Below are 54,488 nucleotides of genomic sequence, written 5' to 3'. Positions count from 1 at the left end.
GCACCCCATAGAATACGGAAATCATGGTGCCTAAAAGGTGCAAAGGCCGAGGACCGAGTGGTGTCTTTATTTATCACGTCAAATGTCTTTACTGGTTTCGGATCAGCTTAGTCACGCGCTCTGCGAAGGGCAATCGGCCCTGTCGGGACAGGCAGGGCGCAGCCTGTGTCCACCAACCGGCAATTTTGCTGAAAAGCCGTCGGATGAAGCACATTCATGTGATTTCTCCACGAAACGAGATAAAGCCGTTGTGATCGTAAACACCTATAGGTTGCATAAGCGTTTATATTTCACCTTATGAGGGCATTTACTAGGATCGATTAGCCACAGGTTCCGATCAATTCCCGCCATGAACGGCCATCGGGGTTGACTGCCCAACCCGGTGACAGGCTGATGGAACAAGCTCGAATCGCGTATGGTTCTGCTGCCGTACTGGATTCGCGATAAAGACGTTGCCTCGGATGCGCCGGTTTCAGCGCATCTGCTGCCGAACAAGGAATTTGACGATGCGCTTCGCTTACCTGCTTGCAGTGGTGGCTTTCGGCCTCTCCGCCTGCGGCTCCACCCAGCCCACCTCCATCAATCTCGCCTCCGGGGACGTGCCCGCGATATACAACGCCCGCACCGACGCCGGCCCGAATGGCGAACCGATCGAGATCCCCGCGGTGCGCGCCGCCTATCTGAACGAACGCAACAAACGCCAGCGCGTCCCCTATAACGGCCCCGAGGCTCCCGGCACGATCGTCGTCGATCCCTATGCCCGCGTACTCTATCACGTGATGGAAAATGGCGAGGCGATGCGCTTCGGCATCGCCGTCGGCCGCGCCGGCAAGGGCTTCACCGGCAATGCCGTCATCTCGGTCAAGAAGAGATGGCCAAGCTGGACGCCCACCCAGAACATGATCCGCACCGAGCCCGAGCTTTATGCGCAATTCGCCGGCGGTCTGCCCGGCGGCGTCGACAATCCCCTTGGGTCGCGCGCGCTGTATCTCTATCGCGGTGGCCGCGACACCTATTACCGCATCCACGGCACCATGGACCCCTCGTCGATCGGCAAGGCCACCTCGGCAGGCTGCATCCGCCTGTTCAACCAGGACATCATGGACCTGTTCGACGAAACCGGAAAAGGCACCCGCGTGACGGTGCGCAGCCAGGCCGATAGCCTTCGCTACGAAGGCCCGCTGATCGAAACCCCGGAAGGCTATGTCATCCCGGCAAGGGAACAGGCGCAGGCAACCGCAGCGGCTGAAACCTCCGAAACGCAAGCCCCGCTGGTTGAAAGCGCCGTCCCCGCGCGGTGATCCGAACCCGGAGATTCACGAATTTTATGGCCCCGATCGTCGATCGGGGCCATTTCAATTGCAAATCTCCGAACTCTCCCGCAATCTGCGCGCCAACATACCGATCAGCCTCCAAGAAGGTCCGTCATGCCGAATTATCAGAAACTCGAGCAGGAAATTCTGCCTGCGAAAGAGCAATCACTGGCCACCGCCAGCAGGCAACCCGCCATCGCCGCATTGAGCGCAGACGATCTGATGCGCCTGATCGACGATCTCGGCAAGGCAGTCGCAACCGCCGGTGAACCGGGCAGGAATGGCGATGTCTCGCGCGCGGATCTGCTCGGCGCAGCCTTGCGGCGTTGCACGGTCGAGCGCCGCCGCCGCGGCCTGACACCAGAGGGCAAGGCCAGGGAAACCACCGGCACCAAACCCGCCACCTCCAAAGCCTCCGCCCCCAAACCTGCCACAACTGGACGAACGGCCGCCGCCAAGGCAAAAACCGCGACGCACGGCGGCACCCGCAAACCCGCGGGCCGCAAAGCCTCCGAAACCCGCAAGCCAGACCAGCGAACCGGCGCGCGCAGGGTCGCCAAGGCTTCCGCGAAACCCACCCCTCGTCCCGCTGCGGTGACACCTGTGTCGCCCGCATCGCCACCAGCACCCGCAACCACAACCGGCGCTGCAAAAACCGACACGACGCCACCGGACGCCTCCCCGGTCAGCCCCGTCAAAGCCGCCGAAAAAGCCGCGAAAAAGGCGGCCAGAAAAGTTGCCAAACAGGCCGAGAAAGAAGCCCGGAAAGCGGCGAAGAAGCTGGAAAAGGACGCCCGGCGCGCCGCCATGAAAGCCGCGAAAGCAGCCGAGAAGGAAGCGAGGAAGGCGGCAAGGAAAGCAGCCCGCAAGGCCGAGAGTGCCAAGGAAAAATCCAAGAAATCCAGCAAGAAGGGATAAGGTGGGATCTAGCGATCCCGCCGGACATCTTTGCCTTACGATGCGCCAATTCATATCGTTTATTTTGATCTTGTTCACTATCTCCGGCCAGGCCATGGCACGGCCCGCCGTGGATGCCGTCAAGGGTAATCCCCCTGCCCAGGCCAGCGAAAAGACGCGCTGTTCGGATGATGGACGCGATTGTGTCCGGCTGGAGCATTACGCCAGCGATGTCTGCCAACTGATCGAACGCAACGCCGCCGAGAACGAGCTCGACCCGAATTTCCTGGCGCGCCTGCTTTGGAAGGAAAGCCGGTTCGAGCCCGGCGCGGTCAGCCCTGCCGGAGCCTTGGGAATTGCCCAGTTCATGCCGGGCACCGCCGCTCTCTACGATCTCGACGATCCGTTCAACCCGGCGCAGGCGATCCGCAAGGCCGCGTGGTATCTGGATTATCTGAGGGACAATTTCGGCAATATCGGGCTGGCCGCCATCGCCTATAACGGCGGCGAGAACCGCGCCGCCCGCTTCATCGCCAAGCAGACCACCCTGCCCTATGAAACGCTGGATTATGTCGAGGCGATCACCGGTTTCAGCGCCCTGCGCTGGCGCGACAGCCCACCCGGCGCAAGCGACTTGAAGCTGGACCTGACTCCCGAAATGGAGTTCCGCCCAGCTTGCGAGAAAATGGCTGGCGACCGCAGTCTGCGCGAATTCATCATCCAGCCCCGCGTCTTTCCATGGGGCGTGATCGTCGCCAGCCATCCAAGCCGATCCGGCGCCATTCAACAGGTCAACCGCCTGAACCGCAGCCTGAACCCGATTCTCGGGGGCAAGCGCGTCGGTTATGTCCGCAAGAAGCTGAACGGCAAGCCGCGACCCATCTATACCGCCCAGATCGGCTATGAGAGCAGGCGCGAAGCCACAAGCTTCTGCCTGAAATTCAAGAAGATCGGCGGTCGCTGCATCGTGCTTCGGAACTGACTGTCAGGCCGTCCGGGCGTTCACCGCTCGCAGGCGATACCGTCGTCATCCCAATCCAGCCGGTATTCATCCGGCCCGACAACATGGACCGGTCCCTGAACATATTCGGGACCGTTTCCGCTGCCGCCGGCGCAATCCACATCACTGGCGATCGGAACGCATGCACCCTCGTAACTGGGATGACAATCCTGCGCGATAGCAGGGCCCGCAACGAGAACCGCAAGGACGAAATAGCGCATTAACCAACCCCTCTCCCGAGAGGATGTGGCGATCTTCCAGCCCGTGGCAAGGTTCGATTTTCCTCGCGATCCGGTTTAGTATGTTTTTCATACTAAGTTCGACGCGCGGATACCGGGTTTACGCTTCGGATGCCTCTTCCTTCGCGTGAAAACGGGCAAATCGTCGCGCAACGCGCGCTGCCTGTGTACGTTCGGTGTACAGGTTGTGCACGTTCAGTGTACGAGTTGTGCAGCCAGAATCCCAGCATTTGCTGGCTGAATCGGATGCGTGTTGCGCGACTGTGCCGATGCAACGCACGCAGGCGTTGCGCGGGCAATATCGGCTCATCTGCCGACCGGGCTTCTACAGAAAGCTTTGCGGATCGATATCCACCGCCAACCGCAGATTGGTCGGCGGCTTGTGCAGCGCCAGCCAGTCGGCAATCGCCGCCTGCAGCTGCGCCTGGCGCGGCGCATGGATCAGCATCCGCATCCTGTGCCGCCCCCTTACCCGCGCGATCGGCGCCGGCGCCGGCCCCCACAGCTCGGCCCCTGCATCACGCAAAAGACCCGAATTTTCAGCTAATTGCCGGGCAAATCCCGTGACCGTGGCAAGATCGGGATGCGACAGGATGATCCCCGCCAGCCGTCCGAAAGGAGGCATCCCAGCCGCCTGCCGCCCCACCGCCTCGGCATCCCAGAAGGTCTCGTCCTCGCCAGACAGGATCGCCCGGATAACTGCGTGATCGGGCTGATGCGTTTGCAGCATCGCCACGCCCGGCGCCTGCCCCGATTGCCGCCCCGCGCGCCCCGCCACCTGCCGCATCAATTGAAAGGACCGCTCTGCCGCCCTCAGGTCGGCGCCCTGCAGCCCCAGGTCGGAATCGATCACGCCGACAAGCGTAAGCCTTGGAAAATTATGCCCTTTTGCTACGATCTGAGTACCGATAATGATATCCGTATCACCCTCGGAAATCGCCGCAATGGTCTCTTTCAGTGCCCGCGCCGAATGGAACAGATCCGAGGAAAGCACCGTCGCCTTGGCCTCGGGAAACCGCTCCGCGACCTCCTCGGCGATGCGTTCGACACCAGGTCCGATAGGCGCCAACTTGCCCTCGACACCGCAGGACGGGCAGGCCGTGGGTATGGCCCGAGTCTCGCCGCATTGATGACAGACAAGGCGGTTCTGGAAACGATGTTCGACCATCCGCGCATCGCATTGATGACAGCCGATCTGCTCGCCACAGGCCCGGCAAACCGTCACCGGCGCGAAGCCGCGCCGGTTCAGAAATAGCAGCGATTGCTGGCCCTGCGCCAGCCGCGCCTCGACCGCCCCCGCCAGGGTCGGAGAGATCCAGCGCCCGGAAGGCATGTCCTCAGCGCGCAGATCGATGGCGGTCATGTCGGGCAGTTCCGCCTCGCCATAGCGCGAGCGCAAATCCAGCCGCCGGTATTTCCCGCTGCCCGCATTCACCCAGCTTTCAAGGCTTGGCGTGGCCGAGGCCAGCACCACCTGCGCCTTGCAGATCGAGGCCCGCAGCACCGCCATGTCGCGGGCATTGTAGTAAACCACGTCCTCCTGCTTGTAGCTGCCGTCATGTTCCTCATCGACAACGATCAGCCCCAGGTCGCGAAAGGGCAAGAACAGGGCCGAGCGCGCACCGACCACCAGCCCGACCTCTCCGCGCCCGGCCATATGCCACAGGCGGCGGCGCTCGGTGCGGGTGATGCCGCTGTGCCATTCGCCGGGGCGCGCGCCGAAACGCGCCTCGACACGCTCCAGGAACTCGGCCGAAAGCGCGATTTCCGGAAGCAGAACAAGTGCCTGCCGCCCCCGCGCCAGGCATTCTGCGACGGCTTCCAGATAGACCTCCGTCTTGCCCGACCCGGTGACGCCACGCAGTAGCGTGGTGCCATAGCCCCCCTCGCGGATCGCGCCACGCAGACTGTCGGCAGCGGCCTGCTGATCCTCGGCAAGCGGTTTTCCGGGCAGCGATGGATCGAGACGCGGATAGGGCAGGTCGCGCGGCGCCTCGATCTCGGCCAGCGTGCCTTGCGCGACCAGCCCCTTGACCACCGATGTCCCGACCCCGGCCAGTTGCGCAAGCTCGGACGGTGCGAAACTGGCCCCGCCGTGATCGGCCATAACCTGCAGGACGCGCGAGCGCGCCTCGGTCATCCGATCTGGGGGATCGCCGGCGGGCACGATCACGCGGCGGGCGGCTGGTGGCTGGTCCAGGTCCGGCGCGCGTGTGGCCATGCGCAGCATCAAGGGCGGCGGGGTCAGGGTGTAATCAGCGGCACGGGTCAGGAAATCGATGAAGCCGGGCTGGAACGGCTCCGCCTCCAGCGCCTTGCCGACCGGACGCAGCTTGGCCAGATCGAAATCGCCAGTCCCCTCACTCCAGACCAGCCCCAGAACCCGGCGCGGCCCAAGAGGCACACGCACAAGCTGCCCCTGTCTGACGCCCCCTTCGGGTGCCAGATAGTCCAGCACCCCGACAGGTTCGGTCGTCAGCACGGCGATCCGGCTGCCTGGGGGAAAATGGATGGGCGTGCTTTCATAATTCATTGCGCAGATAAAGCCGACCTGCCGGGCAGGTTGCAAGCCTGCACAGCGAAGGGTTGTCCCTCTTTCGGACGGAACCCATCTGGAGTATGACGCTCACGAACCGCACAAAGGGAGCCGGGCCATGAAATTCTTTGTCGATACCGCAGATGTTGCCGCTATCAAGGAGCTCAATGATCTGGGCATGGTGGATGGTGTGACGACCAACCCCTCGCTGATCCTGAAAGCCGGGCGCGACATCACCGAAGTCACCCGCGAGATCTGCGAGATGGTGGACGGCCCGGTCAGCGCCGAAGTCGTGGCCGAAAAGGCCGATGACATGATCCGCGAAGGCAAGACCCTTGCCAAGATCGCCGATAATATCACCGTGAAAGTGCCGCTGACATGGGACGGGCTGAAAGCCTGCCGCACCCTGTCGGACGAGGGTCACATGGTGAATGTCACCCTCTGCTTCTCTCCGGCGCAGGCGATCCTGGCAGCGAAAGCCGGTGCGACCTTCATCAGCCCCTTCATCGGGCGGCTGGACGACATCCATCTGGACGGGGCCGAGCTGATCGCCGATATCCGGGAAATCTATGACAATTACGGCTACGAGACAGAGATCCTCGCGGCTTCGATCCGTTCGGTCAACCATATCATCGAGGTGGCCAAGATCGGCACCGATGTCATTACCGCGCCGCCTGCTGTCATCAAGTCCATGGCGAACCATATCTTGACCGACAAGGGCCTGGCGCAGTTCAATGCCGATTGGGAAAAGACCGGCCAGAAGATCGGCTGAGAACATTATGACATCGAAAGGGGCAGGTATGACGTCGGAACTCGATCAGGAGATTCGTGACAAGCTTCTGGCCGATCCCGGCGCCATCCTCGCCGACCGCGACCTGATGCGGGCGCTTGTCGATGCGCGCGAGGCAGAGGCCGGCGACAACGTGATAGATATTCGCGGCCGCGCGATGGAGGCGCTGGAAACCCGCCTCGACCGGCTCGAGGCGCAGCATGAAAGCGTGATAGCCACCGCCTATGACAACCAATCGGGAACGGCGGTAGTGCATCGGGCGGTGATCGGCCTGCTCGAAGCCGCCGATCTGGGCGAATTCATCGATAGCCTGCAATCCGAGATCGCGCCGCTTCTGCGAATCGAGACGCTGCGGCTGGTGGTCGAGGAAACGCCTGCTATTTCGGGCCTGCCCGAAGATGTGATCGTTACGCCCGAAGGCAGTATCGACCAGATCATCGCCGCAGGCCGCCGCGCCCCGCGTGGTGACGACATCATCCTGCGTCCCGCCGAACCCATCACGAAACCTGCTCATGCACGCGACGTCGCCTCGGAGGCGCTGCTGCCCCTTGATCTGGGAGCCAAGCGCCCAAAGGCAATGCTTCTGATGGGCAGCGCCGACAAGTCGCGCTTCATGCCCGCCCATGGCACCGACCTGTTGCGATTCTTCGGGCAGGTGTTCCGGCTGGTGCTGATCATGCGGCTGCGGGCATGACCTCGCCCGGCCCGCTGGCCCTCGCCCCCGCCATGGCGGATGCGTTGGCCCGCTGGCTGGAGATCGAGGCCGCAACCCGCGACAGGTCAGCGCATACCATCACGGCCTATCGCGCCGACCTGCTGGCCTTCCTGAGCTTTCTGGGGGCGCATCACGGCGAGGCCGCCACCCCGAAATCGCTGGCATCCCTGCGGCAAGCGGATATGCGCGCCTTCGCCGCCTCTGAGCGGGCGCGGGGGCTGGGCGCGCGTTCATTGGCGCGAAGACAATCGGCGGTGCGCAGTTTCCTGCGCTGGCTCTCGGATCGCGAAGGCTTCGATCTGTCCGCCGCGCTCTCCGCGCGCAGCCCGAAATATGCCCGCTCCCTGCCGCGACCGCTCTCGCCGGATCAGGCGCAGGATGCGCTGGACATGGTTGCGGTCGGGCATGACACGCCTTGGGTCGCTGCCCGCGATGTCGCGGTGATGACGCTGCTTTGGGGCTGCGGATTGCGGATATCCGAGGCTTTGGGGCTGGACGGCCGCGACTGGCCCTTCCGCGAGGCGCTGACGATTACCGGCAAGGGCGGGAAGGAACGGCATGTGCCGATGCTGCCCATAGCCCGCGACGCCGTGGCCGAGTATCTGCGCCTTTGCCCGTGGCGACTAGCCCCCGATCAAGCGCTGTTCCGGGGCGTGCGTGGCGGCAGGTTGGGATCGGATGCCATCGCCTCCGCGCTGCGCGGCGCTCGCGCCGCATTGGGGCTCCCGCCCTCGGCAACGCCACATGCGCTCCGCCATTCCTTCGCCACCCATCTGCTGGCCGCCGGAGGGGATCTGCGTACCATCCAGGAACTTCTGGGCCATGCCAGCCTGTCCACGACGCAGGTCTATACCGGTGTCGATGATGCCCATCTGATGGCCGTCTATCGCGCCGCCCATCCGCGGCGGTGATTCAGCGCTGAACCCGCACCGGATCATGCGCCACGGCGGCCTCGCGATCCACGACCCGATCCGCCGCCCATGCGCCGATGAAAAAGCAGACCGTCGCCAGCACCAGCGGCCCGACAAAGATCGATACCCCGGTGACACCCGCACCGATCGCGCAACCGCCCGCAAGTACGCCTCCGAACCCCATCAGCGCCCCACCGCCGAGAGAACGCAGCATCTGCGGAACGCTGTGATAACCCTCCAGCCGCAATTCACCACCGACCAGCGCGCCAAGAAACGCCCCGAGAAACACCCCGGGGATCAGGCCGAGGCTGAAATCCATCGCGAATTCGGCGGTCATGAGCGACAGCACGACATTCGCCGAAGGTGCCGCAAACGTGGCCGAGACCACGCCCAGAGGCTCGAACGAGACCAGCGATTGCGTATAGGTCAGCACCCAACCGATGGTGATGGCGATTCCCGTGATCACCGCAAAGATGCCCGCACCGCGCCCGATCCCCGCTCGACTTGCCAGACCGATGGCTGCAAGCAGCATCACTGCACCAACAAGAACCCCGGCAAGCGGCCCCGAGCCAAATTCGGCCAGCAGATCCATGTTGCGGCCTCCGGCGGTCATCGACATTCCGTTTACCGATTGCCGCACCGGGGCGAGGAATCCCGCGATGGTGAACTGCGCAACCAGTGCAAAGACCAGCCCGGCCAGCATGCAGCGCAGATTGCCGGTCCCCGCCAGAACCAGAAGCCGTCCCGAACACCCCCGCGCCAACACCATGCCGACGCCAAAGATCAGCCCGCCGATAACCGCGCCGGACCAGCTTCCGGCGAAATTCATCAGTTGCGCGGTATCCGCGTCGAACAGCCCCGCCATCCGCGCGCCCTGCACCGACAGCACCGCGGCGCCAACCGCCATCAACCAGACCGCCATGCGCGGTCCCGGGCGGCCCCGCGCCAGTTCCACCGCTGCCGAACGCAGGCAAAAGGCAGAGCGCTGCGCGGCAAAGCCGAACAGCGCCCCGGTCAGCAGCCCGATCAGCAGCGCCGTAGTCAGATCGCCCAAGCGCTCGGATATGTCGGTCAGCAATGTGGGCAGATCCATGGCGGGATTCCTCTGGCAGATAAGCGGCTGCAAAATGGCTTGTTGTCGCCTTATCCGCAAGTGCCGACAGAATCACTATCGTTCCGCAATATCCTGCCAGCAAGCCCGATGATCGTCGGGGCGCGATCTGGCGGCAAAGACTGCCCGCGCAATGGCCCGCGCCAGAACCGATGCCCCCGTGTGACCAAGCAGGAACGAATCCGCGACCGCGTCCTGCAGGGGTTTCGCTCCGGTCGAGACGGCAAATACCAGATCGCCATCAAGGGGTGTATGACTGGGAACCAACGCCCGGGCCAATCCGTCATGCGCCACCGTCGCCAGTCTTTGCAGCCCGGCCTTGTCCAAGCTCGCATCCGTCGCGACGATGGCAATCGTCGTGGCTTCGCCCGGACGCTTGAACGGCGTGGGCTCGGCAGCGGCAGGAAATTCGGATGGAAGTCCGAGGCCACCGAACTCATCCTCCAGTTCCCACGGAGCGGCCCAGAAATGCGGCGTTTCGCCGACGGTGGCCGAGCCGAGCGCATTGACTGCCACCAGAGCCCCCACCGTCATCCCGTTCTCCAGCACTGCCGAGGCAGATCCCAAGCCACCCCACAATCGTGCGGTCATGGCTCCGGACCCCGCGCCTTCGCTCCCGATGGCGAATTCCGAAGTTGCGGCCTTGTAGGCCCGCAAACCGAGTTCGGGATAGGGATTCTCCGCCCAATCCTTCTTTCCACCATTGAGCAGGTCGAAGAGAATCGCGCCGGGCACGATCGGCACCCGTGCCTCGCCCACGGCAAAGCCGCGGCCCTCCGCAGCCAGCCCTGCCATTACGCCATCACAAGCAGCCACTCCGAATCCGGAACCTCCCGACAGCACCAGCGCATCGACCTGTGAGACCAGCTTGTCGGGCGCCAGCAGATCGGTGTCCCGCGTGCCCGGCGCCCCTCCCATGACATGCACCGAGGCCGCGAAAGGCGCATCGCCGGTCAGCACGGTCGCGCCGGAACGCAGCCCCACATCCTGCGCATTGCCGACCCGCAGGCCGGTGACATCGGTGATCAGGTTGCGCGGTCCGGGTTTCATTCGCCTCTCCCTTGTTGCCGGCAGTTTGTGCGAGCCCCTCACCCGCCGCAAGCCGGGAAATCTTTACTTTGCCCTGACCGATCCCTATCTGGTGCCGTCATGGCCAAAGAAAGCGAAAACAAGAACTACAAGGTGATTGCGGAAAACCGGCGGGCGCGTTTCGATTACTTCATCGAAAGCGATCTGGAGGTTGGCATCATGCTGACCGGATCGGAGGTGAAATCCCTGCGCACCGGCCAGTCGAATATCGCCGAAAGCTATGCCTCCATCGAGAATGGCGAACTGTGGCTGATCAACGGGCATATCGCCTCGCTGTCCAATGCCGGCGTATTCGGGCACGAGGAACGCCGCAGGCGCAAGCTGCTGGTGAACAAACGGGAACTTGCGCGGCTGTGGCAGGCCGTTGGGCGGCAAGGGATGACGCTCGTGCCGCTGGTGATGTATTTCAACCATCGCGGGTTGGTAAAGCTTAAGATCGGCATCGCCAAGGGCAAGAAGGTTGCCGACAAGCGCGAAACTTCTGCCAAGCGCGACTGGAACCGGCAGAAGCAACGATTGCTGAAACAAAACGGATAAGCCAATCCCGCCATTGCAGCCTGTCCCGTCCCCCTGTAAATCGGGCCAGTACCGACAAGGGGGGCGCCGATGCAGGACGATCCGAAAACGCTGGTTTCAACCGAATGGCTGGCCAGACATCTGAACGATCCTGATCTGCGGGTGATCGACGCAAGCTGGCATATGCCCGCAGCAGGTCGCGATGCCCGCGCCGAGTATGACGGGGCGCATATCCCCGGCGCACGGTTCTTCGATATCGAGGCGATTTCCGACAAGCGCAGCGAATTGCCGCATATGGCCCCTCCGGTCGAGATGTTCATCAGCCGGATGCGCGCGATGGGCGTGGGTGACGGCCACCAGGTAGTCGTCTATGACAACTCCGATGTTCGCAGCGCCGCCCGCGTCTGGTGGACCTTCCGCCTGATGGGCAAGACCGATGTGGCAGTTCTGGATGGCGGTTTTGCCAAATGGCAGGCCGAGGGTCGTCCGATCGAGGACATGCCCCCAGTATTGCGCGACCGCCACATCACCGTGCAACGTCAGGCGGGGCTGGTGCGCGACGTGACCCAGGTTGCCGCCGCCTCGAAGCTGGGCGATCACGAGATCATCGACGCCCGCGCCCCGGAACGCTTCCGCGGCGAGGCAGACGAACCACGTCCCGGCCTACGTGCGGGCCATATTCCAGGCTCCACAAACCTGCCCTTCGGTCGCCTGTTGAACAAAGACGGCACGATGAAAGACCCCGAGGCCATCCGTGCCGAGTTCGAAGCCGCCGGGGTGGATCTGTCGAAGCCCGCCATCACCAGTTGTGGCAGCGGCGTGACCGCCGCGATCCTCAGCCTCGCGCTGGAACGGATCGGTCACCGCAACCACTCGCTCTATGACGGAAGCTGGACCGAATGGGGCAGCTTTCCCGACCTCGAAATTGCAACCGGAGACGCCTGATGCTGACCGATCTGAAACCGCAAGCCCCCGACAAGATCCTGATGCTGGTCGAGGAATACAAGGCCGATACCCGTCAGGGGAAAATCGATCTGGGCGTCGGGGTCTACAGGAATCCCGAAGGCGTGACGCCGATCATGCGCGCGGTCAAGACCGCGGAACAGCGGATTTGGGAGGCGCAGAGCACCAAGGCCTATACCGGCCTTGCCGGCGAACCGGAGTTCCGCAACGCAATGGCGCAGATGGTGCTGGGCGACGCGCCGTCCGACCGCCTCGCCTCGCTCGCGACAGTTGGTGGTACCGGTGCTGTCCGTCAGGCGCTGGAACTGGCACGGCTGGCCAATCCCGGCCTGACCGTCCATGTCTCGGACCCGACTTGGCCCAACCACCTGTCTATCATGAAATTCATGGGGCTGCCTTTCGTCGAATACCGGTACTTCGACAACGACACACGAGGTGTCGATTTCGAGGCGATGAAAGAGGATATCACCAAGGCCGGAAAGGGCGACATCGTGCTGCTGCACGGCTGCTGCCATAATCCCACCGGCGCCAATCTATCCCTGGAACAATGGGAAGAGATCGCGGCGATCCTCGAAAAATCCGGCGCGGTGCCGTTGATTGACCTGGCCTATCAGGGTTTTGGCGACGGGCTGGATACCGATGCCGCCGCCACCCGCCTGTTGGCAACCCGCCTGCCCGAAGTGTTGATCGCGGCGTCCTGCTCGAAGAATTTCGGCATCTACCGCGAACGGACCGGTATCCTGATGGCGCTTGCCGAAAACAGTGCCGCCCGCGACCTGAGCCAGGGCTCCCTCGCCTTCCTGAATCGCCAGACCTATTCCTTCCCACCCGACCATGGTGCCCGCATCGTGAGTACCATCCTGACCGACGAAGGGCTGCGCACCGATTGGGCATCGGAACTGGAAGATGTTCGGAACGGCATGCTGGTCTTGCGTGAACAGCTCGCCTCGGAATTGCGCGACCTGTCGGGCAGCGACCGCTTCGATTTCATCGCACAGCATCGCGGAATGTTCTCGCGCCTTGGCGCCACACCCGAGCAGGTGAAGAAGCTGAAAACCGATGCAGCCATCTACATGGTCGGCGATTCGCGCCTGAACATCGCCGGGCTAAACCGCGATACCGTCCCGGTTCTTGCCCGTGCCATCGTCGACGCCGGTATCTGACGAATTCTTCTTTGCCTAAATACCTTCGGGGGAACCCAGCCCGACGGGCTGGGTGGGGGCGGACAGCCCCCGCCACCGAAACAATCAGCGCGGCGCCAGCTTTTTCTCGATATAATCCCGCAATTCCTCGATTTCAGCACGGCTGATCCGAAGCGCGTCCATCGTTGCCTGTAAATCCACATCTGCGGCTGCAAGCCGGCTCATCAGCTCCGCCTCACGCTCTTCCAACCGTGCCACGGCCATGTCCCGCGCGTCCTCTGCCTCGTGGAGTTGCTGAGCCATCCGGTCCAGCTCGTTCATGCTGGCCCTGGTCGGACGTGTCAGTCGCTGGACGATCAACCCGACGAGCCATCCCACGACAAAAGCGGTGAACAGGATAACTGCGGTGGCGGCGATGAATTCGGTACGGTTCATTCTTCAGTGGCTTCACTTTGCTGGGTTTCGCCTTCGTCGCTTTCCCCCTCGCCCTCGATTGCGTCAGGACGAGGCGCGGGACGAGGGGTGCCATCGTCGGGCGTCTGAACCGGTAGCCTAATATTTTCTTCGCGTTCGTCCAGTGTCTGGAACTCTTCGCTGGCACCAACCGTCGCGGGGGCGGCACCAGAGATGTCGTTCGCCGATGGCATCTCCGGCCCGGCAACCTCTTCCCCGGCTTCCGGATCATCTGCAACATGCATCCGCACCTCCACATCCGGTTCGGCATCCATAGCCTCACCTGTCGTTCCTTCGACGGTCACCGGTGCGGGCAAAGGCTCTGTGCGAACGGGTTGCTCGGAGATCAGGCGGAATTCGATCCGGCGGTTCTCTTCACGGCCCTCCTCGGTGTCATTGGTGGCAATGGGCTGGCTTTCGCCATAACCGCGCGAGGTCATGTTCGTGACATCGATTCCCGCATCTGACATGGCACTGACCAGGGCTTGGGCCCGGGACCGTGACAAGTCGGCATTGAACCCCTCCGATCCCTGCGAATCGGTATGGCCTCCGGCTTCGATCTGGAAATCGGCGCAATCGGCCATGACTTCCGACATCCGCTCCAAGGTCTCGGTGGGATCACCCGCGATCGTTGATTTGTTCGGCTCGAACCCGATCGCCGCTTCCGACATGATGATATTCAACCGGTCCACGCATTGATCGCCGTCAGGCAGTGCCAGAGCCGGATCGAGTCGACGATCGTATCGGATCGAAAGCTGATACCTGGCACCGGCACCAAGACGTTTCGACAAAGCGGCGGCGGCATGCTCCGCCGCACGCGGGTCACCTGAATCCCCTGAAAGCTCAATCGTATTCCGGGACACCTTGACCGCCCCCTTCTCCAACCCGTCAAGGGCTTCAAGCCCCGCGATCACCCTGACCGTCCAACCGCCCGGCGTATCTCCATCGCTGCGCAGGCTGTCCTGAACAGATGTGAACCGCGCTCGCGCAAAGCTGTCGACCGCCTCGTACATCTGTTGGTCGCCAATTCGGCCACGCATGGTCATTTCGCGACCCGCCGACATGGTTGCGAAGAACTCGGCCGGTCCTGTCGGTGCATCGGGCGCCTCGTCCAGATGGGCATTCAACGAAAAGACAGGGGGCAGCGCCTGTTCGAGATTGGTAACCACCTTGTCGAAATCAGAGCGTTCCACGCCTGCTGGCACTGTCAATGCAATATCGGCATCCGAAAGGGTCACGGTGCCCCGTTTCAACGCAGCGACCGCCCCAATCGCAGCAACCACCGCATCGGCCCATTCCGGCGCAGGTGCGCCAAGCGCCAGCGTACAGCCGGGTGTTCCCTTGACCCCGGCCCGGACGGCGGCCGCCAGAATGCGCTCCCTGCCTTCCTCGTCATCGGCAGCGCATGCATCGAAGCGCGCGCCCTGATCGTCGATCATGAAACGCAGCGTAAAGGGCGCTATCGCCGGGCGTGGCGCGGATATATCCGTGTTCAGTTCCACCGAATCTGGCAGAGAGCGGCTCAGTTCTTTCTCCAGCCGGCCTTTTTCGGCCCTGCTCTCGGTAAGTGCCTCGATCGCAACATTCCCCGCTTCGATGGAGATCTTGGCCTGTGGCGTCATTTGTGCGACCCGCAAGCCATATCTGATCGCTTCATCCCAATGCTCCGGGGCCGGATAATCGGCATTCTCCAGCAGGTCGGTGACTTTCGGAGCCGCCGTCTCGCTCTGCAGGGTATGGACCAGGGCCGCCCGGTCGGTCGAAGCGGGTACCAGCCCGATCAGCGAGATCCCGTCGTCATTGCGTAGCAGTTCCACCTTGAATGCTGGGGGAGCCAAAGCATCGCTGGCCATCACAGTCATCTCATCCACGATCCGGCTGGAATCGATCACGGTTCCAGCCTGAGTCACGGCACGGAAGCGCTCCACCTCGGTCGGAGCGGTTCCCGACAGCAGGACCTGCAGCCCATCGCTGCGAACCGCGACCCAATCCTGCCCGGCATCAGCCAATGCGTTCCGCACCTCGACCCCAGAGCGCCGTTCCATGAAATCCGCCGCTTCACGCGCACCGAACCAACTCAATCCACCGATTCCAGCCAGAACGACAAGTGTCGCCAAAGAGGTGGATACGCGTTTGCGGGACGACGCCATGAACGGCACCTCACGATTGTTGCAGGCCGGATGGGTCTAGCCGCGGCCTCCGGCCTGCGCAATCATACCAACCCCGCAAAAGCGAGAAATATTGCCAACAGAAGACCAGCATCACGATTCGAGCGGAACAAACGCAGGCAAATATCATCTTGATTCGGATCAAAAATTCGCAATTGCCAGAATAGATGACCGGCGAAAGCTGCCAGGCCGAGCCAACCTATCAACAGATTGCGACCCGTGAGTGATATCGCCGCCGCCAGAAGCAGGACCGCCAGCAGGGCGAAACCCATAAGAATGCGTGGGCTGTTCTCGCCAAACAGGCGGGCGGTGGATTTGACCCCGATCAGCGCGTCATCCTCGACATCCTGTTGGGCGTAGATGGTATCGTAGAAGATCGTCCAGGCAATGCCTGCCACCCACGCAATCACCGGGGCGACATCCAGACGCCCCATATGCGCGGTATAGGCCAGCATCACCCCCCAGTTGAAAGCGAGGCCAAGGAAAATCTGCGGCCACCATGTAAAACGCTTGGCGAAGGGATAGATTGCCACCAGAGCCAGCGAGGCCACCCCCATCCAGATCGCGGCCTTGCCCAATGTCAGCAGGATCACGAACCCCACCAGCCCCTGCGCGATCAGCCACAGATAGGCTCCACGCAGTGTCACCCGCCCCGAGGGCAGGGGGCGTGATCTCGTCCGGGCGACCTTCGCATCGATATCCCGGTCGGTGATATCGTTCCATGTGCAGCCCGCTCCGCGCATCACCAGCGCGCCAAGGCCACAGGCTATCGCGATCCACAGGTCGCGCCATTCTGGCGCATCCGCCATCATCGCCAGTCCGATTCCCCACCAGCAGGGCAACAATAGCAGCCAGGTTCCGATGGGCCGGTCGGCCCGGCTAAGGTGCAACCAGGGCCGCCAGGATTCGGGCGCATATCGATCCACCCAATTTCCCTTGGGCGCATCCGCGACGGTGTCTGGCTTTTTCGTCTGGCTTTGCATAGCGTCTGCCTGTCATGGCGAAGATAAGACTGTTCATAGATCACCCTCTGGCCACGGGACAACCCGTCACGCTGGAAGCTGCGCAGGCGCATTACCTGTCGGGCGTCATGCGGCTGCGTGCGGGAGAGGTGATCTCGGTCTTCAACGGTCGCGACGGGGAATGGTCCGCAAAGATCGTCGAGGCGGGCAAGCGCGGCGGCAGTCTGGAACTGCTGGAGCAAACCGCCCCGCAGCGCAATCCTCCCGATCTCTGGCTGTTATTCGCGCCGATCAAGAAAGCGCGCACCGATTTTATCGTCGAGAAGGCGGCAGAGCTGGGAGCCGCGCATATCCTGCCCGTCCAGACCGATTTCACCAATTCCGAACGTATCCGGCAGGATCGTCTTCAAGCCCATGCCATCGAGGCGGCCGAACAATGCGGCGGCACCTATGTGCCGGGCGTGGAAAAGCTTGTGCCGCTGTCCCGCCTGTTGGATAGTTGGGACGAGACCCGTCGGATATTGTGGGCAGACGAGACCATGGCCGGCCCCGCCCAGACATTGGCCGGGCTGTCCTCCGGCCCTTGGGCTATCCTGATCGGCCCCGAAGGCGGCTTTTCCGAGGCAGAGCGATCTCGCTTGCAGGCACTGAATTTTGTTGAGCGAATCAGCCTCGGCCCAAGGATTCTGCGTGCGGATACGGCTGCCGTGGCGGCAATGACGCTCTGGCAGGCAGTGCTAGGCGATTGGCGCTAAATGAAACATCCGCAGCTGAAATCTGCATGAGCGCCCCAGAATCGCTGCTATGCAGCATTACCGTTAATTGCTAAATAACCTGCAGAAACTGCATAGCGGGTTTGCTGATTTCACGCCTACAATTCTGCACCTGCACAATCTATCTCCTGCTTATCCGAAACATGCCCATTGATCGGGCAATCTTAGAACAGGTGATATGATGTCCGCCATCGAAACGAACCGCAGCTTTGCAGTTGGAGGTCTTGGCAGTGTCGTCGCAAATCTTGCTTCGCTGATCGGGTCGTGGATCGACACGCGCCAAACCCGTCGCGAACTGGGCCGCCTGTCGGACCGCGAACTGGACGATATCGGCCTGAACCGCGGCGACATCGAGCGGATTGCACGCGGCCTCTGAGCCAAGGCATCACGTGAACGAGCCCCCGGATGCATTTGCTCGCGGGGGTTTTTTCATGCGCAGACGACGAACAGTCTAACCGCCCCTCTTATCCATTTCGGACAGCACGAATAACCGCAGTGCCGTTGCAAGCCCGATATCAGGGGGGCGGTTGCGATCGATCCGACCGATAAGGGTCGCCCGTGTCATGCCCCGCTGTTCAGCCTCGTACAGCAATGCGCGCCAGAATGCATCCTCGAGCGAAACCGAAGTGCGGTGCCCTTCGATCGTAACCGACCGCTTCAGCGGCGGCGTCATTGGCGGCAAGTCAATCATCGCGCTTGTGGGCATCATGCGCCCGCCCGGCCCGATCGTGCTCTGCACGGCGCGCCTCACGGTCATGCCGCGCCTCTCCGAATTTGGCGGCATTGGCATCGCCCTTGGCGCGCTTCTCGTCGCGGACCTGCTGTTTGCGGATCTGGCGCAGGTTGATCGGCTTGCTCACGCCGCCCCCTCGGTCCCTTGCATGATCTGCCAACTGACCCCGAAACGATCCGCAACCCATGTGAAACGGGGCGAGAAGGGATAGACATCAAGCGGCATGAAGACCTGCCCATCCTCTCCCAGTATCCCGGCCAACCGGTCCACATCCTCCGCCCGGTCGCAAGCGATGACCAGCGAAATCGCCGGTGTGAAGGTGAAATCATGCGGCATCGGGCTGTCGAAAAGAAACAGCTTCTGCCCGGCGATAGTGGCCTGAACCCGGCGAGGCTCCCCCTCCCCTGACAACTCCTCGATCGTCATATCGGGGAAGGCGCGGGACCAGAGCGCGATGGCATCCGCCAGCTCACCCTGGAACATCAGTTGTGGAGTCGCCGTAATCATTCCCTGGGTCCGATCATGTCTTCGGGTCGCACGATCTTGTCAAATGTCTCCCCATCCACGAAACCAAGCGCAATCGCTTCTTCGCGCAGGGTGGTGCCGTTCTTATGCGCCGTCTTGGCCACCTTGGTCGCGTTGTCATAGCCGATGGTCGGCGCCAGTGCCGTCACCAACATCAGCGATTCCGTCATCAGCTTCTCGATTCGCGCGGTATTGGCCTTGGTTCCCACGACCATGTTGTCGGTGAACGATCCCGCCGCATCGCCCAGAAGTTGCATGGATTGCAGCACGTTATATGACATCATCGGGTTATAGACATTCAGCTCGAAATGCCCCTGGCTGCCAGCAAAACCCACTGCGGCGTCATTGCCCATTACATGAGCGCAGACCATGGTCAGCGCCTCGGCCTGAGTCGGATTGACCTTGCCGGGCATGATCGACGATCCCGGCTCGTTTTCAGGCAGGATCAACTCGCCCAGACCCGAGCGGGGACCGGAACCCAACAGACGGATGTCATTGGCGATCTTGAACAGCGATGCCGCCACGGTCTTCAGCGCGCCCGAAAAGAACACCATCGCGTCATGCGCCGCCAGCGCCTCGAACTTGTTCGGCGCGGTGACGAAAGGCAGATCGGTGATGGTGGCGATCTCGGCGGCAATGGCCGTGTCCCAACCCTTATTGGTGTTCAGCCCGGTACCGACAGCCGTACCGCCCTGCGCAAGCTCGTAGATATGCGGAAGGGCCAGCTTGACCCGCTCGATCCCCATCTTCACCTGATGCGCATAGCCGCCGAATTCCTGCCCAAGCGTCAGGGGCGTGGCATCCTGCGTATGGGTGCGGCCGATCTTGATGATATCCTTGAATTCCTGCGATTTGGCGACCAGTGCCTCGTGCAGCTTTTCCAGCCCCGGCAGCAGCACGTCGCGCGCCATCATGCCGATGCCCACATGCATCGCGGTCGGGAACGTGTCGTTGGATGACTGCCCCATATTGCAGTGATCGTTCGGGTGAACCGGGTCTTTCGATCCTTTCTCGCCGCCCAGAATTTCGATGGCGCGGTTCGAGATGACCTCATTGGCGTTCATGTTCGACTGCGTGCCCGAGCCCGTCTGCCAAACCACCAGCGGGAAATTGTCGTCGAACTTGCCCTCGAAGACCTCGATCGCGGCCTGTTCCATCGCGCGTCCGATCTTTTCGTCCAGCCTGCCCTCGGCCATGTTGATCCGCGCCGCCGCCAGCTTGATCGCCCCCAATGCACGGATGATCGCGACCGGCTGACGTTCCCACCCGATTGGAAAATTCTTGATCGAGCGCTGCGTCTGCGCGCCCCAGTATTTCGAGGCGTCAACCTCCAACGGGCCGAAGCTGTCGGTTTCGGTGCGGGTCTTGGTCATGGTGAATGGCTCCCTCGCGGTTTTGCGGCGTTTTAGCCCCCGCGGCTACGATAAGCAATCGGCATGCCATAGTATGCTGAATGAGGATTTATTCCTGCCGGAACACATAGACCCGTGCGGGAGGCAGGTTCGCCCAGATCCACCGGCTGCGTTCATGGCTCAGTCGGAAACGGCGGCGCGTTATCTCGGAGAGAGGAGGCAACGGGCCATAGGTGATCTGCACGAAAGGTGCACCGGGTCGCATCACTGACAGCGCGGCACCGACGATGGCGGCCTGAAGCTCGTCCGGCATGGGCAGGGTCGGCACACCCGAAATAACCGCGTCAAAGGGCTCTCCGGTTCGATTGACCATTTCCTGCGCGGGGTGGTTATGAACATGCGCGCCCGGAAAGCCTTTCCGCAGCCGGTCACAAAATGCGGCGTTCAATTCGTACAGGTCCAGACGTTCGGGCGGGAGGCCACGGGCGAGGATAGACCGGGTCACTGTCCCGGTTCCGGCACCGATCTCGGCCACGGCCTGCATGTCAGGCGAGACATGGCGAGCCATCTCGCGCGCTGTGGCTCGGCCCGTGGGAATAACGGAACGAATTTCGGATGGACGGCGGATGAACTGGCCGAGAAACAGCGGCAAATCCGACATGGCGATCTCCTGCAATTATGCCGAGACCCGGCTTATTGCAGGCAAGTGACAGGCACGTGACGACCTATTTGCGCCAGCGGTCGAGTTGCACGACCTCGCCGCCGCCCGGCGGATCGTCGGGACCGTCATCCTCGTGTTCCGGCCCATCCGTTTCCTCGAGCTCTTCCTCGTCACTGTCCTGCGTCTCGAAGCGCAGCCCGAACTCCACCGATGGATCGACAAATGTCCGCAGCGCATCGAAAGGAATGCGCATCGGCTCGGGGGAATTGCCGAAATTGAGCGTGATGTTGAAACCCTCATCGTCGATGATCAGGTTTTCGAACCAGTGCTGGACGACAATCGTCATTTCCTCGGGATAGCGTTCACGCAGCCAGTCGGCCATATCGACGCCGTCTTCTCTCGTATCGAAAGTGATGAAGAAATGATGTTCGCCAGGCAGGCCGTTATCGGCGACGTCCTGCAGGACATCCGCGATCAAGCCCTGCATCGCGCGATGCATCATTCCGCCATAATCAATTTCGGACCGGGTCATGCAGTCTTCCTTCCTCGACAGGGTCAGCATAGGCAAATGGACGTCGATGAAAAGGGGGCGTCTTCGCACAAACAACCATAATGACGCCGCCCTTGCCCCTGCGCCCCCTTCCATCCGGCGAGTGCCTGCGTTAAACGCCAGCGACCGTAGGAAAGGAGGCCCCAATGGGCTACAAAGTCGTTGTTGTCGGCGCCACGGGAAATGTGGGCCGCGAAATGCTGAACATCCTGGCCGAGCGCCAGTTCCCGGTGGATGAAATCGCCGTTCTCGCCTCGCGCCGTTCGCAAGGCACCGAAGTCAGCTTTGGCGACAAGACCCTGAAGATTACGGATATCGATCAGTTCGATTTCACCGGTTGGGATATCGCGCTTTTCGCGATCGGCTCCGATGCGACCAAGAAATACGCGCCCATCGCTGCCAAGGCCGGCTGCGTGGTGATCGATAATTCATCGCTTTACCGTTACGATCCGGATGTTCCGCTGATCGTGCCCGAGGTGAATCCCGACGCGATCGTGGGCTATACCAAGAAGAACATCATCGCCAATCCGAACTGCTCGACAGCGCAGATGGTGGTGGCGCTCAAGCCCCTGCATGACCGCGCCCGCATCAAGCGTGTCGTCGTTTCGACCTATCAATCGGTCAGCGGCGCGGGCAAGGAAGGCATGGACGAGCTGTGGGACCAGACCAAGGGCATGTATGTGCCCGGCCAAGAGGTCGATCCCAGCAAGTTCCAGAAGCAGATCGCCTTCAACGTGATTCCGCAGATCGACGTCTTCATGGAAGACGGTTCGACCAAGGAAGAATGGAAGATGGTTGTCGAGACCAAGAAGATCGTCGACACCGCGATTAAGGTCACCGCGACCTGCGTGCGCGTTCCTGTCTTTGTCGGTCACGCCGAGGCGATCAATATCGAGTTCGAGGACTTCCTGGACGAAGACGAGGCCCGCGATATCCTGCGCGAGGCTCCGGGCATCCTGGTGGTCGATAAGCGCGAGCCGGGTGGCTATACCACGCCGGTCGAATGCGTGGGCGATTTCGCGACCTTCATCAGCCGGATTCGCCAGGATTCCACCATCGAGAACGGGTTGAATCTCTGGTGCGTCAGCGACAACCTGCGCAAGGGTGCCGCGCTGAACGCCGTGCAGATCGCCGAGTTGCTGGGCAATCGCATTTTGAAGAAGGGCTGAGGCCCGACAGGTGTTCGACTGGATCACCAGCTTTATCGAGGGCGGCGGGGCATTGGCCATTGCCGCCCTCATGTTATTGGAAAACGTCTTCCCGCCGATCCCCTCCGAACTGATCATGCCGCTTGCCGGATTCAACGCGGCACGCGGCGGAACGCCCCTGCTTCTCGTTATCCTTGCCGGAGCCGCAGGATCGCTGGCAGGGGCGTGGCTATGGTATCTCGTGGGCCGAGCCTATGGCATGGATCGACTGCGCCACATGATCGTGCGCCATGGCCGCTGGCTGACAATGACCCCGTCCGAGCTGGAGCGGGCACAGCAATGGTTCGACCGCCATGGACGTTCGGCGGTCTTCTTCGGCCGCCTGTTCCCTACCGTCCGCACGCTGATCTCGGTTCCTGCAGGTCTTGCGCGGATGTTCATGCCACGGTTTATCCTGTTCTCGGCCCTCGGAAGCATTCTTTGGTGCAGCATGCTCGCCCTGGCCGGATATTGGCTTGAAAGCCGCTATGAGCAAGTCAGCGCATGGCTGAACCCCGTCTCGACCGTTATCGTCATCGCCCTGATCGCCTGTTACATCTGGCGGGTGATCCGGTGGCGGCCGAATAGCTGAGCCCTCGTCAAGGTTGTTCGAGGCTTGCCATTCGCTTCGCGGAACCTGCAGACAGCAACGCTTCGCCGCAATCCGCTTGGTATCAGACCGCTATCCAGCGCTTTCCCCCGTCTTCGGCTTGCCACAAGGTGCCCTCGCGGATGTCGTGAACCAGGCCGTGCAACGACAGTTCACCGCTTTCGACAGCGGATTGCACGAAGGGAAATGTCATCAGATTCTCGATCGAGACCAGGACCGCCTCGCGTTCAAGCGCCTTGACCTGCTCGTCTTCGGGGAGGTCCTTTACCCGCTCGTAACCCGGACGCAGGATATCCATCCAGCGGCCGACGAAGCTGGATTTCTCTTCCAGTTCGGGCGCTTGCCCCGAGCACATCGCGTGACACCCGGCCACCCCGCCACAACTGGTATGCCCCACGACGATCAGATGCGCCACATGCAGGGCCGTCACGGCGAATTCGACCGCCGCCGAGGTGCCGTGCTGCTGCCCGTCAGGCGCATGAGGCGGCACGAGGTTGGCGATATTGCGGTGGATGAAGAACTCGCCCGAATCGGCCCCGAAGATGCTGGTGACATGCACCCGCGAATCGCAGCAGGAAATCACCATCGCCCGTGGCCGTTGGCCGTCATCGGCCAATCGCCGATACCATGCGCTGTTTTCAGCATAGGCGGTGGCTTTCCAGCCGTGATAGCGGCTGATCAGATATTGCGGCAGGGGACGAACGTTGGACATGGCTGACCTTTCGCAAGTTCTCGGCTTGATAAGCGTCATTCTAACGAAATTCGAGAGGCATTTTACACCGTGAGACCCCTTTCCCGTGAACCGCGCAACGGGAGCGTGCGGCGGAAAGTGCAACACTTGAGTCAATACGGGCGTTTAGGATTGTAATTAAAGGCTTTTTCGCTGTGACATCCGTACACCGCGCGTGCACAACCTGTACACAGAGCGTACACTGCCTGCGCGCGTTACATAGCCCCAACGACAAGATCTGCCCTGTCATGGCCATGAAACAAGGATGCAGACACTCCATGCGCAGGAATCGTCCGGCTCGACACGACTTGTCTACAATTTCACGCAAATTCCCTGTTCGGAGCGACAATTTCCTTAAGCTTTCGGTGGCAATTCTTCGTGGAAATCATCGCGATACCCGGATCGGCCGCGGCGCGGTGCGTTCGTCATCGCCGAACCCGAAACGGCCCCAAGGAAGCCGATACGGGTTCGTAACATCCTGGAGACGCCTGCATGGCACATGTAAAGGCCCTGCCCTTGTCCGAACCCGTAAGCATCGACAAGCGTCGAATGTCGGATATCGTCAACGAATTGGGCGAACGGACTGCCCGGAACGTAATCGGGCAATCACTGGAACAGCTTGGGGCGACCTTGACGGCGACCGACAAGGCGCTGACCGACAAGGATTTCGCGAATGCCGTGGCCCATGCGGATGTATTGGCTCGGCTGGCCTGGCGGGTCGGCCTGCCAGTACTGGCAGCGGTTGCGCAAAACCTTGGGGATTGCGTCGAACAGCGCAACCACACGGCCCTTGACGCGGTCCGGGCCCGGCTGATCAGGGTGGGAGACCACTCGCTTGCCATGATCCGGGACAACAGCGAGATCGGCTGAGCCCCCGTCTTGCGAAGACTTCGTCAACATGTAGTCTGGCGGCCAATCGACGAAGGAACCCATCATGCCGCTCGAATTCGCTTCCTCATCGGATCAGGCTCTGCCGATATGGCCAGTCACGAAAGACGCCGAGATCCCGCCCGAGGCCGAAGCAGGCGACTGGCCCGCTGCCTGCGGCTTTACAGGCAAGACCGGAGAAATCTGTTTGTTGCCCGCTGCGGGTGGGGGCTTGGCCGGGGCTTTGTTCGGGCTTGGCGATCCTGCCCATGCTCGCCGTGAACGCTTTGCCTTTGCCCGCGCCGCCGCCGCGCTGCCCAAGGGAGAATGGCGACTGGCGGATTTGCCCGACGGTTTCAGCACGGACGAGGCTGCGCTCGGCTGGCTTCTGGGGCAATACCGCTTTACTCGCTACAAGGGCCGTTCCCCGCAGGAAGCACGCCTCGTCTGTCCCGATGATGTGGACGCCGAGCGGATTCAGGCCATCGCGGCGGGCGAATTCCTGACTCGCGACCTGATCAACACCCCGGCCAGCGACATGGGCCCGAAACAGCTTGAAGCCGCTGCCCGCAAGCTGGCCAACGAGATCGGCGCCAGTGTCGAGGTAACCACCGGCGACGCCTTGCTGAAATCCAACCTTCCGATGATCCATGCGGTCGGTCGCGCGGCCGAGCAGGCACCCCGCCTGATCGACATCCGCCTTGGGGGAAGCGGTCCGATGCTGACGCTGGTCGGCAAGGGTGTCTGCTTCGACACCGGCGGACTGGACATCAAGCCCGCCGCCTCGATGGGGCTGATGAAAAAGGATATGGGCGGCGCCGCAACCGTTCTGGGCCTGCTCAAGATGCTGGCGGGGACCGGCGCGGCGCAGGGATGGCGGCTGCGCGTGCTGATCCCGGCGGTCGAGAACAGCATCGCGGGCAATGCCTTCCGTCCCGGCGACGTTCTGGGCAGCCGCAAGGGGCTGAGCGTCGAGGTGAACAACACCGATGCCGAGGGGCGGCTGGTGCTGGCCGATGCGCTGACCCTGGGGGCCGAGGAGAGCCCGGATCTGATGATCTCCATGGCCACCCTGACTGGTGCGGCGCGGGTGGCTCTTGGCCCCGATATCCCGCCCTTCTACTGCGATGACGACGCCACTGCGCAGGCGATCTCGGCGGCCTCGATGACTGCGGGGGATCCGCTTTGGCGCATGCCTTTCTGGGAACCCTACGAGACGATGATCGAACCCGCGATCGCCGATCTGGACAATGCGCCTTCAGGCGGAATGGCGGGCTCGATCACCGCCGCACTGTTCCTGCGCCGCTTTGCCGAGGGGGCGGGGCGCTATGTCCACCTGGATATCTATGGCTGGCAACCCACCGCCGCGCCCGGACGCCCAAAGGGTGGGGTCGGTCAGGGCGCGCGCGCCATCCTTTCCGCTTTGCCCGATCTTGTGAAATGAGCCATGACCGCCGCCTGACCGCCGCGACCGAGCGGGTTGCGCTCGACAGCCTGCGCGGCAAGCTCGACCGCCCGGAATACACCACCGGAGAGCCTGCGCGGATGGCCGCGCCGCTTGCCGATCTGATGACCGCGCCCGGCGGACGCCGCGACCGGCAGGTGATTTTCGGCGCCGATCTGATAATTATCGAGCGCCGCGACGGATGGGCTTTCGTGCAGGCCGCGCTGGACGGCTATTGCGGATGGCTGCCCGAAAAGGTGCTCGGCCACGATCTACCCCCGATCACTCATCGCGTGACGGCACCGGCAACCCATCTTTACCCCGCCGCCGACATGAAACAGCCCGAAACATGTATGCTCTCTATCGGTGCAAGGCTGGCGGTCGAGGGGACCGAGGGGCGCTTCGCCCGCCTTGTCACCGGCGGTTACGTGCCCCTTTCGCATATCGGCGACCGGCCTGCCGATGATCCAGTCGAGATCGCGGAAACGCTGTTGGGCACGCCCTATCTGTGGGGCGGCAACAGCCGTTCGGGGCTGGATTGCTCGGCTCTGGTGCAGATTGCCCTGACCGCTTGCGGCATCCCCTGCCCCGGAGACAGCGACCTGCAGCGCGACGCATTTCCCGAAGCATCAGAGATCCGGCGCGGGGATCTGCTGTTCTGGCCGGGTCATGTCGCGCTGGCGATGTCGGCCGATCTGATGATCCACGCCACCGCATGGAAAATGGCGGTGATCCGGGAAAGCATCCCCGACGCCATCGCCCGGATCGACGCGGCAGGCGACGGGCCGTTCCTGGGCATTCGCAGGCCCGGATGATGGATTGTGGAAACAGGCCGGCGACAGATGGGGCTCTGCCCCGCCGCGCGTACCGCGCGACTCCCCGGGATATTTTTCATGAAGAAGAAGGGCTGATCGTGAGGCAGCCGGTCCCACTGCGGTCTACAGGTTGAACACGCGCTCGGGCTGGACCGTGCCGCCCTGGTAACGCCCGATGCAGACCGGCCCTTCCGCGTCGCTGACCCAAACTGCCTGCCCCCATTCGGCGGTGCCCGTCACTTCGCCCGGATTGCCGTTCCGAATGCGGCGCGCGCCGTCAGGTGTGGCCCGCAGCATCGGCATGTCCTCCAGCGCGGTTTCCAGCGGCAGCAGCCGTTCTTCCAGCCATGCCTGCGCCTCGCGGTCGATACGCTCGAAAGCCACGCCGTCCTCGACATCGAACGGCCCGGACCAGATCCGGCGCAGCCCGGCGACATGACCCAGGCATCCGAGTTCACGCCCCAAATCACGAGCGATGGAGCGTACATAGCCGCCCTTGCCGCAGACCATTTCCAGCCGCGCGGTACCGCCATCCGCCTCGATCAAGGACAGGCTTTCGACCCAGAGCGGGCGGGCGGCCAGTTCGACCTCTTCGCCCTCGCGCGCCAGGTCATAGGCGCGCTCGCCATCCAGCTTGACCGCCGAATAGGCCGGGGGGACCTGCATGATCTCGCCCGTGAACCCTGCCAGCGCGGCCTCTATCTGCGCTGCCTCCGGGCGGATATCCGAGCGGCGGACCACCTCTCCGGATGCGTCGTCGGTGGTGGTTTCCGCGCCCCAATTCACCGTGAAATCATAGCATTTCAGCGCGTCGGTGATGTAGCTGACGGTCTTGGTCGCCTCGCCCAGGGCCACGGCCAGAACCCCGGTGGCATCGGGATCCAGCGTCCCCGCATGGCCCGCCTTTTTCGCGTCCAGCGCCCAACGCAGCTTGTTCACGACCGAAGTCGAGGTCACGCCCGCGGGCTTGTCCACGATCAGCCAGCCATTGATGTTGCGGCCCTTCTTGCGTGCCATCGGAACCTCGCGAATTGGAAGGCCGAGGGCATAGCCCCGAGGCCTCCGCCCGTCAACCGGCGCTTTCCACCAGCCCGATGATCGGCCCCAGACTGCGCCCGAAATCCGCCCGGTTCACCCCCGGCGCATAAAGCCGCGAGATTGAGCCATCGAAATAGAGCGCATCGCGCACGCCCAGCCCGTCACGGAACAGCCGACCGAATTCGTGGAAGGTCACTGGCCGGTCCGAGATCGCGAACCATGCCTTTTGCCCATCGGGCGAGATGCCCACGCCGTTGCGAACATAACGGCTGTCCGAATCGACCAGGAAACGCGGATGCAGATCGCCATCGATCACCAGCATCGGCCCGGATTGTGTCGCCAGCCGACACTCCGGCCGGGCCTCGGCGAAAGCCCGGCTTTCGATAACCTGAAACGGTCTGGCACCACCGGTGCAGAATACGCCATTCGGCAGCATCCCGAAATTGCCGCCGCCCGCCGCGGTGGTGATGGGCGACAATTCCTCGCCATCGACGATCAGCAAGCCGACAGGGCGATAATCGGGATGGAACATCCCGGCATTCATCGCGAAGGACAGGCTCTCGCCCTCGCCAAGCGTCTTGCGGACATTACCGAAATTGCGCAGTGGCTTGCCATCCGCCCCGTCCTGCCACAGCTTCAGCGCGGATTCCTGCTCTGCCGGGACCTCGCAGACGACATAGCCATTGCCGTCATGGCTCATCTTGCCGCACTCGGCGGCAGCGGCGGGCAGTGACATCGCCAGCACCATTCCCGCTGCAACGCCAAGCCGGCGCTGCAGGTCAGGCTTCATCGTCATCCGGGGCCTCGACATCGCGGCGAACGCGTTCATCGGCAAAGATGCGGCGCGTATCGTCCATGCGATCAAAGGTCTCGTCCAGCTGAAAGCGCAGTTGCGGCGCGTATTTCAGCGTCATTTCCTTGGCGACGAGGTGCCGAAGTTCTGGCGCGTTGCGCCGCAGAGCCTCGAGCGCCTCTTCGGCCTCGTACCCGCCAAGGGGCAGAACAAAGGCCGTCGCCACCTTCAAATCGGGCGAGGTGCGCACCTCGCCCACGGTGATCGAATGACGGTTCAGGTCCGGGTCATGCACATCCGCGCGCAAAAGCACGTCAGAGAGTGTGCGCCGGATCAATTCGCCCACGCGCAGCTGTCGCTGTGACGGGCCCTTACCATGAGAAAAGCGGTTCTGTGCCATGCGTCCCGATGTAGGGGGTCGCGGATGGCAAAGCAACGGGATATGACGCAAGAAAGCATGGGGGTGACAGATGAGTGATAGTGGAAAGGCAGAAGCCGGGTTGCCGGGAATCGTGGTGACGGGCGCATCGGGCCGGATGGGGCAGATGTTGATCCGGCTGCTTCTGGAAAGCGATCAGGCCAAGCTGGTCGGCGCACTGGTACGTCCGGGGCATGACTGGATCGGCCGCGATATCGGCGAGGCGATGGGCGGAGCCCCCGCCGGTGTGACCGTCAGCGACGATGCCGTGACAGAGATCGCGCGGGCACAAGCTGTGATCGACTTCACTTCCCCCGCAGCGACGGTGGCCTTCGCCGAGCTGACCGCGCAGGCTCGCGCCGTGCATGTGATCGGCACGACCGGGCTGGAGGAAGCCGATCTGGCGCATCTGAAAGCCGCCGCCCGCCATGCCCCGATCATCCGCGCGGGCAATATGAGCCTTGGCGTGAACCTGCTACTCGGCCTGACCCGCAAGGTCGCCGCCGCCTTGGGCGAGGACTGGGATATCGAGGTGGTCGAGGCCCATCACCGCCACAAGGTCGACGCTCCGTCGGGCACCGCCCTGATGCTGGGCGAGGCCGCCGCCGAGGGGCGCGGCGCCAAACTGGCCGATCTGCGGGTTCCAGCGCGTGAGGGCATCACCGGTGCGCGCGAAACGGGCAGCATCGGCTTTTCCGCCATCCGTGGCGGAGACGTGGTGGGTGAGCATGACGTGATCTTTGCCGGGGCGGGTGAGCGTATCGTGCTGCGCCATCTCGCCACCGACCGCGGCATATTCGCCCGCGGCGCCATCCGCGCCGCCCTGTGGGGACAGGACAAGGGGCCGGGCGAATACGACATGGCGGATGTGCTGGGGTTGGGTTAGCTCCTTCGCGGACCATCCAGGCAAGCCACTCCCTTCTTCTTCATGCAAGTATCCCGGGGTCTGGGGCAGAGCCCCAGCCTTCGCGGAACGCGAAAGCCCGACGATCACGGCTGGATCGAACAGCAGCCAGACAGCATCGCGGGCTTGTCGCCATGCAGGATCACATGCGCCTCAAGCCCGAAAAGCCGGTCCGACATTCCGTCCGAGCAAATGGCCCGCGTCGAGGTCACCGTCATCCCCTCGGCCACGACCGCCCGCATCGGATCGCGAAACACCCCGGTTCCCAGTACTGTCTGAATCGGCCTCGCGTCGTCCTCCGAGTCGGGACGGCTCAGAAGCAACTGATCGCCCTGCCGTTCCAGCCCCCAGAAGGGCTCAGTCCCGTAACAGCGGAAACCATCGGGCAGTTCGCCATCCTCCCAGACATCTATCCGATAGGCGAGATAGGCCATCGAGACCCAACCCGATGCCTCGCCGCTATTTACCCGCCCCCAGCCCTTCGTCTCTTCAACCACCTCGATTTTCGTCGAATCCGGAGCCAGCATGCCGACGATCTCAGCCCCGGCATTCGGCTGCGCGCGGATATTCAGCACGTCATCCGCAGCCACCCCGGTCACGTCGAACAGGGTGGGCAGGATGTATTCCTGCGTCGCAGAAGCCGGGCCAGCCAGCATCATCAGCAGAATGGCGGTACGCAGCATTTCGTAATCTCCATCGGTATCAACCCACTGGACAGTCTCACATGGCAAAGGCCATTTGCACAGCGGATTCCACAGGGTAGAAGCGGCTCATGACAACACATAGCCTGATCGCCGATGAAAACCTGACCGCCGCCCTTGCCCGCATGCTGGCAGCCACGGCCCGGCCCGGCCAGACGATCCTGCTGGACGGTCCCGTCGGGGCGGGCAAGACGCATTTCGCCCGGGCCTTCATCCGTGCCCGCCAGGGCGAGGCTGCCGAGGATGTGCCCAGCCCGACCTTCACGCTGGTACAGACCTATGACGACCCGATGGGAACCGAGATCTGGCATGCCGATCTCTACCGCCTCACTGATCCGTCGGAGCTGGACGAGCTAGGGCTGGATGAAGCGCAGGGCAAGGCCATCTGCCTGATCGAATGGCCTGACCGGATGGAGGTGCTGCCCGAGGGGGCCATGACCGTCGCGTTCGCCAATCATGCCGATCCGGCCTTGCGCGAGATCACCCTGATCGGCGGCACCGATACGCAGCGGGCGATCCAGCGCACCCTGTTCACCGCCAGTGCGGGATGGGGAGAGGCACGGGCCGAGCCATTGGCCGGGGATGCTTCGGCACGGCGCTATTTTCGGTTGATCGGAACCGAAGGGAATGCGGTTCTGATGGACGACCCCTCGGGCGATGTGCCGCGTTTCGTCGCCATGACCCGCTGGTTACGCGGTCACGGTTTCGGCGCACCCGAAATCCTCGCAGAAGATCAACAAGCAGGACTATTGCTGGTCGAGGATTTGAGCGACGATTTGGTGGCACGAGTGCTGGAGGACCGCCCGGACATGGCCCCCGAGATCTATGACCGGATCACCGATTTCCTGATAGACCTGCATCGCCACCCGATTCCCGATTTCGCCGTCCCCCTGGACGGACCGGTCCTTGCCGTTCAGGTCGGGTTGTTCGCCGAATGGTATCCGCAGGCGGTCGGCGGTTCCGCCGAGATGGCTGCTGGAATCGCCCCCGAGATTGCCCGGCTGCATGCCGAGCTTGCCGCCGATACTCCACCGGTTCTCAGCCTGCGCGATTTCCACGCCGAAAACCTGATCTGGCGCAACCATGCTCCGCTTGGCCTGATCGACTATCAGGATGCGGTGGCCTGTCATCCCGCCTATGATCTGGTCTCGGCCTTGCAGGACGCCCGCCGCGATGTCGCGGGCGAGATCGAAACCGCCTGCAAATCCCGATATCTGGAGGCGACCGGGTCAGATGAGGATCGTTTCCACGCCGCCTATGCGCTGCTCGGGACACAGCGGAACCTGCGCATCATCGGAATTTTCACCCGCCTCTGTATCCGCGACGGCAAGCCTCGCTATCTGGAATTCATGCCTCGGGTCTGGGGATATATCCGCCGCAATCTCTCCCACCCCGCGCTTGCGTCGCTGGCCGCGATCGTCAACGATCTGCCCGCCCCCGATGACGACATTATCGAAAGGATTCGCCTTCAATGCGCCCAGCCCTGATGATCTTCGCCGCCGGGCTCGGCACAAGGATGCGGCCCCTGACCGACAACCGTCCCAAACCCCTGATCGAGGTCGCGGGACAGACTCTGCTGGACCGCGCGTTGGCGATGGGCAGGCAGGCCCAACTCTCGCCGATCGTGGTCAACAGCCACTACCTGGGCGAGCAGATCGCCGATCATCTGGCAAAGCAGGATGTGGCCATCAGCGACGAATCCGACCTGCTGCTGGACACCGGCGGAGGCTTGCGCAACGCACTGCCGCTGCTGGGCGACGGGCCGGTGATGACACTGAACCCCGATGTTGTCTGGACCGGACCCAATCCCCTCACCGCACTGTGCGAGGCATGGGACGATCGGATGGATGCATTGCTGGCCGTCGTGCCCATCGCGACTGCGACGGCACGGGTCGGCGGGGGGGATTTCTCGATGGATGCGGCTGGCCGGATCGCCCGCCGCGGCGATTTCGTCTATGCTGGCGCGCATATCATCCGTCCGGAGCGGTTGGCAGAGATCCCAGATCAGGTCTTTTCCCTGAACCGAATCTGGGATGTGCTGATCGCCGGGGGACGTGCATACGGCATGATCCATACAGGCGGCTGGTGCGATGTCGGCCGGCCCGAGACGATCCCGCTTGCCGAGACGGTGCTGGCCGATGGCTGAGTGGGAAAGCGGCCTCTTCGCACTTCCTCCCGGCGTTGTTTTCGCCAAGCACTTCGTTGAAGGGTTCCTCGACCGTATGGCTGGCCAGCCGCCCGAAGCCATCGCCCGCGTCACCATTTATGCCAATTCCGGCCGCACCCGAATGGCGCTGGAACAGGCTTTCGACGATAATGGCCCGCTCTTCCTGCCGCAACTGCGCCTGATTACCGATCTTGGCGCTGGTGCGGCGGCGCATCAAGGGCCGCTGGTCGCGCCGCTGGCCCGGCGTCTGCAACTGGCGCGGCTGATCGACCAGCTCTTACGGACGCGTCCCGATCTGGCGGCGGGCCATTCGGTCCCGGAACTGGCCCGTTCGCTGACCCAACTGATGGTCGAGATGCAGTCCGAGGGATGTGGACCCGAAGCCCTGGAGATCATCGATACGGGCGATCACGCCCGGCATTGGCAGGACGCGCTCGGGTTTCTGCGCATCGCTGCACAATTCTATCTGACCGGCGCACCGGTTGATCGCCCTGCCCGACAACGCGCCAGCGCCGAGATGGCCGCCGCCGATTGGGTCAAGGGCATGAACCTGCCTTCCGACCCGGTGATCGTGGCAGGATCGACCGGCTCACACGGGGCGACACGAACGTTCATGCAAGCGGTCACGGGATTGCCCAACGGTGCCGTGGTGCTTCCGGGCTTCGATTGGGACCAGCCGCCAGAGATCTGGGACAGGCTGGATGCGGAAGGCGACGATCATCCGCAGGCACGCTTTGCCCCCCTGATCCAGGCGGCAGGCTATCCGCGGGCCTGGACCAGTTGCGCAGCCCCCGTTCCGGATCGGAACCGGCTGGTCTCGCTGGCGCTGCGCCCTGCTCCGGTCACCGATCAATGGATCGCCGACGGCCCCTCGCTCCCCGATCTGCTTCCGGCCTGCGAGGGCCTTACGCTGATAGAGGCCGACCAGCCCCGCAGCGAGGCCGAGACAATCGCCCTGATCATGCGCGAAGCAGCCGAACGAGAGCAGCCGATCACGCTGATCGCCGCCAATAGCGGATTGATCCGGCGGGTGGTCGCCGCATTGGACCGATGGCATCTACGTCCCGATGACAGCTCGGGACAACCGATGCAACTGACCGCACAGGGGCTTTTCCTGCGCCAGATCTCGGCCCTGTTCGGTCAGCCACTGACCATCGACCGGCTGTTGATCCTGCTGAAGCACCCCATGACCGCGACCGGTTCGGAGGTGATCGGCGCCAACGAGGCCCGGCTTCAGGCGCGTGAACTGGAGTTGCACCTGCGCAACCACGGTCCGGCCTTTCCCGATGGCAGCACCTTGCGCTATTGGGCCAGCAAGGGCGACGAGACGCGCAGGGCATGGGCTGAATGGGTGGCCGGTATCCTCGACCGGATCGCGGGGTTCGAGACCGATCATGCCCCCCGGCCCCTGCCCGACAGACTGGCTGATCTGCGCGGCCTGGCCGAGGCATTGGCTGCTGGACCTGACGGAGACGCAGAAAATTCGGCGCTGTGGACCGAAAAGGCGGGACGGCTGGCGGCTGCCATATTGGATCATCTGGCAGCCCATGTCGCTGAAGGGCCACCGATGCCTGCTGCGGATTTCGCGGCATTGTTGACAGACGAATTACAAGTGCAGTCGATCCGCGACGATGTCGAGCCGCACCCATTGCTGCGCATCCGGGGTCCGAGAGACGCTCGGACCGAAGGACATGGCACCGTCATCCTCTCGGGGCTGAACGAGGGCGAATGGCCGCAGCCACTCGATCCCGATCCATGGCTGTCGCGACAGATGCGGCGGCAGGCTGGACTGACCCTACCCGAGCGCCAGATCGGGTTGGCGGCGCATGATTTTCAACAGGGTGTCGCCGCCGAGCGGGTGATCCTGACCCGCGCCAAGCGCAATGCCGAGGCAGAGACGATCCCCTCCCGCTGGCTGAACCGTCTCACCAACCTGATGTCCGGCCTGCCGGACCGTCGCGGGCCGGAAGCTCTGGCCGCAATGCGAGAGCGGGGAGAGGCATGGCTGGCGCTGGCCGGGGCGCTGGCTCGCCCCGAAGGAGAGCTTCGGCCCGCGCCGCGCCCTTCCCCGGTTCCACCTGCCCCGCCATTCCGCGAATTGCCGGTCACCGATATCTCGCTGCTGATCCGTGACCCTTACGCGGTCTATGCCAAGCGCGTCCTCGGGCTGCGTCCGCTGAACCCCCTGCGCCCGGAACCCGACGCCGCCCTGCGCGGCCAGACCCTGCACAGCATCGTGGAGCGATTGTTAAGGACAAACCCGAGCCCCGACATCCCGGCTGACCACCTGCGCGCGGAATTCCTGCGCATCACCGCCGATGTGCTACGAGAAGAGGTGCCTTGGCCCGCCTCCCGTGCCTTCTGGCAGGCCCGGATGGGAGCCATCGCCGACCGGATCGTGGCGGATGAACTGGCCCGTCTGGCCGAGGGTCATCCGCAGGTGATCGAACGGCGCGGGGCGGTCTCGGTCGCGGGAATGGATTTCCGCCTGACCGCCAAACCCGACCGGATCGACCTGCTGAATGACGGGCAGGTGACGATCTACGACTACAAATCCGGCTCTCCGCCCTCTGACAAGCAGATCGAGCATTTCGACAAGCAACTGATCCTCGAGGCCGCGATGGCGCGCCGCGGCGGCTTTGACGCGCTTGGTCCGGTCGATGTCGCAGGCATCCGCTATATCCAGCTGGGCGGCGAGGGCCGCACACATGGGCGCGAATACTCTCTGGAAATGGAAGTGCGGAACTGGGAAGGTTTCCTTCGACTGATCGGTGCCTATTTGTCGGGCGAAACCGGTTTCACCGCGATGCGCGCGCCGGAAAAGACCAGTTATGCGGGTGATTACGATCATCTCTCCCGATATGGCGAATGGTCGCTGACCGATCCCGCGCAACCCGAGAAGGTCGGCGACCATGGATGAGGCGACCCGCAACCAGACCGAGGCGGCCGACCCGGCGAAATCAACATGGCTGACGGCCAATGCGGGATCGGGCAAGACGCGGGTGCTGACCGACCGGGTGGCGCGGCTCTTGCTGGCGGGGACCGCGCCGGAGCGTATCCTCTGCCTGACCTATACCAAGGCCGCCGCGACCGAGATGCAGAATCGTCTTCTGAAGCGGTTGGGCAAATGGGCGATGTTGCCCGAACCTGAACTGCGGGAGGAACTGGCGCAACTTGGGGAAAGCGGCAATCCCGATCTTGCCGAGGCGCGGCGCCTGTTCGCGCGTGCGATCGAGGCGCCCGGCGGGCTGAAGGTGCAAACCATCCACAGCTTCTGCGCGGCCCTGCTACGGCGTTTTCCGCTAGAGGCCGGGGTGCCGATGGGCTTTGCCGAACTTGACGACCGTAGCGCCCGCGCTCTGCGCGCCGAGATCGTGGAAGAGATGGCTGATGAGGGCGACCCGGCGATCCTCGATTTAACGGCGCTGCATTCGGGTGACAACCTGGACAATTTCCTGGCCGGGCTATCCGAAGCCGATTTCGAGCACCCTCCCGATGCGGATGCGATCTGGGCGGTGCTGGACCTGCCGCCGGGGTTGGACGAGGATGCATTGCTGGCCGAGGTTTTCGATGGCGGCGAGGGCGACCTGTTCGCAGCGTTGGTGCCGATCCTGCAGGGCGGCAAATCCACCGATCAGAAGCTTGCCGACAAGCTACGACCGGGCAACTGGTCCGCGCCGACACAAGCCGAGTTCAGGTTGCTGGCAGATACGTTGCTGACCGGCGAAAAGGCCAAAGAGCCCTTCACCGCGAAGATCGGCAACATTCCGACCAAGGATCTGCGCAATGGCCCCTGCGCATCCCTGATGCCCGATCTCGATGAGCTGATGCAGCGCGTGCAGGACATCCGGCCAAGGATGCTTGGCCTTGTGATCGCGCAGAAGACATTGGCGCTGCACCGCTTTGCCCATGCCTTCACGCAGCGACTGGCGGAGCGCAAGGCGGCGCATGGCTGGCTCGATTTCGATGACCTGATCCGCCGTACCGCCCGGCTCTTGCGGGAATCCAGCATGGCGCAATGGGTGCTTTGGCGGCTGGATGGCGGCATCGACCATATTCTTGTCGATGAGGCACAGGACACCAGCCCCGAGCAGTGGCGGGTCATTCGCAGCCTGACCGACGAATTCACCAGCGGCGCAGGGGCAAGCACTCATCCGCGTACGTTGTTCGTGGTCGGTGATCCGAAACAGTCGATCTATTCCTTCCAGGGCGCCGATATCGCGGTTTTCGAGGAAATGCGCGACCTGTTCGACCATGATTTCCGGGCGATCCAGAGCCCCATGCAACAGCGTGGTTTGTCGCATTCCTTCCGCTCGTCCCCGGCCATCCTGTCGCTGGTAGACGCGGTGTTCCACGGCGACGCTGCCAAGGGATTGGGAGACCCGCCACGTCACATCGCATTTCGCGACAGCCTTCCGGGGCGCGTGGATATCTGGCCGCCCGTCCCCGAGCCGGACAAGCCCGAGCGTGGTGATTGGACCGAGCCGGTCGATGCCCCGGCCGAGAATGCCGCCAACACGCTGCTGGCGCGTGCCATCGCCAGGCAGATAAAGGCGATGATCGGCACGCCCATCTTTGATCCCAAGTCCGAACGGGTCCGCGCCATCGGCCCCGGCGATATCCAGATCCTTGTCCAGCGCCGCTCGGGCCTGTTCGAGGAACTGATCCGCGAATGCAAGGCGTTGAACCTGCCCGTGGCCGGGGCCGACCGGCTCAAGCTGGCTGCCGAGCTTGCCGTGCGCGACATCACCGCAACGCTGTCGGTGCTGGCCACGCCCGAGGACAACCTGTCGCTGGCCGCCGCCCTGCGCTCGCCATTGTTCGGGCTGTCCGAGGACGACCTTTATCGTCTCGCATATGGGCGTGGGCGCACCTATCTCTGGGAAAAGTTGCGCGTATCCGACCACCGGCAGGCATCGGACATTCTGAACGACCTTCTGAACCATGCCGACTATGTCCGCCCCTATGACCTGATCTCGCGTCTTCTGACCCGGCATGGCGGCCGCAATGCCCTGCTGGCCCGATTAGGCGTCGAGGCCGAGGACGGCATCGACGAGCTTTTGTCGCAAGCGCTGGCCTATGAGACGGTCGAGCCGCCTTCGCTGACCGGCTTCCTTGTCTGGCTGTCCGGCGATGAAATCGAGGTCAAACGCCAGCTTCCCGGCGGCTCGGGCGGGCTGATCCGAATCATGACGGTGCATGGGTCAAAAGGGCTGGAAAGCCCGGTGGTGATCCTGCCCGAGACACAAAAGCGCCGCACCGATAGCCGCGCTCGCACCGTCCGGGTCGCGGATATGCAGACATGGCGCGGCAATGCATTGGAACGCCCTGAGCCCGTGGCCGAAGCCGTCGCTGCCCAATCACAGCGGCAAGAGGAAGAACGGCGGCGGCTTCTCTATGTCGCCATGACGCGGGCCGAAAGCTGGCTGATCGTGGCAGCGGCAGGGGAAACGGGAACCGGTCTCGAAAGCTGGCACGGCATGATCAGCGAAGGGGCGGGCCGCGCCGAACTGACACGCAGCGATATCGAGATCGACGGGCTCGGAACCGGGTTGCGCCTGTCCATGGGCGCTTGGCCCGACGAGGCAGTAGAAACGGATACGCCACCCACATCGGCGATCACGCTGCCCGAGTGGAGCAAGCGCCGGGCGGCGGCGCCCTCCCGACCGCCCCGGCCTGTCCCGGCGACATCGCTTGGCGGCGCCAAGGTGCTGGGGGCTCCGATGGAAGATGCCGATCCGGCCGCCGCCATGCTGCGCGGCACAAGGCTGCATCTGCTGCTGGAGCATTTGCCGGGCTCGCCCGCAGGAGAATGGCCTGAACTTGCAAGGGCGGCACTTGCCGGGGCCGAGGGCGGTTTACCGGATCAGAACGAGATCGAAGCTCTGATTGCCGAGGCGCGTGGGGTGATCGAGGCTCCGGAACTGGCCGAGGTGATGGACCCGCCTCACGACGCGGCGATCCTGCGCGAGGTTGGACTGACAGCGCCGGTTCCGGACATCGGCACCCTGCACGGCACCATTGACCGTCTGGTCGTGCAAGAGCATGAAGTTCTGGCGATAGACTTTAAATCCAACGCCGAAGTCCCGGCGGGACCCGAAACCACGCCGACCGGCATCCTGCGCCAGATGGCGGCATATCGTGCGGCCTTGCGGCTGATCTATCCCCGCCGGGCGATCCGTATTGCCATCCTGTGGACCTCTGCGCGCAGCCTGATGACATTGCCCGACCCGCTGTTGGATGAGGTGATGGAAGCTCTTGACCACGAGACCTTGCGTCCATAGCTGTTGGAAGAACCCTTCCCGCCGGACCCTCCGGCCCACGCCCTCCAAGGAGCATCAAACATGGCTACCGTGCATGTGAATGACACCGACTTCGACAACGAAGTCCGCAAGGCCGACACCCCGGTCATCGTCGATTTCTGGGCTGAATGGTGCGGGCCATGCAAGCAGATCGGCCCCGCATTGGAAGAACTGTCGGACGAATATGCCGGCAAGCTGAAAGTGGTCAAGGTGAACGTGGACGAGAACCCGGAGCAGGCTGCGGCTCTTGGCGTGCGCGGCATCCCGGCGCTGTTCATGTTCAAGGATGGCGAAGTCATCTCGAACCGCATGGGCGCAGCCCCGAAGGCCGCGCTGAAAAGCTGGATCGACGAAAGCGTCTGATCCGCGTCATCAGCCGCCCCGAGAATTCTCTGGGCAGCTGACTGCCGTTATCAATGGTTACCCATCGGTTTCTGCGTCCAATTCGGGATCGGGCAGGTCCGTCTGAATCCATCTTGGGCTGTGATGAACATCCATGGTTTCCAGACGTCCCGGCCCGAGATTGTGGAATTTGTGCGGCACATCGCGAGGACCGAGCAGGACATCACCCTCATTGGCCTCGATCTTGCGATCACCGATGGTGAAGAGCGCACGGCCTTTCCTGATGACGAATAACTCGTCATAGGGATGCACATGCCATTTGGGCCCCTTGCCGGGCGTATTGTTGGCATAGAACAGCACCGTGATCCCGGCATCGATCTGAGCCCCCTCCAAATGTCCATGCCAGGGATCCCGCCCGGATCCCCAAATCTCTCGCGGGATACGAACCGCCCGTTCGTTTTCAGCTTTATCCGGCATCATTCCTCCTCCCCTTCCTTAACTCCCCGCCCCCACCATGACGGCGATCGAGTTTCACACTGGCCACCCGCCGGTTCTCATCGCCTCCAGCAAGCGCTCATCCGCATCGGGTGCCATCATGTTCAGGCTGCCTTGTCGCAGGAACCAGTCCAGATAGGCCGCGAAATCGGGACGATGCTGCGGCGCGCGGGCCAAGGCCTCTTCCGCGCCTAGTTCGGCGACATTGAGAGCGATGTGATGAAAATCGACCTGCCCGAACAGCACTGCCGGTTTACCCAATATATAGCCATTGAAGGCAACCGCACTGTTTTGCGCAACCACGAAAGCGCAATCACGCAGCAGGCTGACGGTATCCCCCCCAATCGTCAGATTCGGAAAACGATCCGACAACGCATGCAGTGCGGCTCGATCCGCGTCGTCATAGGTTTCATTCGGGTGCAAGGTCGCGACTGCCGGCCGTCCCGTTCGCGCGACGGTCTCGATCATCTCGATCGGGCTCATGGTCTGAAATGATCGTTGCTGCCGGATGCGTCCCTGTAGCGGGATCAGCACATGGTCCCCTTGTCGTGGCTCCGGTCCCGGCAAAACCCGCTTGCACAGGCGGGCGGCGAAATCCCGGGCGGCCTCCGGATCAAGCCGGGCCGGGTCGAACCGCGCCCGAGCCACCGGCCAGCGCCAGCGCTCTGCCATCCGCTCCAACCGCCAGAAAGGATAATGATAGGCCAGCCTGAAGGTGAGCGCCTGCGGATGGGTCGGTTTTTCCATGTTGAACAGCGCATAGCCCGGACGGCGCGGCGCCTGCGCCCTTGCCTGGTCCCCCGACTTATGCACCTCGATCTGCCATCCCCGGCTTTTCAGAAGCCCGGTTAGCCGATTGATAAAGCCCAGCTTTCCTGCCCGAACCGTTTGCAGGACCGGATGATGGAGATATATGTGCAGATGCAGTGGCGCGCTCATGCATTGCAAGCTAATTCGACCTTCATGCGGTAGCAACGGGTTGCGAAGCCGCACCCGCACCCATATCTGACCCGAAACGACGGAGGCCCGGATGACGGAAGACAGATTTCCAGGATGGCATGGCACGACGATCCTTGCGGTACGGCGAGGCGGCAAGGTCGTGGTCGCGGGCGACGGTCAGGTCAGCGTCGGTCAGACGGTGATGAAGGGCTCGGCGCGCAAGGTGCGACGCCTCAATCCCGGCGGGCGCGAGGTGGTCGCGGGTTTCGCGGGATCGACCGCCGATGCGTTCACTCTCCTGGAGCGGCTGGAAAAGAAACTGGAAGCCGCGCCGGGGCAATTGCAGCGTGCTTGTGTTGAACTGGCCAAGGATTGGCGCACCGACAAATATCTGCGCAACCTGGAGGCAATGCTGATCGTGACGGATGGAGACCAGCTTTATGTCGTGACCGGCGCAGGCGATGTGCTGGAACCGGAACATGATATCGCCGCGATCGGATCGGGCGGGAATTTCGCATTGGCGGCGGCGCGAGGATTGATCGAAAGCGATCACGACGCCGAAACGATTGCCCGCAAGGCGATGGCCATCGCGGCCGATATCTGCGTTTACACAAACGGAAACCTGACAGTTGAGACGATCGGTGGATAAGGGGCGCCGCCCCCTCGGCCCTGACGGGCCTCACCCCCGGGATATTTGAATGAAGAAGAAGCAATATAGGCAGAGCAATGACCGACCTGACACCGCGCGAGATCGTATCCGAGCTGGATCGCTTCATTATCGGTCAGAGAGACGCCAAGCGTGCCGTCTCGGTGGCGCTGCGCAATCGCTGGCGGCGCAAGCAACTGGGCGACGATCTGCGTGACGAGGTCTATCCCAAGAATATCCTGATGATCGGTCCCACCGGGGTCGGCAAGACCGAGATCAGCCGGCGGCTGGCGAAATTGGCCAATGCGCCCTTCATCAAGGTCGAAGCCACCAAGTTCACCGAGGTCGGCTATGTCGGGCGCGATGTCGAACAGATTATCCGCGATCTGGCCGACTCGGCGATTGTCGATACGCGGGAGCGGATGCGGGAGGAAGTCAAGGCGCGGGCACATCAATCGGCCGAAGAACGTGTGATCGAGGCTCTTGCCGGGGAAGGCGCGCGCGACGGCACCAGACAGATGTTCCGCGACAAACTGAAAAACGGCGCGCTCGACGACACGGTGATTGAACTGGAACTGCAGGACAACTCTAACCCTCTGGGAGGGATGGAAATCCCGGGACAACCGGGGGCGGCCATGGGCGGGATGATGGACCTGTCGGGTCTGATGAAGGCCTTTGGCGGGCGGCGCGTCCGGCGCAAGGTTACGGTGGCGGAAAGCTATGACCTGCTGATCGCCGAAGAGGCCGACAAGCTGCTGGACGACGAGGTCGTCAAGGCCGCCGCGCTGGAATCGGTGCAGGAGAACGGGATCGTCTTTGTCGACGAGATCGACAAGGTTTGCGCGCGCAGCGATGCGCGAGGCGGCGATGTCAGCCGCGAGGGGGTGCAGCGCGACCTCTTGCCACTGATCGAAGGCACAACGGTCAGCACCAAATACGGCCCGGTCAAGACCGATCATATCCTGTTCATCGCCTCTGGCGCCTTCCATGTCTCCAAGCCTTCCGATCTGCTTCCCGAATTGCAGGGGCGTCTGCCGATCCGGGTCGAGCTCAGGGCACTCAGCGAAGAGGATTTCATCCGTATCCTGACCGAGACCGACAACGCGCTGACACGGCAATACACTGCGCTGATGGCAACGGAGGGCGTTGAGGTCAGCTTTACCGATGACGGAATCGCCGCACTTGCCCGTATCGCCGCCGAAGTGAACGCCTCGGTCGAGAATATCGGCGCGCGCAGACTTTATACCGTGATCGAGCGGGTATTCGAGGAATTGTCTTTCGCAGCGCCCGACAAGAACGGTGAAACGATCAGCGTCGATGCAGCCTATGTCGATGAAAACCTGGGCGAGCTGGCGCAATCGACCGATTTGTCGCGCTATGTACTGTAGATGGTGAATGCCGAGATCCGATCAGCTTGTCGCGTACAGCCGGCGCAACCGGATCACTTTGTCGACAGGTGACCCCGGGGGAGACTTGCGCCCGCCTTCCCCTCGGGTCAGGTTCCTCTCGCAATAGAGGAGATCGTCTCGAACATGCGTCGCCCCGTCCTGTCCGCCACGATGGCGCTGTTGCTGACCGCGCCACCGAGTCTCGCCGAGATGCCCGAGGGAATCACCCATTTCACCCTGCCGAACGGACTTGAAACCGTCGTGATCGAAGATCATCGCGCCCCGGTCGTGGTGCAGATGCTGTGGTACAAGATCGGCTCGGCCGACGAGCAGCCCGGCAAGTCCGGCATCGCCCATTATCTCGAGCATCTGATGTTTAAGGGCACCGACAAGCTCGAGCCGGGGGAACTGTCCAAAACCGTGACGGCCAATGGCGGCATGGATAACGCCTTTACCTCCTACGACTACACTACCTATTTTCAACGCATTGCCAGCGACCGCCTGCCCCTGATCATGGAGATGGAAGCCGACCGCATGGCCAACCTGAAGATCGGCGAGGATGACTGGCAGGCCGAACGGCAGGTGGTGCTGGAAGAGCGTGCACAGCGGATCGACAGCGATCCGCGCGCCCTCTTTGCCGAGGAACGCAATGCGGTGCAGTACTACAACCATCCCTATGGCCGCCCGGTGATCGGCTGGCGAGCCGAGATGATGGGGTTGACCCGCGAGGACGCCATCGACTGGTATGACGAGCATTATGCTCCCAACGATGCGGTGTTGATCCTCGCGGGCGATGTTACCACCGAAAAGGCGCGGGAACTGGTCGAGGAGTATTACGGCCCCATCCCGGCGAAGGGCGAGGCCGAACCCCGGATGCGTCCGCAGGAACCGCAGCAGAACTCTCCCCGCAGGATGGAAATGCATGACGCGCGGGTCGCCCAGCCTCGCCTGGTGCGCAGCTATCTGGCGTCGGAGCGCAATCCCGACGACCAGAAAACCGCCGCGGCGCTGACCGTTCTGGCTGAACTGTTGGGCGGTTCGATGCAGACATCGGTCCTGGGGCAGGAGCTGGCGATTCCCGGCAAGGCATTATGGGTCGGCGCCGGTTACGACGGTTTGGCGGTCGATCAGACCACATTCACCCTGTCCATGGTGCCCGCGGAGGGGATCGAACCCGAGAAGGCCGAGGCCATGCTGGACGATGTGCTGGCGAAATTTATCGAGAACGGTCCGGATGCGGATGATCTCGAACGGGTGAAAACCCGTATTCGCGCCGCGCAGATCTATGCCCGCGACTCGGCGCATGGACGCGCCTATGATTATGGTCAGGGCCTTGCGACCGGCCTCACCATCGAGGATGTGAATGATTGGCCCGATATCCTTGCCTCGGTTTCGGCCGAGGATGTGAGCAAGGCCGCACAAACCTTGTTGAACAGCAAGGCCAACGTCACCGGCTGGCTCTTGCCTGCTGAGGATGACGCTCGGTCTGACACGGAAACGGCGGCTTCCACGCCATCCGCAACGCCTGCGGGCGCATCCGGACCACCACCGGCGCGACCTGCCGTCGAAGATGCCGCCAAGCCCGAGGTGCAAGAATGATCCGTGCTGCCATCGCTCTTTTCTTCGCTGTCCTCGCCGTGCCGGCCCATGCCATCGACATCCAGGAGGTGACATCACCCGGCGGCATCAAGGCCTGGCTGGTCGAGGATCACTCGATCCCCTTCGTTTCGCTGAGTCTGGATTTCAAGGGTGGTGCAAGCCTGGATGATCCCAAGAAGCGCGGTGCCATCAACCTGATGACCGCCACGCTGGAAGAAGGCGCGGGCAAGCGGAATGCCACCGAATTCGCGCAGGCGGTCGAAGCCCTGGGCGCGAATTTCGGCTTCGATGTCGGAGACGATTCGCTGAATATTTCGATGCGGACCTTGACGGAAAACCGTGACGAGGCCGGTGATCTGCTGGCGCAGGCACTGTCGCAGCCGCGTTTCGACGACAGCGCGGTCGAGCGGGTTCGGGCGCAGGTGCAAGCCGTCATCAAATCCGAAGGCACCGATCCGCAGGCCATCGCGGCCAAAGAGATGGCTCGGCAGGCATGGGGCGATCATCCCTATGCAAGCTCGACCAATGGCACCGCCAGATCCGTGGCGAATTTGACCCGCAAGGATCTGGTGGCTGCAAAGAACCGCGTCCTGGCGCGCGACCGTGTCGTTATCGGTGCTGCGGGTGATATCAGCGCCGAGGAACTTGGCCCGCTCTTGGACAAGATCCTTGGCGGTCTGCCCGAGAAAGGCACCGCCCCCCTTCCGGAGCAGGCAGAGTTGCAATTGACCGGCGGTGTCTCCGTAGTCGACTGGAACAGCCCGCAGACCATAGTCAGCTTTGCCGGTCCGGGACTTCCCATCGATGATCCCGATTATTTCGCGGCCTATGTGGCGAACCACATCCTTGGCGGTGGAGGTTTCAGTTCTCGCCTGATGGAGGAAATCCGGGAAAAGCGTGGGCTAACCTATGGAATCGGCACCGGGCTGGCGACCGGGATTTACGGGCAGACATGGCAAGGCGGCATGGCCGGCTCCAATGACACGGTCAAGCAGGCGATTGAGCTGATCCGGCAGGAATGGGACCACATGGCGGCAGAAGGCGTGACGCAGCAGGAGCTGACCGATGCCAAGACCTACCTGACCGGCGAATACCCCTTGCGTTTCGACGGAAACCGCAAGATCGCCTCGATCCTTGCGGGGATGCAGTTGATTGGCCTTCCCCCCGATTACCCCAATACCCGCAACGAGCAGGTTGAAGCGGTGACAGCGGATGACGTTCAGCGTGTGGCGAAGCGCCTGCTACATTCCGATGAGCTGCGTTTCGTTCTCGTCGGCCGTCCCGAGGGGATCACAGGCGATGCGCAGGAAGATGCCCTGGCCGTGGATGACCAGCCGAAAGACAAGCAATAATCTGAAGCCGGAAAGCTTTCCGGCTTCAGCCTCTCAGACCGTGTCCAGATATAATTCGACCGTTTCTTCGTCGGTCAGTTCGGCCATGTAATGCAGTTCCTGCCGCTTGGTCATCAAGTAATTGTCGATCAGGTGCTCGGGAAAAATGCGCCGGATTTCGGGGCATTTGTCAAAAGCCTCGATCGCTGATCCCCAATCGCCGGGAAGCTGGTCCAGGTTCTTGTCATAGGCGTTGCCCTTGAACGGAGCGGGCGCCTCAAGCCGGTCCTCGATCCCGTCCAACGCCGCACCAAGAATCGCAGCAATCGTGAGGTAGGGGTTAACATCGCCCCCCGCCACCCGATGCTCGATCCGGCGAGCCTTGGGGGATGAGGACGGGATGCGGATCGCGGCCGTCCGGTTTTCGTAAGCCCAGCCTATGCCGGTAGGCGCATGGGCGTTCGGCACCAGCCGGTCATAGGAATTCTCATGCGGTGCAAACAGCAAGGTCGAGCCGGGCATGGCACGCAGGCAGCCGGCGACGGCATGGCGCAACTGCTCGGTTCCCTCTTCGCCGCCATTGTCGAAGATGTTCCGTCCATCCTCGGTCAGGATCGAGAAATGCATATGCATCCCGCTGCCCGGCCATGCGTCATAGGGTTTGGCCATGAAGCTGGCGGCGAAGCCATAGGACCGCGCCACTCCCTTCACCAGCATCTTGAACAGCCAAGTATCGTCTGCCGCCTTCATCGGATCGGCCTGATGCATCAGGTTGATCTCGAACTGCCCCGGCCCGGCCTCGGAAATCGAGGTATCGGCGGGTATATCCATCGTTTCACAGGCGTCGTAGAGGCTCGAGAAATACTGGTCGAACGCGTCCAACGCCCGCAGGCTAAGCACCTCTCCGCCTGTCCGGCGCTTGCCGGAACGCGGGCTTGGCGCGACCCGCAAATGCCTGCCGGAATCGTCGATCAGGAAAAATTCCAGCTCGGTCGCCACCACCGGCACCAACCCGGCAGCCTTGTAGCGGGCCACGACGCAGGCCAACGCCTGCCGTGGGTCGCCGTCATAGGGGCTGCCATCGGGGTGGAACATCCACAACGGCAAAAGCGCCGTCGGCGCGTCCAGCCAGGGCATCGGCAGGAACCCTCGTTCGGTCGGAAGCAAAAGGCCATCGGGATCACCGGATTCGAAGACCAGCGGGCTGTCGTCGATATCCTCGCCCCAGATATCCAGATTCAGCACCGAGTAGGGAAACTTTGTCCCCTCATCCATCAGCTTCGGGGCAAATCGGGCTGGCATCCTTTTGCCGCGAGCCACACCGTTCAGGTCAGCAGCAGCCACGCGGATGGTTTTGACGTCGGGATGCTGTCTCAGCCATTCCATAAAACTATCTCACAAGTTGCGGACGATATTTCAGCCGCTTCACAGCGCCCGGAAGATGCCGATTCAAACGCCGGTTCGCGATGCCGAACAGCCCGATCAGGATCAACGTGCAGATAATGAAGTAACCGGCGACGATTGGATAGGCCACAAAAGGGTTGAAGGTCTTGTCGGCGAAATAACTCGCATAATAGAGGCTATCGCCCTTTTGCTGAAAGGCGGGGAAGCCGGAAAAGAACACCAGCGTCGTGGCATGGAACAGGAAGATCGCCTCGTTGGTATAAGAGGGCCATGCCAACCGCATCATCGTGGGCCAGGTCACCCGGCGGAACTTGTGCCAGCCGGTCAGGCCATAGGCGTCGGCGGCCTCGATATCGCCCTTGGGCACCGACATCAGCGCTCCATGGAATATCTGCGCGGAATAGGCCGTGGTATTCAGGATCAACACGATCAACGCCCCTGCCCATGCCCTGGTCAGCCAGCTTGTCTCGATGGTAATGCCCAATATCTCGATTCCCGCGCGGGGCAGCATGACCAGCGCCTCGTAAGCGAGGAAAAACTGGATGAAGAGCGGGCTCCCCCGGAACAGGAAGATGAACCAGTCGGCGGGTTTGCGCAACCAGCGGCTTGGGCTGGTCTTGGCCACCGCCAGGGCATTGGCAAGGAAGAACCCGGCCAGCAGCGCGAGAAAGGCGAAATACAGGTTCCAAATCAGCCCCGAACCGATCAGCGTGAATTGCTGGCACAGGGTGAAATCGCTGCGCGGCAGCAGCCGCTCGCCGATCCCGATGGAGCGCAGGGCGTAATCGGCAATCGTCTGGACGCAGCTCATGCGGCCCCCTTGCGTTGCGCTTCACCGCCCATGGTTGCCTGGCCCGCCGAGAGGCGACGCGTCAGACGGGCGAGGATTTTCTCGGACCCCCATGTCATGGCCAGGTAAAAGACGAGGATGCCAAGGAAATAGTACAGCCGCCAATCCGGATGCGGATAGCTGAAGGCACTGGTCTTGGCCCCGCCCAATTCGCGTGCCCAATAGACGATATCCTCGATCCCCAGCAGGAACAGAAGCGGCGTCGCCTTGATCAGGATCATCCACAGGTTGGACAGGCCGGGAATGGCATAGCTCCACATCTGCGGAATCAGGATGCGACGGGTGACCTGACGTTGGCTCATGCCATAGGCTTCGGCAGTCTCCAGTTGCGCCCGTGGCACCGCCTGCATCGCGCCATACAGCACATTCGCAGCGAAGGCCCCGAAAACGATCGAGAAGGCGAACACTGCCAGAATGAACCCGTATGTTTGATGTATCCATTCAGGGCTGGTCGATAGCGGCAGCTTGGCCGCCGCGCAGACGACGAAATCATTTCCTTGCCGCACCGGGGCATCGGTATCGCAAAGCACTTGGTGGCGCGTCCATTCGAGGGCCTGGTCCAGCGCGATCGGCACGAAGAGGAAAAAGATGATATCCGGCACGCCCCGCACCATCGAGGTGTAAAGCTTACCGAACCACCTGACCGGCAGAAGGCGCGACCGCGACGCCATCGCACCGCCAAAGCCAAACAAGAGCGCGATCGGCGCCGTGACAGCCAGCAGCAAGAGCACGACTCCGAAGCTCGCATAGAACAGCATGTGCTTGCCCGTCGTCAGGTAACACATCAGCCATGACAGCCCCTGCAACGAGGCGGGATCAGCACATTGCGAGAACATGATCGGCACCGTTCTGCCGCCTCCGGACAAAACCGAAGGCGGCGTTCTAGATCATTCGAAGAGCGGGGCGTCGTCGCCGAACCACTTCGCGATCAGTTCGTTGATGGTGCCATCCTCTTTCATCTCCCCGATGACGGCATCCAGCTTCTCTTTCAGCTCGGTATCCGACTGGCGCAGGCCGACACCGATGCCGCCGCCCAGGGCCACATCCTCACCGATCCAGACCATCTCACCGCCCGATTCCTCGACAACGGGAACGAGGAAATCCTTGTCGGCAAAGACCGCGTCGGCCTCGCCATTGCGGACAGCTGCGACGGTTTCGTCCGGGGTTGCATATTCCAGCAGGGTCGCCCCTGTTTCAGCCACGTGGCTGGCCTGGATCGTTCCGGTCTGGGCGGCGACCACGCCACCCTCGATATCGGCATCCTCCGACAAAGCGGCGTAGGCCGAGGCCGCCGGCGGGATGTAGTTCTGGGTAAAGGCGATGACTTCCTCACGCTCGGGCGTGATGCTCATCCCGGCCAGGATCGCATCGTAATTGCCCGAGACAAGGTTCGGGATGATCGAATCCCAATCATTCTTGACCCAGGTGCAGTCCAGTTCGGCGCGCTCGCACAGCTCATCGCCCAGCTCACGTTCGTAGCCGTCGACCTCGCCCGCATCGTTGATGAAATTATACGGAGGATAGGCCCCCTCGGTGCCAAGGCGAACAGTCTCGCCCAGGCCCATGCCGGCACTCATGGCCAGGACGGTCGCGGTAAGGATCAGTTTTTTCATTGTTTACTCTCCTGTTGGATAAAATCAGGCAGCCATCGTGGCGCTGAGGAACTGGCGCAACCGCTCTGTCTGCGGAGCGCCGAAAAGCCGGTCGGGTGGACCTTCTTCGCAGATCACGCCTTCATGCAGGAACACGACGTGATCGCTGACATCGGCGGCAAGGCGCATGTCATGCGTGACGATGATCATGGTGCGATGCTCTGCCGCCAGATCCTTGATGACCTTGACAACCTCCTGTTGCAGTTCCGGGTCGAGCGCGCTTGTCGGCTCGTCGAACAGAAGCGCCCGCGGCTCCATGCACAATGCCCGCGCAATCGCCGCCCGTTGCTGCTGTCCGCCCGAAAGCTGGGCGGGCCAGGCATCAGCCTTGTCGCCGATACCGACCTTGTCCAGCAATGCCCGCGCGCGCTCCTCGACTTCGGCGCGCTTTTCGCCCAACACGGTCAGCGGCGCTTCCATGACATTCTGCAGGATCGTCATGTGGGACCACAGGTTGAACTGCTGGAACACCATCGACAGGTTGGTTCGGAAACGCGTCACCTGCGCCCGGTCGGCGGGTACACGCTCCTGCCCCTGCCGTTTCCAATGTACCGCCTCGCCATCAAAGAGGATCTCGCCCTGCTGGCTGTTTTCCAGCAGGTTGCAGCAACGCAGAAGCGTTGATTTCCCCGAGCCGGAGGAACCTATCAGGCTGACCACGTGGCCGCGCGGGGCGGTCATCGAGACCCCCTTCAGAACCTCCAGTTGACCATAGGCCTTGTGCAGCCCGGTTATCTGGATAACGGGGGGCGTATCTTCGGACATAATGTCGTTCCGGCTTTCCATCCGCGTATTGGGCGACAATTACGTGGCGATTGCAACAGGTTCGAACATGCCCGCTGATCAGGCGATCTCGATCGAGTATTTCTCGATCACCGTATTGGCCAGCAAGCCTTCGCACATCTTCGCCGCCTCCGCACGGGCCGCTTCGGGATCGGTCGCGTCCAGATCCAGCTCGATCAGCTTGCCCTGACGCACGCCCGACACGCCCTTGTGCCCCAATCCGCCAAGCGCATGGCGGATCGCCTCTCCCTGGGGATCGAGAACGCCGTCCTTGAGCATGATGGTGATACGGGCTTTCATGGCGGCTTCCCTCTCAGTTGATCGCGGTCGGTTTCAGGCTGGTCGTGTTCGCGGGCATCAGGCCGAAACGGCGGGCGACCTCGGTATAGGCGTCGGTCAGATCGCCCAGATCGCGGCGGAACACATCCTTGTCCAGCTTTTGCCCGGTTTTCAGATCCCACAAGCGGCAGGAATCGGGGCTGATTTCGTCGGCAACGATCAGGCGCATGAAATCATTGTCCCAGATCCGGCCAATCTCGATCTTGAAATCGATCAGCTTGATGCCGACGCCGAACAGCACTCCGGAAAGAAAATCATTCACCCGCAAGGCAAGGCTGACGATATCGTCGAGATCCTGCTGCGTGGCCCAGCCAAAGGCGACGATATACTCCTCGGACACCATCGGATCGCCCAGCTCGTCATTCTTGAAGCTGTATTCGACGATCGGGCGCGGCAATTGCGTGCCCTCCTCCAGCCCGAGCCGCTTGGACAGCGAACCTGCGGCGAAATTACGCACGATCACCTCAAGCGGTATGATCTCGACCTGACGGATCAACTGCTCGCGCATGTTGATGCGGCGGATGAAGTGATTGGGCACGCCGATATTCGTAAGGCCCTGCATGAAGAATTCGGACAGGCGATTGTTCAGCACGCCCTTGCCCTCGACCACCGCCTTTTTCTGGGCGTTGAAGGCCGTCGCGTCATCCTTGAAATATTGCACCAGTGTGCCGGGCTCGGTTCCTTCATAGAGGATCTTCGCCTTGCCTTCATAGATTTTCTTGCGCCGCGGAGCCATGAGGGTGCCGTCCTTTCGCATCTGACTGCCCGCCCTTAGCGCAGAACGGGGTCGGGGGGCAATAAGGCTTGCGGCGCGGCCTCGCAATGGGCATACCGGAAAGCGACTGCTAATCAGGAGGCCAAGCATGACCACCTTTGACGACCGCGAGCGTTCCTATGAGGCCAAATTCGCCCATGACGCCGATCTGCGCTTCAAGGCCGAGGCGCGCCGTAATCGCCTGCTGGGCGAATGGGCGGCCGAGTTACTGGGGAAATCTGGCGACGAAGCAAGAAGTTATGCACTGACCGTCGTCTCGTCCGATTTCGAGGAGCCCGGCGAGGAAGACGTGTTCCGCAAGCTCGCCAGCGATCTGGAAGGCCGTGCCGATGCCGCCACGATCCGCGCCAAGATGGCGGAAATGATGGATGTGGCCAAGCACCAGGTGATCAACGAAGTAAAATGAAACATCGCTTCTCGCGATGGAATCAGGGGGCAACAGCCCCCTTTTTTTGCAACGCATGTTGCGTGCTGTCAGCCGTGCAACAGCAGGCGAGACTTGACCAGCAAATGCTGGGAATCCTGCCGCACAACCCGTACACCGTACGTGCACAGGGCGTACACAGCCCGTACACAGGCAGCGTGCGTTGCGTAATCGCGCTTTTGTGATAGCCGCAGCCAGACCACGCCGGTGTCAACGCCATGATTCCGCCTCTTCTTCTTTGTCCAAATACCTCGGGGTCCGGGGCAGCGCCCCGGCCATCGCGGGACGCAAATGACGGCCCACCCTCAGGCCCGAACCGTCGCTGCCGCCTCGGCCCGCATATACATTCGGGCCATCGTCAGCCCCCGTGCCGCGTTCAGGATCATCAGCGCCGCCCATAGCCCGTGATTGCCCATCAGCGGCGGCAATATCAGGATCGCCGCGACATAGACCGCCACCGCCTGCAGCATCGCAATCCGCATCTCGCGCGTCAGGGTGGCTCCGATGAAGATGCCGTCATACATCCAGCTGGCAACACCGATCAGCGGCGCGAAACCCATCCAGACCAGGTAATGCCGCGCCTCTGCCCGGACCTCGGGAGAAGTGGTCAGCAGGTAGATGATTCCTCCACCGCCGAACCAGAAAACCAGGCCCAGGATGATCGCTCCTCCGACGCCCCATTGCGAGGTCACGATGGAGGCGCGGCGCACCTTCTCGGGCCGGTAGGCTCCGACCGCCTGTCCCACAAGGCTTTCGGCGCTGAAGGCGAAACCGTCCAGCGCGAAAGCGGTAATCGCCAGGAACTGCACCAGCACCTGGTTTGCCGCCAGTGTCACATCGCCCTGCGCGGCCCCGAGAAACAGGAAACTCGTGAAGCTCGCCTGCAGCAGCACCGAACGGATCATGATATCGCCATTCACGCGCAAGAGCCGGTTCAGCTTGTCCCGCGCGAACAGCGTGGCGGCGTTGCGGGCGGCGAGCACGGCGGCGCGCAATGCATGGCGGGCCAGCCAGAGACCCAGCAACAACCCGGCCCATTCCGCAATCAATGTTGCCCATGCGACCCCGGTCACGCCCATGCCGATGCCCAGCACGAACCAGACATCCAGCCCCACGTTCAAGCCGTTCTGCAGCAGCTGCAGCGCCAGCACCGCCCGCGTCCGCTCGATGGCGATCAGCCAGCCGGTGATGGCGTAAAGCCCGATCGTGGCGGGCGCACCCCAGATCCGGATCGCCAGGTAGTCGCGCGCCAGCGACTCGACCTCGGCCGATGCCGGCGCCAAGCGGAACGCCGCCCAGAAGATCGGCAATTGCAGCAAGATCAGCACCAACCCCGCGATCCCTGCGATGGTCAGCGCCCGCAGCAGATGAGCGCCCACCTGCGCACCGTCGCCTGCTCCGTGGCTTTGCGCCACGAGGCCCGAGGTCCCCATCCGCAGGAAACCGAAGATCCAGTAGATCGAGGTCAGGATCACCGCGCCTATTCCGACCGCGCCGATAGGTTCGGCACGGCCAAGCTGGCCCACGACGCCGGTATCGACCAGCCCCAGAAGCGGCACGGTCACGTTCGACAAGACGATGGGCAGCGCGATATTCAGCACGCGCCGATGGGTGATCTCCATCCACTCACCCCTGTGGCATCAGGAAATGCGCCGATGCTTGGGCGATAGGCCGGGCGCGATTGTCCTGCCATGCCTCGACCTGGACCGAAGCATAGCGGCGGCCCGAGCGCACCACATTGGCGCGGGCATAGGCATCGCGGGGCAAGCCGCTACGCAGGTAATCGACGGTGAAGTCGATGGTCTTGGGCAGGCGCGGCAGGCTCTCCGGCATGGTCGCATCCGGGGCGATGCGGCCCGATTCGAGATCCTCCCACATCGCGGCCCATGCCAGTTCGACAATCGCAGTCATCTCCAGGAAGGCGGCGGTCACGCCGCCATGCAACGCCGGAAGCTGCGGGTTGCCGATCAGCTTGCGGTCGAATGGCAGGACAGCGGTCAACTCATCCCCCCGCCGGTCGAACCTGATCCCCAGCCAATTCATGTAGGGAACGCCCGATACCAGCGCGTTCAGCGCCGAATCGCGGCGGGTCTTGATCTGGTCCAGCGGCTCGTTACGATCCATCGGCCTGCCCCTATCGTTCCAC

At 62.7% G+C, this 54,488-nt stretch carries 58 protein-coding genes (2 of these 58 cut by a window edge); 27 read left to right on the top strand and 31 right to left on the bottom strand.

What is annotated here, in order from left to right; genetic code table 11:
* Positions 1-77, bottom strand: partial view of an MFS transporter gene (locus JHX88_RS01325; protein WP_272848155.1) — the 5' end (the start) only. Its footprint begins 1,564 nt before the window's first position; 77 of the gene's 1,641 nt are visible here — the first part of the coding sequence; its start codon is at positions 75-77; its stop codon lies off the left edge, out of view.
* Positions 78-506: 429 nt separating this feature from the next.
* Here JHX88_RS01325 and JHX88_RS01320 point away from each other — a divergent pair, with 429 nt between their 5' ends.
* The 3 genes from JHX88_RS01320 to JHX88_RS01310 all read left to right on the top strand — a co-directional run bounded on the left by JHX88_RS01320 (position 507) and on the right by JHX88_RS01310 (position 3,192).
* Positions 507-1,301 (top strand): L,D-transpeptidase, encoded by a 795-nt coding sequence (locus JHX88_RS01320; protein WP_076522443.1) that lies wholly within the window; start codon positions 507-509, stop codon positions 1,299-1,301.
* A gap of 234 nt (positions 1,302-1,535) precedes the next feature.
* Positions 1,536-2,231 carry a hypothetical protein gene (locus JHX88_RS01315; protein ID WP_141225721.1) on the top strand — a complete coding sequence of 232 codons (696 nt, stop codon included), beginning with the start codon at positions 1,536-1,538 and terminating at the stop codon, positions 2,229-2,231.
* Positions 2,232-2,325: 94 nt separating this feature from the next.
* Positions 2,326-3,192, top strand: coding sequence for a lytic transglycosylase domain-containing protein (locus tag JHX88_RS01310; RefSeq protein WP_272848154.1), 867 nt, complete (start codon positions 2,326-2,328; stop codon positions 3,190-3,192).
* 20 nt (positions 3,193-3,212) lie between these two features.
* Here the strand turns inward: JHX88_RS01310 and JHX88_RS01305 are convergent, their stop codons facing one another.
* Both JHX88_RS01305 and JHX88_RS01300 read right to left on the bottom strand, forming a co-directional pair.
* The gene (locus JHX88_RS01305; RefSeq protein WP_076522441.1) at positions 3,213-3,431 is read right to left on the bottom strand and encodes a hypothetical protein; all 219 of its coding nucleotides are present in this window, start codon (positions 3,429-3,431) and stop codon (positions 3,213-3,215) included.
* 343 nt (positions 3,432-3,774) lie between these two features.
* Positions 3,775-5,982, bottom strand: a complete 2,208-nt coding sequence (locus JHX88_RS01300; RefSeq protein WP_076522440.1) for a primosomal protein N' — start codon at positions 5,980-5,982, stop codon at positions 3,775-3,777.
* A 121-nt stretch (positions 5,983-6,103) separates the two neighbouring features.
* Here JHX88_RS01300 and fsa point away from each other — a divergent pair, with 121 nt between their 5' ends.
* The 3 genes from fsa to JHX88_RS01285 are packed head-to-tail and all read left to right on the top strand — an operon-like array spanning position 6,104 to position 8,401.
* Positions 6,104-6,757 (top strand): fructose-6-phosphate aldolase, encoded by a 654-nt coding sequence (fsa, locus tag JHX88_RS01295; RefSeq protein WP_076522439.1) that lies wholly within the window; start codon positions 6,104-6,106, stop codon positions 6,755-6,757.
* Between the two features lie 28 nt (positions 6,758-6,785).
* Complete coding sequence (locus JHX88_RS01290) at positions 6,786-7,469, top strand: DUF484 family protein (protein ID WP_076522895.1); 684 nt, start codon at positions 6,786-6,788, stop codon at positions 7,467-7,469.
* On the top strand, positions 7,466-8,401 hold the full coding sequence (locus JHX88_RS01285; RefSeq protein WP_076522438.1) for a tyrosine recombinase XerC: 936 nt from the start codon (positions 7,466-7,468) through the stop codon (positions 8,399-8,401). Before JHX88_RS01290 ends, JHX88_RS01285 begins: the two co-directional genes overlap by 4 nt.
* 1 nt (position 8,402) lies before the next feature.
* Here the strand turns inward: JHX88_RS01285 and JHX88_RS01280 are convergent, their stop codons facing one another.
* A complete protein-coding gene (locus tag JHX88_RS01280; protein WP_076522437.1) occupies positions 8,403-9,494 on the bottom strand; it encodes a YeeE/YedE family protein in 1,092 nt (363 codons plus the stop codon).
* A 75-nt stretch (positions 9,495-9,569) separates the two neighbouring features.
* Positions 9,570-10,562 carry a P1 family peptidase gene (locus JHX88_RS01275; protein ID WP_076522436.1) on the bottom strand — a complete coding sequence of 331 codons (993 nt, stop codon included), beginning with the start codon at positions 10,560-10,562 and terminating at the stop codon, positions 9,570-9,572.
* A 99-nt stretch (positions 10,563-10,661) separates the two neighbouring features.
* On the opposite strand from JHX88_RS01275, the gene smpB reads away from it, so the two are divergent.
* The 3 genes from smpB to JHX88_RS01260 all read left to right on the top strand — a co-directional run bounded on the left by smpB (position 10,662) and on the right by JHX88_RS01260 (position 13,243).
* Entirely contained in the window at positions 10,662-11,138 is a 477-nt protein-coding gene (smpB, locus tag JHX88_RS01270) for an SsrA-binding protein SmpB (protein ID WP_076522435.1), read from the top strand.
* A 69-nt stretch (positions 11,139-11,207) separates the two neighbouring features.
* Entirely contained in the window at positions 11,208-12,062 is an 855-nt protein-coding gene (gene sseA, locus JHX88_RS01265) for a 3-mercaptopyruvate sulfurtransferase (protein ID WP_076522434.1), read from the top strand.
* Positions 12,062-13,243, top strand: a complete 1,182-nt coding sequence (locus JHX88_RS01260; RefSeq protein ID WP_076522433.1) for an amino acid aminotransferase — start codon at positions 12,062-12,064, stop codon at positions 13,241-13,243. The genes sseA and JHX88_RS01260 overlap by 1 nt, the downstream gene beginning before the upstream one ends.
* An 84-nt stretch (positions 13,244-13,327) precedes the next feature.
* Here the strand turns inward: JHX88_RS01260 and JHX88_RS01255 are convergent, their stop codons facing one another.
* The 3 genes from JHX88_RS01255 to ubiA all read right to left on the bottom strand — a co-directional run bounded on the left by JHX88_RS01255 (position 13,328) and on the right by ubiA (position 16,826).
* The gene (locus JHX88_RS01255; RefSeq protein ID WP_076522432.1) at positions 13,328-13,657 is read right to left on the bottom strand and encodes a hypothetical protein; all 330 of its coding nucleotides are present in this window, start codon (positions 13,655-13,657) and stop codon (positions 13,328-13,330) included.
* Positions 13,654-15,825 carry an OmpA family protein gene (locus tag JHX88_RS01250; protein ID WP_076522431.1) on the bottom strand — a complete coding sequence of 724 codons (2,172 nt, stop codon included), beginning with the start codon at positions 15,823-15,825 and terminating at the stop codon, positions 13,654-13,656. The genes JHX88_RS01255 and JHX88_RS01250 overlap by 4 nt, the downstream gene beginning before the upstream one ends.
* 62 nt (positions 15,826-15,887) lie before the next feature.
* Positions 15,888-16,826, bottom strand: coding sequence for a 4-hydroxybenzoate octaprenyltransferase (gene ubiA / locus JHX88_RS01245; protein ID WP_076522430.1), 939 nt, complete (start codon positions 16,824-16,826; stop codon positions 15,888-15,890).
* Positions 16,827-16,840: 14 nt separating this feature from the next.
* Between ubiA and JHX88_RS01240 the strand changes: the two genes are divergently transcribed.
* Both JHX88_RS01240 and JHX88_RS01235 read left to right on the top strand, forming a co-directional pair.
* A complete protein-coding gene (locus JHX88_RS01240) occupies positions 16,841-17,560 on the top strand; it encodes a 16S rRNA (uracil(1498)-N(3))-methyltransferase (protein WP_076522429.1) in 720 nt (239 codons plus the stop codon).
* 199 nt (positions 17,561-17,759) lie between these two features.
* Positions 17,760-17,954 carry a DUF1127 domain-containing protein gene (locus JHX88_RS01235; protein WP_076522428.1) on the top strand — a complete coding sequence of 65 codons (195 nt, stop codon included), beginning with the start codon at positions 17,760-17,762 and terminating at the stop codon, positions 17,952-17,954.
* Positions 17,955-18,029: 75 nt separating this feature from the next.
* Here the strand turns inward: JHX88_RS01235 and JHX88_RS01230 are convergent, their stop codons facing one another.
* The 6 genes from JHX88_RS01230 to JHX88_RS01205 form a co-directional block, all read right to left on the bottom strand.
* A complete protein-coding gene (locus JHX88_RS01230) occupies positions 18,030-18,287 on the bottom strand; it encodes a ribbon-helix-helix domain-containing protein (RefSeq protein ID WP_272848153.1) in 258 nt (85 codons plus the stop codon).
* Entirely contained in the window at positions 18,262-18,438 is a 177-nt protein-coding gene (locus JHX88_RS01225) for a DUF4169 family protein (protein WP_076522426.1), read from the bottom strand. The genes JHX88_RS01230 and JHX88_RS01225 overlap by 26 nt, the downstream gene beginning before the upstream one ends.
* Complete coding sequence (locus JHX88_RS01220; RefSeq protein ID WP_076522425.1) at positions 18,435-18,818, bottom strand: VOC family protein; 384 nt, start codon at positions 18,816-18,818, stop codon at positions 18,435-18,437. The genes JHX88_RS01225 and JHX88_RS01220 overlap by 4 nt, the downstream gene beginning before the upstream one ends.
* Positions 18,815-20,209, bottom strand: coding sequence for a class II fumarate hydratase (gene fumC, locus JHX88_RS01215; protein ID WP_076522424.1), 1,395 nt, complete (start codon positions 20,207-20,209; stop codon positions 18,815-18,817). The genes JHX88_RS01220 and fumC overlap by 4 nt, the downstream gene beginning before the upstream one ends.
* 88 nt (positions 20,210-20,297) lie before the next feature.
* The gene (locus JHX88_RS01210) at positions 20,298-20,849 is read right to left on the bottom strand and encodes a class I SAM-dependent methyltransferase (RefSeq protein WP_076522423.1); all 552 of its coding nucleotides are present in this window, start codon (positions 20,847-20,849) and stop codon (positions 20,298-20,300) included.
* Between the two features lie 64 nt (positions 20,850-20,913).
* Entirely contained in the window at positions 20,914-21,381 is a 468-nt protein-coding gene (locus JHX88_RS01205; protein WP_076522422.1) for an SspB family protein, read from the bottom strand.
* Positions 21,382-21,545: 164 nt separating this feature from the next.
* Here JHX88_RS01205 and JHX88_RS01200 point away from each other — a divergent pair, with 164 nt between their 5' ends.
* On the top strand, positions 21,546-22,568 hold the full coding sequence (locus JHX88_RS01200; RefSeq protein ID WP_076522421.1) for an aspartate-semialdehyde dehydrogenase: 1,023 nt from the start codon (positions 21,546-21,548) through the stop codon (positions 22,566-22,568).
* 10 nt (positions 22,569-22,578) lie between these two features.
* The gene (locus JHX88_RS01195) at positions 22,579-23,178 is read left to right on the top strand and encodes a DedA family protein (protein WP_076522420.1); all 600 of its coding nucleotides are present in this window, start codon (positions 22,579-22,581) and stop codon (positions 23,176-23,178) included.
* An 82-nt stretch (positions 23,179-23,260) separates the two neighbouring features.
* On the opposite strand, the gene JHX88_RS01190 is transcribed toward JHX88_RS01195, so the two are convergent.
* Positions 23,261-23,908, bottom strand: coding sequence for a carbonic anhydrase (locus tag JHX88_RS01190; protein WP_076522419.1), 648 nt, complete (start codon positions 23,906-23,908; stop codon positions 23,261-23,263).
* Positions 23,909-24,418: 510 nt separating this feature from the next.
* Between JHX88_RS01190 and JHX88_RS01185 the strand changes: the two genes are divergently transcribed.
* From JHX88_RS01185 to JHX88_RS01175, 3 genes are all read left to right on the top strand, one after another.
* Positions 24,419-24,796: a hypothetical protein gene (locus tag JHX88_RS01185; RefSeq protein ID WP_076522418.1), complete on the top strand. Its 378-nt coding sequence runs from the start codon at positions 24,419-24,421 to the stop codon at positions 24,794-24,796.
* Positions 24,797-24,860: 64 nt separating this feature from the next.
* Positions 24,861-26,237 (top strand): leucyl aminopeptidase family protein, encoded by a 1,377-nt coding sequence (locus JHX88_RS01180; protein ID WP_076522417.1) that lies wholly within the window; start codon positions 24,861-24,863, stop codon positions 26,235-26,237.
* On the top strand, positions 26,234-27,052 hold the full coding sequence (locus tag JHX88_RS01175; RefSeq protein WP_076522416.1) for a C40 family peptidase: 819 nt from the start codon (positions 26,234-26,236) through the stop codon (positions 27,050-27,052). The genes JHX88_RS01180 and JHX88_RS01175 overlap by 4 nt, the downstream gene beginning before the upstream one ends.
* A 123-nt stretch (positions 27,053-27,175) precedes the next feature.
* Here JHX88_RS01175 and truB read toward each other — a convergent pair whose 3' ends face one another.
* Genes truB through rbfA form a run of 3 tightly spaced genes read right to left on the bottom strand, consistent with a single transcriptional unit; the run spans position 27,176 to position 29,283 of the window.
* Positions 27,176-28,069, bottom strand: a complete 894-nt coding sequence (gene truB, locus JHX88_RS01170) for a tRNA pseudouridine(55) synthase TruB (protein WP_076522415.1) — start codon at positions 28,067-28,069, stop codon at positions 27,176-27,178.
* Positions 28,070-28,121: 52 nt separating this feature from the next.
* Entirely contained in the window at positions 28,122-28,880 is a 759-nt protein-coding gene (locus tag JHX88_RS01165; protein WP_084202788.1) for a phosphodiester glycosidase family protein, read from the bottom strand.
* The gene (gene rbfA, locus JHX88_RS01160; RefSeq protein WP_076522414.1) at positions 28,870-29,283 is read right to left on the bottom strand and encodes a 30S ribosome-binding factor RbfA; all 414 of its coding nucleotides are present in this window, start codon (positions 29,281-29,283) and stop codon (positions 28,870-28,872) included. Before rbfA ends, JHX88_RS01165 begins: the two co-directional genes overlap by 11 nt.
* 70 nt (positions 29,284-29,353) lie before the next feature.
* On the opposite strand from rbfA, the gene dapB reads away from it, so the two are divergent.
* On the top strand, positions 29,354-30,187 hold the full coding sequence (gene dapB / locus JHX88_RS01155) for a 4-hydroxy-tetrahydrodipicolinate reductase (RefSeq protein ID WP_076522413.1): 834 nt from the start codon (positions 29,354-29,356) through the stop codon (positions 30,185-30,187).
* A gap of 104 nt (positions 30,188-30,291) precedes the next feature.
* Here the strand turns inward: dapB and JHX88_RS01150 are convergent, their stop codons facing one another.
* Positions 30,292-30,888 carry a COG3650 family protein gene (locus tag JHX88_RS01150; RefSeq protein ID WP_076522412.1) on the bottom strand — a complete coding sequence of 199 codons (597 nt, stop codon included), beginning with the start codon at positions 30,886-30,888 and terminating at the stop codon, positions 30,292-30,294.
* An 89-nt stretch (positions 30,889-30,977) separates the two neighbouring features.
* On the opposite strand from JHX88_RS01150, the gene tsaE reads away from it, so the two are divergent.
* The 5 genes from tsaE to trxA are packed head-to-tail and all read left to right on the top strand — an operon-like array spanning position 30,978 to position 39,738.
* Positions 30,978-32,393, top strand: coding sequence for a tRNA (adenosine(37)-N6)-threonylcarbamoyltransferase complex ATPase subunit type 1 TsaE (gene tsaE, locus JHX88_RS01145; protein ID WP_076522411.1), 1,416 nt, complete (start codon positions 30,978-30,980; stop codon positions 32,391-32,393).
* The gene (locus tag JHX88_RS01140; protein ID WP_176011377.1) at positions 32,378-33,052 is read left to right on the top strand and encodes a nucleotidyltransferase family protein; all 675 of its coding nucleotides are present in this window, start codon (positions 32,378-32,380) and stop codon (positions 33,050-33,052) included. The genes tsaE and JHX88_RS01140 overlap by 16 nt, the downstream gene beginning before the upstream one ends.
* Entirely contained in the window at positions 33,045-35,993 is a 2,949-nt protein-coding gene (addB, locus tag JHX88_RS01135; RefSeq protein WP_076522410.1) for a double-strand break repair protein AddB, read from the top strand. Before JHX88_RS01140 ends, addB begins: the two co-directional genes overlap by 8 nt.
* Entirely contained in the window at positions 35,986-39,357 is a 3,372-nt protein-coding gene (gene addA, locus JHX88_RS01130; RefSeq protein WP_076522409.1) for a double-strand break repair helicase AddA, read from the top strand. Before addB ends, addA begins: the two co-directional genes overlap by 8 nt.
* 60 nt (positions 39,358-39,417) lie before the next feature.
* A complete protein-coding gene (gene trxA / locus JHX88_RS01125; protein ID WP_076522408.1) occupies positions 39,418-39,738 on the top strand; it encodes a thioredoxin in 321 nt (106 codons plus the stop codon).
* A 57-nt stretch (positions 39,739-39,795) separates the two neighbouring features.
* Here the strand turns inward: trxA and JHX88_RS01120 are convergent, their stop codons facing one another.
* Positions 39,796-40,197, bottom strand: a complete 402-nt coding sequence (locus JHX88_RS01120) for a cupin domain-containing protein (RefSeq protein ID WP_141225720.1) — start codon at positions 40,195-40,197, stop codon at positions 39,796-39,798.
* 51 nt (positions 40,198-40,248) lie between these two features.
* Complete coding sequence (locus tag JHX88_RS01115) at positions 40,249-41,151, bottom strand: hypothetical protein (protein ID WP_076522407.1); 903 nt, start codon at positions 41,149-41,151, stop codon at positions 40,249-40,251.
* A 91-nt stretch (positions 41,152-41,242) separates the two neighbouring features.
* Here JHX88_RS01115 and hslV point away from each other — a divergent pair, with 91 nt between their 5' ends.
* The 4 genes from hslV (at position 41,243) to JHX88_RS01095 (ending at position 46,136) form a co-directional block, all read left to right on the top strand.
* Entirely contained in the window at positions 41,243-41,800 is a 558-nt protein-coding gene (gene hslV / locus JHX88_RS01110; protein ID WP_076522406.1) for an ATP-dependent protease subunit HslV, read from the top strand.
* A 77-nt stretch (positions 41,801-41,877) separates the two neighbouring features.
* Entirely contained in the window at positions 41,878-43,185 is a 1,308-nt protein-coding gene (gene hslU / locus JHX88_RS01105) for an ATP-dependent protease ATPase subunit HslU (protein WP_076522405.1), read from the top strand.
* A 144-nt stretch (positions 43,186-43,329) separates the two neighbouring features.
* The gene (locus JHX88_RS01100) at positions 43,330-44,784 is read left to right on the top strand and encodes a M16 family metallopeptidase (protein WP_076522404.1); all 1,455 of its coding nucleotides are present in this window, start codon (positions 43,330-43,332) and stop codon (positions 44,782-44,784) included.
* On the top strand, positions 44,781-46,136 hold the full coding sequence (locus JHX88_RS01095; RefSeq protein ID WP_141225719.1) for a M16 family metallopeptidase: 1,356 nt from the start codon (positions 44,781-44,783) through the stop codon (positions 46,134-46,136). Before JHX88_RS01100 ends, JHX88_RS01095 begins: the two co-directional genes overlap by 4 nt.
* A gap of 33 nt (positions 46,137-46,169) precedes the next feature.
* Here JHX88_RS01095 and JHX88_RS01090 read toward each other — a convergent pair whose 3' ends face one another.
* The 7 genes from JHX88_RS01090 to purC all read right to left on the bottom strand — a co-directional run bounded on the left by JHX88_RS01090 (position 46,170) and on the right by purC (position 51,879).
* Positions 46,170-47,501 carry a glutamine synthetase family protein gene (locus JHX88_RS01090; protein ID WP_076522403.1) on the bottom strand — a complete coding sequence of 444 codons (1,332 nt, stop codon included), beginning with the start codon at positions 47,499-47,501 and terminating at the stop codon, positions 46,170-46,172.
* A gap of 4 nt (positions 47,502-47,505) precedes the next feature.
* Positions 47,506-48,330: an ABC transporter permease gene (locus JHX88_RS01085; RefSeq protein WP_076522402.1), complete on the bottom strand. Its 825-nt coding sequence runs from the start codon at positions 48,328-48,330 to the stop codon at positions 47,506-47,508.
* The gene (locus JHX88_RS01080) at positions 48,327-49,205 is read right to left on the bottom strand and encodes an ABC transporter permease (RefSeq protein WP_076522401.1); all 879 of its coding nucleotides are present in this window, start codon (positions 49,203-49,205) and stop codon (positions 48,327-48,329) included. The genes JHX88_RS01085 and JHX88_RS01080 overlap by 4 nt, the downstream gene beginning before the upstream one ends.
* 51 nt (positions 49,206-49,256) lie before the next feature.
* Positions 49,257-49,982: a transporter substrate-binding domain-containing protein gene (locus tag JHX88_RS01075; RefSeq protein ID WP_076522400.1), complete on the bottom strand. Its 726-nt coding sequence runs from the start codon at positions 49,980-49,982 to the stop codon at positions 49,257-49,259.
* 24 nt (positions 49,983-50,006) lie between these two features.
* Positions 50,007-50,786, bottom strand: coding sequence for an ABC transporter ATP-binding protein (locus JHX88_RS01070; protein WP_076522399.1), 780 nt, complete (start codon positions 50,784-50,786; stop codon positions 50,007-50,009).
* Positions 50,787-50,864: 78 nt separating this feature from the next.
* On the bottom strand, positions 50,865-51,104 hold the full coding sequence (gene purS / locus JHX88_RS01065; protein ID WP_076522398.1) for a phosphoribosylformylglycinamidine synthase subunit PurS: 240 nt from the start codon (positions 51,102-51,104) through the stop codon (positions 50,865-50,867).
* A gap of 13 nt (positions 51,105-51,117) precedes the next feature.
* Positions 51,118-51,879, bottom strand: a complete 762-nt coding sequence (purC, locus tag JHX88_RS01060; RefSeq protein ID WP_076522397.1) for a phosphoribosylaminoimidazolesuccinocarboxamide synthase — start codon at positions 51,877-51,879, stop codon at positions 51,118-51,120.
* Positions 51,880-52,006: 127 nt separating this feature from the next.
* Between purC and JHX88_RS01055 the strand changes: the two genes are divergently transcribed.
* On the top strand, positions 52,007-52,324 hold the full coding sequence (locus JHX88_RS01055; RefSeq protein ID WP_076522396.1) for a DUF1476 domain-containing protein: 318 nt from the start codon (positions 52,007-52,009) through the stop codon (positions 52,322-52,324).
* 323 nt (positions 52,325-52,647) lie between these two features.
* Here the strand turns inward: JHX88_RS01055 and JHX88_RS01050 are convergent, their stop codons facing one another.
* The 3 genes in view from JHX88_RS01050 to JHX88_RS01040 are tightly spaced (at most 10 nt apart) and all read right to left on the bottom strand, a layout consistent with a single transcriptional unit that may run on beyond the window.
* Positions 52,648-53,964, bottom strand: coding sequence for an MATE family efflux transporter (locus tag JHX88_RS01050; protein WP_076522395.1), 1,317 nt, complete (start codon positions 53,962-53,964; stop codon positions 52,648-52,650).
* Between the two features lie 4 nt (positions 53,965-53,968).
* Positions 53,969-54,466 carry a PaaI family thioesterase gene (locus JHX88_RS01045; RefSeq protein ID WP_076522394.1) on the bottom strand — a complete coding sequence of 166 codons (498 nt, stop codon included), beginning with the start codon at positions 54,464-54,466 and terminating at the stop codon, positions 53,969-53,971.
* A 10-nt stretch (positions 54,467-54,476) separates the two neighbouring features.
* On the bottom strand, positions 54,477-54,488 hold the final stretch of the coding sequence (locus JHX88_RS01040; protein ID WP_076522393.1) for a PaaI family thioesterase. Its footprint extends 438 nt past the window's final position; the window shows 12 of its 450 coding nt (coding positions 439-450); its start codon lies beyond the right edge, outside the window; it ends in the stop codon at positions 54,477-54,479.

It is taken from the genome of Paracoccus saliphilus (assembly GCF_028553805.1).
GTDB lineage: Bacteria > Pseudomonadota > Alphaproteobacteria > Rhodobacterales > Rhodobacteraceae > Paracoccus > Paracoccus saliphilus.
This window is presented reverse-complemented; position numbering and strand designations above follow the sequence as displayed.

What these genes read in the sequence shown, in the direction of transcription:
- JHX88_RS01320 (WP_076522443.1), top strand. Translation starts at nt 507, where the DNA reads ATGCGCTTCGCTTACCTGCTTGCAGTGGTGGCTTTCGGCCTCTCCGCC.
- JHX88_RS01315 (WP_141225721.1), top strand. Translation starts at nt 1,536, where the DNA reads ATGCGCCTGATCGACGATCTCGGCAAGGCAGTCGCAACCGCCGGTGAA.
- JHX88_RS01310 (WP_272848154.1), top strand. Translation starts at nt 2,326, where the DNA reads ATGGCACGGCCCGCCGTGGATGCCGTCAAGGGTAATCCCCCTGCCCAG.
- JHX88_RS01305 (WP_076522441.1), bottom strand. Translation starts at nt 3,431, where the DNA reads ATGCGCTATTTCGTCCTTGCGGTTCTCGTTGCGGGCCCTGCTATCGCG.
- JHX88_RS01300 (WP_076522440.1), bottom strand. Translation starts at nt 5,982, where the DNA reads ATGAATTATGAAAGCACGCCCATCCATTTTCCCCCAGGCAGCCGGATC.
- fsa (WP_076522439.1), top strand. Translation starts at nt 6,104, where the DNA reads ATGAAATTCTTTGTCGATACCGCAGATGTTGCCGCTATCAAGGAGCTC.
- JHX88_RS01290 (WP_076522895.1), top strand. Translation starts at nt 6,786, where the DNA reads ATGACGTCGGAACTCGATCAGGAGATTCGTGACAAGCTTCTGGCCGAT.
- JHX88_RS01285 (WP_076522438.1), top strand. Translation starts at nt 7,466, where the DNA reads ATGACCTCGCCCGGCCCGCTGGCCCTCGCCCCCGCCATGGCGGATGCG.
- JHX88_RS01280 (WP_076522437.1), bottom strand. Translation starts at nt 9,494, where the DNA reads ATGGATCTGCCCACATTGCTGACCGACATATCCGAGCGCTTGGGCGAT.
- JHX88_RS01275 (WP_076522436.1), bottom strand. Translation starts at nt 10,562, where the DNA reads ATGAAACCCGGACCGCGCAACCTGATCACCGATGTCACCGGCCTGCGG.
- smpB (WP_076522435.1), top strand. Translation starts at nt 10,662, where the DNA reads ATGGCCAAAGAAAGCGAAAACAAGAACTACAAGGTGATTGCGGAAAAC.
- sseA (WP_076522434.1), top strand. Translation starts at nt 11,208, where the DNA reads ATGCAGGACGATCCGAAAACGCTGGTTTCAACCGAATGGCTGGCCAGA.
- JHX88_RS01260 (WP_076522433.1), top strand. Translation starts at nt 12,062, where the DNA reads ATGCTGACCGATCTGAAACCGCAAGCCCCCGACAAGATCCTGATGCTG.
- JHX88_RS01255 (WP_076522432.1), bottom strand. Translation starts at nt 13,657, where the DNA reads ATGAACCGTACCGAATTCATCGCCGCCACCGCAGTTATCCTGTTCACC.
- JHX88_RS01250 (WP_076522431.1), bottom strand. Translation starts at nt 15,825, where the DNA reads ATGGCGTCGTCCCGCAAACGCGTATCCACCTCTTTGGCGACACTTGTC.
- ubiA (WP_076522430.1), bottom strand. Translation starts at nt 16,826, where the DNA reads ATGCAAAGCCAGACGAAAAAGCCAGACACCGTCGCGGATGCGCCCAAG.
- JHX88_RS01240 (WP_076522429.1), top strand. Translation starts at nt 16,841, where the DNA reads ATGGCGAAGATAAGACTGTTCATAGATCACCCTCTGGCCACGGGACAA.
- JHX88_RS01235 (WP_076522428.1), top strand. Translation starts at nt 17,760, where the DNA reads ATGTCCGCCATCGAAACGAACCGCAGCTTTGCAGTTGGAGGTCTTGGC.
- JHX88_RS01230 (WP_272848153.1), bottom strand. Translation starts at nt 18,287, where the DNA reads ATGATGCCCACAAGCGCGATGATTGACTTGCCGCCAATGACGCCGCCG.
- JHX88_RS01220 (WP_076522425.1), bottom strand. Translation starts at nt 18,818, where the DNA reads ATGATTACGGCGACTCCACAACTGATGTTCCAGGGTGAGCTGGCGGAT.
- fumC (WP_076522424.1), bottom strand. Translation starts at nt 20,209, where the DNA reads ATGACCAAGACCCGCACCGAAACCGACAGCTTCGGCCCGTTGGAGGTT.
- JHX88_RS01210 (WP_076522423.1), bottom strand. Translation starts at nt 20,849, where the DNA reads ATGTCGGATTTGCCGCTGTTTCTCGGCCAGTTCATCCGCCGTCCATCC.
- JHX88_RS01205 (WP_076522422.1), bottom strand. Translation starts at nt 21,381, where the DNA reads ATGACCCGGTCCGAAATTGATTATGGCGGAATGATGCATCGCGCGATG.
- JHX88_RS01200 (WP_076522421.1), top strand. Translation starts at nt 21,546, where the DNA reads ATGGGCTACAAAGTCGTTGTTGTCGGCGCCACGGGAAATGTGGGCCGC.
- JHX88_RS01190 (WP_076522419.1), bottom strand. Translation starts at nt 23,908, where the DNA reads ATGTCCAACGTTCGTCCCCTGCCGCAATATCTGATCAGCCGCTATCAC.
- JHX88_RS01185 (WP_076522418.1), top strand. Translation starts at nt 24,419, where the DNA reads ATGGCACATGTAAAGGCCCTGCCCTTGTCCGAACCCGTAAGCATCGAC.
- JHX88_RS01180 (WP_076522417.1), top strand. Translation starts at nt 24,861, where the DNA reads ATGCCGCTCGAATTCGCTTCCTCATCGGATCAGGCTCTGCCGATATGG.
- JHX88_RS01175 (WP_076522416.1), top strand. Translation starts at nt 26,234, where the DNA reads ATGAGCCATGACCGCCGCCTGACCGCCGCGACCGAGCGGGTTGCGCTC.
- truB (WP_076522415.1), bottom strand. Translation starts at nt 28,069, where the DNA reads ATGGCACGCAAGAAGGGCCGCAACATCAATGGCTGGCTGATCGTGGAC.
- JHX88_RS01165 (WP_084202788.1), bottom strand. Translation starts at nt 28,880, where the DNA reads ATGAAGCCTGACCTGCAGCGCCGGCTTGGCGTTGCAGCGGGAATGGTG.
- rbfA (WP_076522414.1), bottom strand. Translation starts at nt 29,283, where the DNA reads ATGGCACAGAACCGCTTTTCTCATGGTAAGGGCCCGTCACAGCGACAG.
- dapB (WP_076522413.1), top strand. Translation starts at nt 29,354, where the DNA reads ATGAGTGATAGTGGAAAGGCAGAAGCCGGGTTGCCGGGAATCGTGGTG.
- JHX88_RS01150 (WP_076522412.1), bottom strand. Translation starts at nt 30,888, where the DNA reads ATGCTGCGTACCGCCATTCTGCTGATGATGCTGGCTGGCCCGGCTTCT.
- tsaE (WP_076522411.1), top strand. Translation starts at nt 30,978, where the DNA reads ATGACAACACATAGCCTGATCGCCGATGAAAACCTGACCGCCGCCCTT.
- JHX88_RS01140 (WP_176011377.1), top strand. Translation starts at nt 32,378, where the DNA reads ATGCGCCCAGCCCTGATGATCTTCGCCGCCGGGCTCGGCACAAGGATG.
- addB (WP_076522410.1), top strand. Translation starts at nt 33,045, where the DNA reads ATGGCTGAGTGGGAAAGCGGCCTCTTCGCACTTCCTCCCGGCGTTGTT.
- addA (WP_076522409.1), top strand. Translation starts at nt 35,986, where the DNA reads ATGGATGAGGCGACCCGCAACCAGACCGAGGCGGCCGACCCGGCGAAA.
- trxA (WP_076522408.1), top strand. Translation starts at nt 39,418, where the DNA reads ATGGCTACCGTGCATGTGAATGACACCGACTTCGACAACGAAGTCCGC.
- JHX88_RS01120 (WP_141225720.1), bottom strand. Translation starts at nt 40,197, where the DNA reads ATGATGCCGGATAAAGCTGAAAACGAACGGGCGGTTCGTATCCCGCGA.
- JHX88_RS01115 (WP_076522407.1), bottom strand. Translation starts at nt 41,151, where the DNA reads ATGAGCGCGCCACTGCATCTGCACATATATCTCCATCATCCGGTCCTG.
- hslV (WP_076522406.1), top strand. Translation starts at nt 41,243, where the DNA reads ATGACGGAAGACAGATTTCCAGGATGGCATGGCACGACGATCCTTGCG.
- hslU (WP_076522405.1), top strand. Translation starts at nt 41,878, where the DNA reads ATGACCGACCTGACACCGCGCGAGATCGTATCCGAGCTGGATCGCTTC.
- JHX88_RS01100 (WP_076522404.1), top strand. Translation starts at nt 43,330, where the DNA reads ATGCGTCGCCCCGTCCTGTCCGCCACGATGGCGCTGTTGCTGACCGCG.
- JHX88_RS01095 (WP_141225719.1), top strand. Translation starts at nt 44,781, where the DNA reads ATGATCCGTGCTGCCATCGCTCTTTTCTTCGCTGTCCTCGCCGTGCCG.
- JHX88_RS01090 (WP_076522403.1), bottom strand. Translation starts at nt 47,501, where the DNA reads ATGGAATGGCTGAGACAGCATCCCGACGTCAAAACCATCCGCGTGGCT.
- JHX88_RS01085 (WP_076522402.1), bottom strand. Translation starts at nt 48,330, where the DNA reads ATGAGCTGCGTCCAGACGATTGCCGATTACGCCCTGCGCTCCATCGGG.
- JHX88_RS01080 (WP_076522401.1), bottom strand. Translation starts at nt 49,205, where the DNA reads ATGTTCTCGCAATGTGCTGATCCCGCCTCGTTGCAGGGGCTGTCATGG.
- JHX88_RS01075 (WP_076522400.1), bottom strand. Translation starts at nt 49,982, where the DNA reads ATGAAAAAACTGATCCTTACCGCGACCGTCCTGGCCATGAGTGCCGGC.
- JHX88_RS01070 (WP_076522399.1), bottom strand. Translation starts at nt 50,786, where the DNA reads ATGTCCGAAGATACGCCCCCCGTTATCCAGATAACCGGGCTGCACAAG.
- purS (WP_076522398.1), bottom strand. Translation starts at nt 51,104, where the DNA reads ATGAAAGCCCGTATCACCATCATGCTCAAGGACGGCGTTCTCGATCCC.
- purC (WP_076522397.1), bottom strand. Translation starts at nt 51,879, where the DNA reads ATGGCTCCGCGGCGCAAGAAAATCTATGAAGGCAAGGCGAAGATCCTC.
- JHX88_RS01055 (WP_076522396.1), top strand. Translation starts at nt 52,007, where the DNA reads ATGACCACCTTTGACGACCGCGAGCGTTCCTATGAGGCCAAATTCGCC.
- JHX88_RS01050 (WP_076522395.1), bottom strand. Translation starts at nt 53,964, where the DNA reads ATGGAGATCACCCATCGGCGCGTGCTGAATATCGCGCTGCCCATCGTC.
- JHX88_RS01045 (WP_076522394.1), bottom strand. Translation starts at nt 54,466, where the DNA reads ATGGATCGTAACGAGCCGCTGGACCAGATCAAGACCCGCCGCGATTCG.